The sequence below is a fragment of the Pseudomonas sp. B26(2017) genome (genome assembly GCF_002113045.1).
Taxonomy (GTDB): domain Bacteria; phylum Pseudomonadota; class Gammaproteobacteria; order Pseudomonadales; family Pseudomonadaceae; genus Aquipseudomonas.
This window is the reverse complement of the sequence record NZ_NEJJ01000010.1, coordinates 114,660-170,364: the sequence shown is the minus strand read 5'-3', so window position 1 is coordinate 170,364 and position 55,705 is coordinate 114,660. Positions and strand designations below refer to the sequence as shown.

Sequence of the window (55,705 nt, the reverse complement as noted above, 5' to 3'; positions counted from 1 at the left end):
AGTCAGATTCACTCATACTGCAAATCAGATGAGATGCCTGCCAAATACGTAAACATAATTCCAGCCGCACAGTTAAGCACAATTCAAACCACCACCATATGGGGCTTGATGTTTATAGGAGCGTCAACACTACTGTACTGGTTAATCTATTGGATTTTAACGTGGATAAAATTCGCAACCTAACACGCCACCTTTCCCTACCCCCTCCCCCTGACCAAAGAGCCAAACAAGTCCAAAAGGGGAACCAACCTATAATTTGTTCGCAATTCCGAAAGGAATATGAACCATAGGTATATTTCCAGCAGATGATTCCAAGTGGCTACGTTGATCATCAAAAAACATATGCGGCTTTAATATTGACAAAACTCTAGACTTGTCCATACCGCCTAGAAAAAAAGACTCATCAGCAGAAACACCCCATTCTTTAAGAGTAGTAACAACTCTTTCATGACTAGGTGCATTTCTTGCTGTAACTATAGATATCCTGAGTATTTTTTTATATTCAGGATGATCCTTCATTCGTTTCTCTTCCAATTTTTGCATAAATGATAGCTTTCTAAACAAGTCCGCCAATGGTCCTGGCTGATGCGGTATCGACTGGCGCTCATGTTCATGAGCTTGAAATTCGTCCAAATTATGATTTCTCTTAAATACCGACTCAGCTTCATCATCAGCAATTACACCATCAAAGTCGAACGCGACACGTAACTCAGTATCCAGTTCGTCATCGTAAACTTTAGACGGCAACACAACTCCCGCTGGATAATTTGCGTCAATCGCTTTTTGAACGTCACCTTCATTTGCACTTAAAAACAACGAAGCATTGAAAGCCGGCACATATTCATGAGGTGATCGTCCGGTCATAAAGGCTGCGCGACTTATATCCAACCCATAGTGCTTTATTGACCTGAACACCCTCATACCTGTTTCAGGAGAATTTCTTGACAGCAAAACAACTTCAACAGGAAGCTGCTTTGGGAAAGCCTTATTTATACTTAGAAATCGACGTATAAACGGAAAGGCAACCCCTTTCTGAAAAGGCACATCAAGATTTTTTTCTTGATGAAGCCTATACTCTTCAACGCCGCCTTCCAAATAAACACTATGCGAATCAGACAAATCGAATAGAGCGCTAGACGCCACTCCAACTACCAACTTCCTATCAATTGGATAAGGCATAAAACACCTCTCAAGTCAAAAAACAAACAGAAAATCGACCTACCCATTTCACACCTTGCATAGACACTTCATATTTTGTTCGTTTTTTTATTTAACTCCCCTTGAGCAATTAAAAACCACCAAATATTCTCCACACTCGAAGCATGAAAAATCTAAACAGGTGACAAACTTATTGGGGTAAATCTGTCACCCATTTTCAGTTTCATTATAAATTGAAGCTGCTTTAGCCAAGGCCTCGTCCCAAGAGAGCAAAGCACTTGAAATTTTTATTGAGCTGACGGAGATTCGCGTCTCGTCATTTAAATCATGCGCAAAGCCAGATGTTGACTTAGGAGCTGAATATGCCGAGTCGCGTTCAAAAAGAGAGGAATGAATACCAAAAAGCGATGACTGCCGAGTGAGAACATCAAATTTGTATGTAAAAAGAATACGCCCTTTCCTAGCATCAATTGTTGTAGATTCGCTCTCCCAATACCCATGCGGCTTTCTTTCATCAGTAAATGACCGACCGGTTATCACTAGACTTTCCAAATCCTGAATATAGTGTTCAACCATGAACCGCTTATGACCCCCATGACCATGAAAACACCCTACCCACGTGCCATGCATGTAATAAGGACCCAAAATAAAGCCTTTCAGTCTCTCACTCCGCCCCATGCACCAACTCATACCGAGAGACAGAATTCGATAAAGCCCAGCCGAAGAAACTACTGCAGCTCCCGTCAATGCGAGCGGATAATTCAGGCTCATCTGATTGAGGTAAGGAACACCATAACTAATTAGCAAAAACATTGCCGTTACAGTGATCGTGGCCAATAAACCGTTAAATTTTGCGGTCGGAGACATATGAAAAGCCACCTCGAGTCAACGTCCATGTCAAGGAGCAATAAATACTCCAATTAGTAAATCCATTCAAAAATTCGCCGGCGTATTCGCACTAATAATCTCCGCCTCATCCGCCCCGATATTCCGGAACTTGTGCGGCAGCGTCGTCGGGAAGTAATACCCATCCCCCGCACTCAACACGCTCACCTGCCCGTCCACCGTCAACTCGACCGTGCCACGGGTGACAAGCCCACACTCCTCACCCTCAGCGTGAACAATCGGCTCTTCCCCCGAACTCGCGCCCGGTGCGTATTGTTCGCGCAGCAAGCGCATCTGGCGGCTGGGGACCGAGGCGCCGATCAGGAGCAGGCGCAGGCCGTGGCGGCCGAGGTCGGGTTGTTCGTTGGCGCGGAAGACGTATTGGTGTTCGCGGGGAGGCTGGTCGAAAGTGAAGAAGTCGGCCAGGGACATCGGGATGCCTTCGAGCAGCTTTTTCAGTGAGCTGACGGAAGGACTGACACGATTCTGTTCGATCAGGGAGATGGTGGCATTGGTCACGCCGCTACGCCGGGCCAGCTCGCGCTGGGAGAGTTTGTAGCTTTCGCGTACTAGTTTGAGTCGAGAACCCGTATCCATGACAGCCTTATGTGAGAACGACTTAAGGGTAATGGGGGTGGGTGGCGGGTGCCGCGCAAGGCGCGCGGATCACGTTGCTCCCGTGTCCCGGAACCGTGAAAGGCGGCTATTAAATCACGTTTGTCGGTGTTGCTCAGCAGGTTCGATGGACGGCACCTGAAAAGAGCCTGTTGATGGTAATTGCGGGTCAGGCACAAGACCTGTGGGAGCGAGCTTGCTCGCGATTGGGCGGCACATTCAACATCCCTTTTGCTGATAGACCGCTTTCGCGAGCAAGCTCGCTCCCACAGGGTTTGTGGTGTTGCTTGCCAAGTAAAAAACCGGCGGCGCCTGTGCGGGGCCACCGCCGGGGAGGTTAATCAGATGCCGAAACGGTCGCGCAGCGAGTAGTACACCGCGCCGAGGGCGGTCAGCGGCGCGGAGAAAGTGCGGCCGCCGATCATTGGCATGTGCGGAAGCGAAGCGAAGGCGTCGAAACGTTCGGCGTCGCCGCGGATCATTTCCGAGATCAGTTTGCCGGCCAGGTGCGAGCAGGTGACGCCGTGACCGCTGTAGCCCTGCATGTAGTAGGCGTTTTTCTCGATGCGGCCGAATTGCGGCATGCGTGACATGGTCAGCAGGAAGTTACCGGTCCAGCGGTAGTCGATTTTCACGTCCTTGAGCTGCGGGAAGGTCTTGAGCATTTTCGGGCGGATCAGGGTTTCGATGTCGTCCGGTTCACGAGCGCCGTACACCACACCGCCGCCGTAGAGCAGACGGTTGTCGGCAGTGAGACGGTAGTAGTCGAGCAGGTAGTTGCAGTCTTCGACGCAGTAGTTGTTGGTGATCAGGCTGCGGGCCTGTTTTTCGGTCAGCGGTTCGGTGACGCAGATCTGCGAGCCGCACGGCATGCTCTTGGCGGTCACGCGGTTGTCGAGGCCTTGCGGCAGGTAGGCGTTGCCGGCGATCAGCAGGTACTTGGCGCGGACCTGGCCTTTGGCGGTGCGCACGACGTTGGGCTCGCCGTATTTGATTTCCACCGCAGCGGACTGCTCGTAGATCTTGCCGCCCAGACGCACGATGGCGGCGGCTTCACCGAGGGCCAGGTTCAGCGGGTGGATGTGGCCGCCCTGCATGTCCAGCAGACCGCCAACGTAGGCGTCGGAGCCGACTTCGCGGCGAATGTCCGCAGCGTCGAGCATCTTCAGGTTTTTATTGCCGTAACGTTCCCAGCTGCGTTTTTGCTCGGCGAGGCCTTTGAGCTGCTTGTTGTTCATCGCTGCGAAAATACCGCCCGGGCGGTAGTCGCATTTGATGTCGTATTCCTTGATCCGCGAACGGATGATGTCGGCGCCTTCGAAGATCATGCTGCCGAGGATTTCCGCGGTCTTGTCGCCGTAGCGCTCTTCGATCACGTCGACGTCGCGGCTGTAGGAGTTGACCAGTTGACCGCCGTTGCGACCGCTGGCGCCGTAGCCGACTTTCGCCGCTTCCAGCACCGTCACTTTATAGCCGGCTTCGCTCAGGAACAGCGCCGAGGACAGGCCGGTGTAGCCGGCGCCGATGATGCACACATCGCAGTCCACCGACTCTTCAAGCGTCGGAAAATCGATCACTTCGTTGCGGGTGGCGGCGTAGTAGCTGTTCACGTGTTGCTGTTTCATTTTTTTATTCTCCGAGGGTCGCCGATTGCAGGCGACCACCGCTGTAAAAGAGTCAGAGCTTGATCCAGGTCGCTTTCAGCTCGGTGTACTTGTCGAACGCGTGCAGCGATTTGTCGCGACCGTTGCCCGACTGTTTGAAGCCACCGAACGGCGCGGTCATGTCGCCGCCGTCGTACTGGTTGACCCACACACTGCCGGCGCGCAGGCCACGGGCGAAGGTGTGGGCCTTGCTCAGGTTGCTGGTCCAGACCCCGGCGGCGAGGCCGAAGATGCTGTCGTTGGCAATCTGCAGCGCTTCTTCAACGGTGTCGAAGGTGATCAGCGACAGCACCGGGCCGAAGATTTCTTCCTTGGCGATGGTCATGGCGTTGGTCACACCGTCGAAAATCGTCGGCTCGACGTAGGTGCCGCCGGTCTCTTCGAGGGTGCGACGGCCACCGGCGATCAGCTCGGCGCCCTGCTCCCGGCCGATGCTGATGTAGCGCAGCACGTTGTCCAGTTGACGCTGATCGACGACGGCGCCGACGTTGGTCGACGGATCGAGGGCGTGGCCCGGTTTCCACGCTTGCAGCGCTTCCACCAGCAATGGAATGAATTGCTCGCGGATCGAGCGCTCCACCAGCAGGCGAGAGCCGGCGGTGCAGACCTCGCCCTGGTTGAACGCAATGGCGCCGGCCGCCGCTTGTGCTGCCGCGCTCAAGTCCGGTGCGTCGGCAAACACCACGTTCGGGCTCTTGCCCCCTGCTTCGAGCCAGACGCGTTTCATGTTGCTTTGGCCGGCATAAATCATCAGTTGCTTGGCAATCGCCGTGGAGCCGGTGAAGGCCAGCACGTCGACGTCCATGTGCAGCGCCAGCGCCTTGCCGACGGTGTGGCCGAAGCCTGGCAGGACGTTGAACACGCCTTTCGGAATGCCGGCATCCAGTGCGAGCTGCGCAATACGGATCGCGGTCAGCGGGGATTTTTCCGAAGGTTTGAGGATAAACGAGTTACCTGCCGCCAGCGCCGGGGCGAATTTCCAGCTGGCCATGATCAGCGGGAAGTTCCACGGCACGATGGCCGCCACCACGCCGGACGGCTCGCGAGTCACCAGACCGAGTTGGTCGTGCGGGGTGGCAGCGACTTCGTCGTAGATCTTGTCGATGGCCTCGGCGCTCCAGCGGATCGCGTTGGCGGTTGCCGGGATGTCGATGCTCATCGAGTCGCTGATCGGTTTGCCCATGTCGAGGGTTTCGAGCAGCGCCAGTTCTTCCTGGTGCTGCAGGATCAGATCGGCGAAGCGGATCAGGATGCGCTTGCGCTCGGCCGGGGCCTTGTTCGCCCATACGCCGGAGTTGAAGGACTGGCGCGCGACTTCAACGGCAAGGTTGGCATCGGCTTCATCGGTGCTGGCCACGGAGGCCAGGAAACGGCCGTCGACGGGGCTCAGGCATTCAAAGGTCTCGCCGCTGATGGCCGGGCGGTATTCGCCGTTGATGAAGGCACGGGATTCGAGGGTCAGGGACTGGAAGCGTTGTTCCCAGTCGTTGCGGGTCATGGTCATGGGGGTGACTCACACAGGAAAATTAGTGACCGATATCCCTGTGGGAGCGAGCTTGCTCGCGAATACGGTGGGTCAGTCACCTTCAATGTTGAAGGTGATGGCCTCTTCGCGGGCAAGCCCGCTCCCACAGGGTTTTGCGGTGTTAGCGAGATCGCGCTTGAGCGTCAGACGGTATGCAGATACCAGTTGTACTCAAGGTCAGAGATCGAGTTTTCGAACTCGGCCAGCTCGCTTTCCTTGCACGCGACGAACACGTCGATGTACATCGGGTCGATGTATTTCGCCATGACTTCGCTGTCGTCCAGCACGCGCAAGGCGTCGCGCAGGTTGTTCGGCAGGCTCTGCTCGTTCTGCTCGTAGCTGTTGCCTTCGACCGGGGCGCCCGGCTCGATTTCGTTGGTCAGGCCGTGGTGGATACCGGCCAGCACGGAAGCCATCAGCAGGTACGGGTTGGCGTCGGCACCCGCGACACGGTGCTCGATGCGCACGGCATCCGGCGAACCGGTCGGTACGCGGACGGCCACGGTGCGGTTGTCGATACCCCAACTCGGCGAGTTCGGCACGTAGAACTGTGCGCCGAAACGACGATACGAGTTGACGTTCGGGCACAGGAAGGCCATTTGCGCAGGCAGGGTCTCCAGCACACCGCCGATCGCGTGGCGTAGCGCGGCGTTCTGCTCGGGATCCTCGCTGGCGAAGATGTTGTTGCCTTCTTTATCCAGGATCGAAATGTGCACGTGCAAACCATTGCCCGCCTGGCCCGGATACGGCTTGGCCATGAAGGTGGTGTCCATCTCGTGGTCGTAGGCGATGTTCTTCACCAGACGCTTGAGCAGGATCGCGTATTCGCAAGCCTTGATCGGGTCGGACACGTGATGCAGGTTGACTTCGAACTGCGCCGGGGCACTTTCCTTGACGATCGCATCTGCAGGAATGCCCTGCTCTTTCGCACCTTCGAGGATGTCTTGCAGGCAGTCGACGTACTCGTCGAGATCGTCGATCAGGTAAACCTGAGTCGATACCGGACGCTTGCCCGAAACCGGCGAACGTGGCGATTGCGGACGGCCGTTCACGTTGTCCTGGTCGATCAGATAAAACTCGAGTTCGAACGCGGCGCAGATGGTCAGGCCCAGCGCGTCGAACTTGCGCACCACGTTGGCCAGCACTTCACGCGGGTCGGCGAAGAACGGCTCGCCTTCCAGTTCATGCATGGTCATCAGCAGTTGTGCGGTCGGACGCTTCTGCCAGGGCTCGATGCTCAGGGTGCCAGGGATCGGGTAGCAGATGCGGTCGGCGTCGCCGATGTCCAGGCCCAGGCCGGTGCTTTCCACCGTGGAGCCGTTGATGTCGAGGGCGAAAAGCGAGGCCGGCAAGTTAATGCCTTTTTCGTACACCTTATGAAGACTGGTGCGCTCGATGCGCTTGCCGCGCACCACACCGTTCATGTCTGCAATCAGAAGGTCGACGTACAAAACCTCAGGATGTTTCTTAAGGAATGCGTTTGCTTCGTTGAGTTGAACGGCACGCAGAGGGACCGACATGATGCACCTATTTAGCTGTTAATTATTATGTTCACTGCTGTTTCGCGGAGCCAGTCAACCCGAACGGCAAAGTGAAGTCAATAGCGAACACAGGGCCGTTCAGCGTTTATTTTTTAGGCTTTTTTTAACACTCACGTGCCAGATCAGGCGCCAGAGGGCCGGGATTCATGAAGATTTGATGAACGGCGTTTAGAATTTTTTACATGGGAGTTGTTAATTAAAATCAACGAGGCTAAGCTCCGGAAAAGCTCGTTCAAGTGTCAAACTTCGAGGTGAATAAAAATGGCATTCAAGCCATTGATCGGCGTTACTGCGTGCGTCAAACAGATTGGCCTGCACCCCTATCACATCAGCGGCGACAAGTACGTTCGCGCTGTCAGCGTTGCGGCGCTGGGGTTGCCCGTCGTCATTCCTTCCCTTGGCAAACTGACTGAAATCGACGACCTGCTGGGTCAGCTCGACGGTCTGCTGCTGACCGGCTCGCCGTCCAACGTGGAACCTTTCCACTATCAGGGTCCGGACAGCGCTCCCGGCACGGATCACGATCCGGCGCGCGATGCCACCACCCTTCCTCTATTGCGTGCAGCCATCGCGGCGGGCGTTCCGGTACTCGGCATTTGCCGGGGTTTCCAGGAAATGAACGTGGCGTTCGGCGGCAGCCTGCACCAGAAAGTGCATGAGCTGCCGGGCATGCTCGATCACCGCGAAGCCGACAGCCCGGATGTCGCCGTGCAGTACGCCCCGGCTCACGCTGTGTCGGTACTGCCGGGCGGGGTGTTCGAAGCGCTGGAGCTGCCGGGCGAATTCCAGGTCAACTCGATTCACAGCCAAGGCATCGACCGCCTCGCTCCCGGCCTGCGCGCCGAGGCCGTGGCGCCGGACGGCCTGATCGAGGCGGTCTCGGTGGAGCACAGCCCGACCTTCGCCCTTGGCGTGCAATGGCACCCCGAATGGCAAGTGCTGGACAACCCGAACTATCTGCGGATTTTCCAGGCGTTCGGCGAGGCTTGCCGCCAGCGTGCGGCGCGACGCAACCAGCGCTGACGCCACCCAACGATTGCAAAACCATTTACTGCCCCCACGGGGACGGCGGCTGCGCGCTTGCGCATCCGTCATCCGCGATCAGCAACACACCGCGAAAACAAAAAGCACCACCCGGCAGCCAGGACGGCGGCGCCGAACAACCCGCACGGTGCGGGTCTGCAATCCACTCTTAAGCCAGGCCGCGTTGGCCCGGCGACTGAAACCTGTTGGGAGTTTCACATGGCAAACGCCTCCAGCACTTACAGGAAGGCTCTTGAAGGTCATCAGCAACCGAAAAAGGTTCTGGTGAAAGTCGATCGAGTCACCAAGAAGTTCGACGAAACCACTGCGGTGGACGACGTGTCCCTGGAGATCCATCAGGGCGAAATCTTCGCCTTGCTCGGCGGCTCCGGCTCGGGCAAATCGACCCTGCTGCGCATGCTCGCCGGTTTCGAACGGCCGACTGAAGGACGCATTCTGCTCGACGGTGTCGACATCACCGACATGCCGCCGTACGAGCGGCCGATCAACATGATGTTCCAGTCCTACGCCCTGTTCCCGCACATGACGGTTGCGCAGAACATCGCCTTCGGCCTCAAGCAGGACCGTTTGCCGGCCAGCGAAATCGACGCCCGTGTCGAAGAGATGCTGCGCCTCGTCCACATGACCCAATACGCCAAGCGCCGCCCGCATCAACTGTCCGGTGGTCAGCGTCAGCGCGTGGCCCTCGCCCGCTCCCTGGCCAAGCGTCCGAAGCTGTTGCTGCTCGACGAGCCAATGGGCGCACTGGATAAAAAGCTGCGCTCGCAAATGCAGTTGGAACTGGTGGAGATCATCGAACGCGTCGGCGTGACCTGCGTGATGGTGACTCACGATCAGGAAGAGGCCATGACCATGGCCGAGCGTATCGCGATCATGCACCTGGGCTGGATCGCTCAGGTCGGCAGCCCGGTCGACATTTACGAGGCGCCGGTCAACCGTATGGTCTGCGAATTCATCGGCAACGTGAACGCCTTCGACGGCACCGTGGTCGAGGACCTTGAAGGTCACGCGATCATTCACAGCCCGGACTTGCAGCAAAAGATCTACGTCGGTCATGGCGTCAGCACCTCGGTGCAGGACAAGTCGATCACCTACGCGATCCGCCCGGAAAAAATGCTGGTCAGCACGATCAAGCCAGAGACCCGCTACAACTGGTCCGAAGGCAAGGTGCATGACATCGCCTACCTCGGCGGCCACTCGGTGTTCTACGTCGAGTTGCCGAGCGGCAAGATCGTCCAGTCGTTCATGGCCAACGCCGAACGCCGTGGTGCGCGGCCGACCTGGGATGACAAGGTCTACGTCTGGTGGGAAGACGACAGCGGCGTGGTACTGCGCTCATGAGAACCTTCAATCAGCAATTCCTGCGCCTGGTGCCCAGCGGGCGAAAGTTCGTCATCGGCATTCCGTTCATCTGGCTGTTCCTGTTCTTCATGCTGCCGTTCTTCCTGGTGATGAAGATCAGTTTCTCGGAAGCCGCGTTGTCGATCCCGCCGTACTCGGAGATCTACACCTACGCCGAACAGAAATTCCAGCTGCTGCTGAACATCGGCAACTACACCATGCTCGGCGAAGACGAGCTGTATCTGTCGGCGTACCTCGGTTCGCTGAAGGTCGCGGCGCTGAGCACGATGATGTGCCTGGTGATCGGCTTCCCGATGGCTTACGCGATCACCAAGGCCAGCAAGGAAGCGCAAAACGTCCTGCTGCTGTTGATCATGATGCCGACCTGGACCGCGATCCTGATCCGCGTTTACGCGTGGATGGGCATCCTCAGCAACAACGGTCTGCTCAACGCATTCCTGATGTGGACCGGGCTCACCGATCACCCGATCGAGATCCTCAACACCAACACGGCCGTGTATATCGGCGTGGTCTACGCCTACCTGCCCTTCATGGTGCTGCCGCTCTACGCCAACCTGGTAAAGCACGACGGCAGCCTGTTGGAAGCGGCGCAGGATCTGGGTTCGAGCAACTTCAACAACTTCTGGAAAATCACCGTGCCGCTGGCCAAGAACGGCATCATCGCCGGCTGCATGCTGGTGTTCATCCCGGTGGTGGGCGAGTTCGTGATTCCGGAACTGCTGGGTGGCCCGGAGACCCTGATGATCGGTCGCGTGCTGTGGCAAGAGTTCTTCAATAACCGCGACTGGCCGGTGGCGTCCGCCCTGGCAGTGGTGATGCTGTTGATCCTGATTGTGCCGATTCTGCTGTTCAACCGCAGCCAGGCCAAAGAGATGGAGGGACGGGGATGAAACGCTTCGGATTTTCAAAGTTCATGCTGATCTTCGGTCTGATGTTCATTTATCTGCCGATGCTGATCCTGGTGATCTACTCGTTCAACGCCTCCAAACTGGTGACGGTCTGGGGCGGCTGGTCGGTGAAGTGGTACGTCGGTTTGCTCGACAACACTCAACTGATGGGCTCGGTGGTGCGCTCGCTGGAAATCGCCTGCTACACCGCGATCGCCGCCGTCGCGCTGGGCACCCTCGCCGCTTTCGTACTGACCCGCGTGACGCGCTTCAAGGGTCGTACGTTGTTCGGTGGTCTGGTGACCGCGCCGCTGGTGATGCCTGAGGTGATTACCGGTCTGTCGCTGTTGCTGCTGTTCGTGGCGATGGCGCAACTGATCGGCTGGCCGCAGGAGCGCGGCATCGTCACGATCTGGATCGCCCACACCACGTTTTGTGCCGCTTATGTGGCGGTGGTAGTCTCCGCCCGCTTGCGCGAGCTGGACCTGTCGATCGAAGAAGCGGCGATGGATCTGGGCGCGAAACCGTTCAAGGTGTTTTTCCTGATCACCATCCCGATGATCGCGCCATCGCTGGCGGCGGGCGGCATGATGTCGTTCGCCCTTTCGCTGGATGACCTGGTGCTGGCGAGCTTCGTATCGGGGCCGGGCTCCACCACCCTGCCGATGGAAGTGTTCTCGGCCGTGCGTCTGGGCGTGAAACCGGAGATCAACGCCGTGGCCAGTCTTATTCTGCTGGCGGTGTCGCTGGTGACCTTCCTCGTCTGGTACTTCGGCCGCAAGGCAGAAGCCAACCGCAAGCGTGCGATTCAGGAAGCGATGGATCAGACCGCCAACGAATCGTGGCAGCAACCGCAACCTCAACGAGTGGCAGCGACAGCCTGAGTACCGGGTGGCGCGGGAGCCTCTCCCCGCCACCGATTCACTGAAATTCCGCTTTGTGTTTTTGAATAAAGCTTTTGAATAAAAAGAATGGAGTTGTACCGATGAAAATGTTTGGCAGGACTCTGCTGACACTGTCCTTATTGGGCGCAATCGCCACGGGCGCCCAGGCCAACGACAAGGTGCTGCGCGTTTACAACTGGTCGGATTACATCGCCCCGGACACCGTCAAGAAGTTCGAGGACGAGACCGGCATCCGCGTGACCTACGATATGTTCGACAGCAATGAAACCCTCGAAGCACGTCTGCTCGCAGGGAAATCCGGCTACGACATCGTGGTGCCGTCCAACAGTTTCCTGGCCAAGCAGATCAAGGCCGGGGTCTATCAGACCCTGGACAAATCGAAGCTGCCGAACTGGAAAAACCTCAACCCGGTGCTGTTGAAAAACGCCTCCGCCAGTGATCCGGACAACGCCCATGCGTTCCCGTACATGTGGGGCTCGATCGGCATCGGTTTCAACCCGGACAAGGTGCGCGAAGTGCTCGGCAAGAACGCGCCGACCAATTCCTGGGACCTGCTGTTCAAACCGGAAAACGCCGAGAAGCTCAAGGCTTGTGGCATCAGCTTCCTCGACTCGCCGACCGAAATGCTCCCGGCCGCCCTGCACTATCTGGGTTATCCGGTGAACGACAAGGACGTGAAACACATCGCCGAAGCCGAAGCGTTGTTCATGAAGATCCGGCCGTCGGTGGCCTATTTCCATTCGTCCAAGTACATCTCGGACCTGGCCAACGGCAACATCTGCGTGGCCGTCGGCTATTCGGGTGACGTGTTGCAGGCCAAGGCCCGCGCGGTGGAGTCGGGCAACAAGGTCGAGATCGACTACAGCATTCCCAAGGAAGGCGCCGGCAGTTTCTATGACATGGTCGCCATCCCTCGCGATGCCGCCAACGTCGAGAACGCCTACCTGTTCATGAACTTCCTGATGCGCCCGGACATCATCGCCGAAGTCACCAACAGCATTGGCTACAGCAACGCCAACGAAGCCGCGACGCCGCTGGTGGACGAAGCGATCCGCAACGACCCGGGCTCGTACCCGCCGCAAGCGGTGATGGCCACGCTGTATGCGGTGCCGGATCAACCGATTGCCACGCAACGGATCATGACCCGGGGCTGGACCCGCGTGAAACTCGGCAAATAAACCCTGAGTACTCGCGGTGATCGTTCCCACGCTCTGCGTGGGAATGCCTCAATGGACGCTCTGCGTCCGCTTTGGGACGCGGAGCGTCCCGGGCTGCATTCCCACGCAGAGCGTGGGAACGATCAGCCAGTCAGCGATCAGAGTGACAAGTTTCCGTTCACGCAGCGCCTTACCACCGCTGCCCCCTGCTCTGAACGGCCTCACCTGGCTTTCCTCGGTTCAGGTGAATTCAGGCGCCCTCGGGCGCCTTTTTTTGTGGTCTCAGATCAGCGGCCAATCCTGAACAATTCGATAACGCCCCTTGTGGGATTCGAACAACGCAAAGCGCTCGGCGCGCAGGAAGAACTCCGGCGGCGTGGCGGATTCCGGCTCCGGCGCGCGATAGTCCCGGGCCAGCGTCAGGTGCGGACGGTACTCGCGCGTCGCCTCTTCAAACCCGAACGGCAACATCGCCTGCTCCAGCGCATACACCAGACGCAGCAATCCCTGCGGTGCCTGCTCCGGCGCCAGCGACAACACTCCGGCACGTCGCCAGACCTGCAACCGATCCAATGAAATCCTCAGCGCTTCCCCCGGAGTGCGCACTTTCGCCACCGCCTCGCAGACTTCGCCAATCTGCGCCAATGGCACCGCGCCGAGAAACAGCAGCGTCAGGTGAAAGTTGTCCGCCGGCACCGGTTTGCCGGTGCGCAAACCCAGTTCGCTGCGCCACTGGGCAATCGCCTTGCGCTGCGCCGGCGGGCAGTCCAGGGCGAAGAACAGCCGCTTGAAGGGTTGATCCCCGCGCGTTTCGTCCGTCATGGTCACGCTCCTTCGTTCGTCGAAATCCCTGGATTCTACACGCCCGTTTCTGGCGACTCTCGGCATGAGGTTTATAGTTCAACGATTGCCATCAACCGGAGGACGTCATGCGCGAGATCCTCAGCAAAGAACCCTGGTGGGCCCGACCGCCGGATCCCGGACAGGATGAGAGTGAACTGGAATGGGGCTGGCTGGTGCATTACAGCGAAGGAGAGCCGCGTTTCGAATTCGTCCGCGAACGGCCGTCGGACGAGCAGATCCGCAACCGCAAAGGCTGCCGGATCACCCCGTCGGCGGAGTGATCCGGCAGCGCAGCATCAGGACTCGAGAATGTCCTTGAAGCCGCCGAAAATCATCCGCTGCCCATCGAACGGCATTGGATTGACGTCCGGCTGCATGCGCGGATCTTCCATCATTTTGCCCATGCCGGCGTCGCGGGTGGCCTTGTCCGGCCAGACCAGCCAGCCCGCCGATACGGTTTCACCTTCCTTGAGTTTCACGGCCATCGGGAATGAGGTGACCTTGCCGTCCGGTACGTCATCGCCCCAGCCCTGAATCACCTCCAGGGCGCCGTACTCCTTGAACAGCTTCGCGGCGATCTCGCAGTGTTTTTTGTACTGTTCGCGGTTGGCATTCGGCACGGGCGCCACGAACACATCGATGTAAGCCATGATCATTCTCCTTGCAGGTTGGGTTCGATCTGCTGAGTAGTCGACTCGGGCGGCCGCCATTCGACACGGTGGACGCCCAACCCGACCGACGGTTCGTCCCGCCCGCGCAGATTGCCCTCGACCTGCGCCGCCATGTGCAGCGTGCCAGCCATCACGCCGGTGTTGGGGTCTTGCACCAGTTTCAGCCAGGCCTTGTCGAAGGTGTTGCCCAGGCTGCTGCGGATCAGCGCTTCGCTGTCGGGACGATCGTTGGCCTGAATGATCGCGCGGATGCCCGCCACCCCGACTGAAATCAGCGCCCCGGCCAGTTTGCCTGCCGCTGCCGCCACCGCACTGGCAGCGCCGCGCGGGGCCATTTCCGCCTCCATGCGCTGGCTGGCGCGCCTGGCCACCGGCGCCATCGCCGTATCGGTCGAGGCCACGCCTTTCGAGCCGCCGTCGGTGTGGATCTTGTCGATCAGCGCGGCGTAGGCCGGCAGCGTGTTCAACGGCTCAGTGCTGACAACCTGATACAGCGAGGCATCGCGGGCCGGCGGCGGGCCAAGGGCGATGGCAGGGATTTTCTGCAACCGTCCGTTGAGCTGGGCGATGGGCACGCCGTGGCGCTGGGCGATGAGCGGCATCTGCTGCGCCATCAGTTGCGCGTAGAACGCCGTGGACTGGCCGAGAATCGCGTCCGGATCAATCTCCACCGCCACCGGCGCCAGCACCCGTTCCTGATATTGCTCCAGCAGATAGGCCGCCAGACGCCTGGCCGAAGCATCCTGCTCGCCGCTGGCACTGATCGTGTACCAGCTGACCTTCATCGACAGCCATTCCTGGGTCCAGTAACTGCTGAACCACGGGATGAAATTTTCTTCAGTTTGCTCATAGACCCGAATGCGCCAATGTTCCATCGAGCCACGGGCGAACAGCTTGACCTGCTCGGTGGCTTGCTTCGAGGCGCTGATGATTTCCCGATCGATCTGCTGCCAGGTGGCCGGCGAGACCACCACTGCAGGCGAGGTCACCGGGGCCCGCGCCGTGGTGGCGCAGCCGGCCAGCAACACCAGTGCGGCGACGAGCAGCGCGCGCAGGTTCACGGTGGCGGTCCTTATCTGTTCTGCGGTCGCAAGACCTGAGATTCCGGGAGCGATGAAATGAGTATAGGTGCGTGCGGTGCGCCGATTATCCGCAGGTCCAGACTGGAGCAGTCCAACCATCAATGGCGTCGATATTCACCATTGCGACGATCGCCTTCCGCCGACCGCTCGCCGAAGGCACGATGCACCCATCCGAAACACACAGCACGAGGAGTTCACATCATGTTCAGTACCGTCACCCTCGCCGTGAGTTTTCCGGTCTTCGGCAGCAACTACTACGATCAGCACGCCGTGTCGCGCAAGACACAAGCGCTGGTGTTCGACAAAGCCTTCGAAGATCTGTTGATGCCCGCCGCCAGCAATCATTTCAGCAATGAAGTGGTCGGCTTCAACGATCAGTTCCGTTTTCTGAGCGACATTCTCGCCACCCATTTGCTGGACATCGAGGCCTCCGTGCCTGCGCGATCCAGCGTCCGGGCGAGCGCTCATTTTTAATGCCAGAGGGCGCTCCCGTCGGGGAGCGCCCTCTTCGTTTCAGTCAGTCATCATCCCGGTCGCGGTAATAACGACGCCCGTCGCGGCGGTCGTCGTCGCGGTCGTCCCAGCGTCGGTCATGATCGTAGTAACGGCCATGATCGCGGTCGTAATGCCGGCCATGCCGATGGTCATCATCGAAATCCGCCACACAGCCGCCCAGCAATACGGCGGCGGAAACAGTCAGCAGCAGGCTTGTTGCACGCATCATTCAGATTTTCCCTAAAACCAAGGTCTTGACGACGGAAACAGTCAACGCAGCGCGGGTACGCGCTGGCGCAGATACGACCGGGGAAACCGGCTTAGATTCACTGGCCATCAACGACCGTTCATCGCCCTGCCCGCCGTGTACGGCCCCTCCACACGGTGGCCGATTGATGGCTCTGACCGGCACGACAACAAGACGAAATCCGACAAAACCTTTTCCTCCCCCCTGCGGTCACTCCTAGAACAGACCAAGACTGGCGACGACGCCGGCATGCCCGAGCGGGTCATTTGCAACCTGCCGACCTGAAAAGAGGAATCTCAGCCATGAACGACCATCCGCCGTCGGCGATTTCCCGACGCCGTTTCCTGATTCTCGGGGCCGTGACCGCGACTGCGTTCGCGATGCCGCCCTTCATCAGCCTCAAGGCCTACGCGGCCACTCTGGAGCAACCGGCCATGGCCAAAGTGACAATTGAAGTCAACGGCAAGCCGCAGACGCTGGAGATTGACACCCGCACCACCCTGCTCGATGCGCTGCGCGAACACCTGCACCTGACCGGCAGCAAAAAGGGTTGCGACCACGGCCAGTGCGGCGCCTGCACGGTGATCGTCGATGGCCAGCGAATCAATTCCTGCCTGACCCTGGCGGTGATGCAGGACGGCGCCAAAGTCACCACCATCGAAGGCCTCGGCATGCCTGACCAATTGCATCCGATGCAGGCGGCGTTCATCAAGCATGACGGTTACCAATGCGGCTACTGCACGCCGGGGCAGATCTGTTCGGCGGTGGCGGTGCTTGAGGAAATTCGCAACGGTATCCCCAGCCACGCCAGCGCCAGCCTCACCGAAGCACCGCAACTGATCGCCAGCGAATTGCAGGAACGCATGAGCGGCAACATCTGCCGTTGCGGCGCCTACTCGAACATCATCGAAGCCATCAGCGAAGTCGCGGAGGTGCCAGCATGAGAGCGTTCAACTACAGCCGCGCCGACTCTCCCGCCGCAGCCGCAGCCCTGGCCGCGCAAATCGAAGGTGCGCGTTTCATCGCCGGCGGCACCAACCTGCTGGACTTGATGAAACTGGACATCGAAACACCGCAGCAGCTGATTGACGTCAATCACCTGGGCCTCGATCAGATCGAAGCGACCGACGACGGCGGTTTGCGCATCGGCGCCTTGGTGCGCAACACCGATCTGGCCGCCGACAGTCGGGTCCGGAAAGACTACGCGCTGCTGTCCCGCGCCTTGCTCGCCGGCGCCTCGGGCCAGTTGCGCAACATGGCGACCACTGCCGGCAATCTGCTTCAGCGCACCCGCTGCCCGTATTTCTACGACACCAATCAGGCCTGCAACAAACGCAATCCCGGCAGTGGCTGCGCGGCGATTGGCGGGGTCAGTCGACAACTCGGCATCATCGGTGTCAGCGACGCGTGCATCGCGACCCATCCGAGTGACATGGCGATTGCGATGCGCGCGCTCGATGCTCAGGTCGAAACGATCAAGGCCGATGGCAGCACCCGGCGCATCGCCATGGCGGACTTCCATCAATTGCCAGGCACTACCCCGAATGTCGAAACCAGCCTGACACCGGGCGAACTGATCACCGGCGTAACCTTGCCCGCGCCAGTGGGCGGCACCCACGTCTATCACAAGGTGCGTGACCGTTCGTCATACGCCTTCGCCCTGGTGTCCGTCGGCATGATCCTGCAGAAGGATGGCAGCGGTCGCATTGCGGTCGGCGGCATCGCGCCGAAACCCTGGCGGGTCGAAGCGGCGGAAGCGCTGTTGCCGCAAGGCGCGAAGGCCGTCAGCGCGCGCCTGCTCGAGGGCGCCACGCCGACCTCTGACAACCAGTTCAAAGTGACGCTGGTCGAGCGCACCATTGCCTCGGTGCGGGCCCAAGCGAGGGATGAAGCATGAAATTCGACACGCCCGCCAAGACCAACCCGATCGACCAGTTGAACGTCATCGGCAAACCCACCGACCGCATCGAAGGCCCGCTGAAAACCAGCGGCCAGGCACCTTACGCCTACGAGCAACATGAAGCCGTGAAAAATCAGGCCTACGGCGTGATGGTCGGTTCGGCCATTGCCAAGGGCCGCATCACCCGCATCGATCTGGATGCCGCCCGCGCCGCGCCGGGGGTGCTGACGATCGTCACCGCCGCCAACGCCGGCAAGCTCGGCAAAGGCAAATACAACGCCGCGCACCTGCTGGCCGGGCCGCAAGTGCAGCACTATCACCAGGCCGTGGCGCTGGTGGTCGCCGAAACCTTCGAACAGGCGCGGGCCGCCGCGCAATTGGTCAACGTCGAATACGCAGCCGACAAAGGTCAATTTGATCTGGCCAGTGTGCGTGATCAGGGCGTGGAGCCGAAAGACGAACTGCCGGACGTCACCCACGGCGATTTCGCCAGCGCCTTCGCCGCCGCACCCGTGCAGTTCGACCAGACCTACACCACGCCGGATCAGTCCCACGCAATGATGGAGCCCCACGCGACCCTCGCCGCCTGGAAAGGCGATCAGGTGACGCTCTGGACCTCCAACCAGATGATCGCCTGGAGCGTCGGCGACATCGCCACCACTCTCGGCCTGCCCAAGGAAAACGTGCGGTTGATCTCGCCGTACATTGGCGGCGGATTTGGCGGCAAGCTGTTCATTCGTGCCGACGCGATCCTCGCCGCCCTCGGCGCGCGTCTGGCGAACCGGCCAGTGAAGGTCGCGCTCGCCCGTCCGCAGATCGCCAACAACACCACCCACCGCCCCGCCACCGTCCAGCGCATCCGCATGGGCGCCACGGCAGACGGCAAACTCACCGCTATCGCCCATGAGGGCTGGTCGGGCAATCTTGAAGACGGCAAGGTCGAAGTCGCGGCGCAGCCCAGTCAGTTGCTCTACGCCGCAGAAAATCGTCTGGTGAGCATGCGCCTGGCCCCGCTGGATCTGCCGGAAGGCAACGCCATGCGCGCGCCCGGTGAAACGCCGGGGCTGATGGCGCTGGAGATCGCCATGGACGAGATGGCGGAAAAGCTCAAACTCGATCCGATCCAGTTCCGCATCCTCAACGACACGCAGGTCGATCCGGTGAAAACCGAGCGACCGTTTTCCCGGCGGCGTCTGATCGAATGCCTGCAAACCGGCGCCGAACGCTTTGGCTGGGATAAACGCAATGCGACGCCCGGCAGCCGTCGCGAAGGTCGCTGGCTGATCGGCATGGGCGTCGCGGCGGCCATTCGCAACAACCTGCTGGTGAAGTCCGGCGCACGCGTGCGGCTGGAGCGCGACGGCAAAATCACCGTTGAAACCGATATGACGGACATCGGCACCGGCAGCTACACGATCATTGCCCAGACTGCCGCCGAAGTGATGGGCGTGCGTCTCGACGATGTGACTGTGCACTTGGGCGACTCGAATTTTCCGGTGTCGTCCGGTTCCGGCGGCCAGTTCGGCGCCAACTGCTCGACCGCCGGGGTCTACGCAGCGTGCATGAAACTGCGCGAAGCAGTCACCGCCAAACTTGGCATGAGCGCGGGTGAAGCGCAGTTTGCCGATGGACACGTGCGACTGGGCAACAAGAACGTGCCGTTACGCGAGGCCGCGCAACATGCCCCGATCGAAGTGGAGGACAGCATCGAATTCGCAGACCTCGCCAAGCAGTACCAGCAATCGACCTTCGGCGCGCACTTCGTCGAAGTCGCCGTCGATGCCGCCACTGGCGAAGTTCGTGTGCGGCGTATGCTCGCGGTGTGCTCTGCGGGGCGGATTCTCAATCCGAAATCGGCCCGCAGCCAGGTGATCGGCGCGATGACCATGGGCGTCGGCGCAGCATTGATGGAAGAACTCGCGGTGGACAAACGCCAGGGATTTTTCGTCAACCATGACCTGGCGGGCTACGAAGTGCCGGTGCATGCCGACATTCCGCATCAGGAGGTGATTTTCCTCGATGAAACCGACCCGATTTCATCGCCGATGAAAGCCAAGGGTGTCGGTGAACTGGGGATTTGCGGGGTCAGCGCGGCGGTGGCGAATGCCATCTACAACGCCACGGGCGCGCGGGTGCGGGAGTATCCGATTACCCTGGACAAGATTCTGGATGCGTTGCCGCCGATGATCTGAAACCCCTCGCGCACTAGCATCGGGTGCTAGTGCGCGACTCATTCCCGAGAGATGACTAACTCACCAGCGCAATCAACTGCTGCCTCTGCGCATCGGTCAGCATCAGCCCGAATCCGGCGCCGGCATTGTCGGCCATGTACAGCGGATTGCTGGTGCCGGGTATCACGCAGGTCACCGCCGGGTGCGCCAGCAGGAATTTCAACGCCAGTTGCGGCCAGCTTTTGACCCCGACTTGCGCCGCCCAGCCCGGCAGCGGTTTGCCCTTGAGCCGCGCGAGCAGGTCGCCGCCGCCGAAGGGCCGGTTGCAGATCACCGCCACTCCGAGTTCGCGGCACAGCGGCAGGATGCGTTTCTCGACCCCGCGATCATCCAGGGCGTAATTGATTTGCAGGAAATCCAGCGACTCCGCCTTGAGCACCGCTTCGACCTCGTCATAGGCCGACGGCGTGTAGTGGGTTATGCCGATGTAGCGGATGCGGCCCTGCTCTTTCCATTCGCGCAGGGTCGGCAGGTGGGTTTGCCAGTCGAGCAGATTATGGATCTGCATCAGGTCGATGCGCTCGGTGCGCAGCAGGCTGAACGACTGTTCCATCTGCGCGATGCCCTCTTCGCGGCCACGAGTCCAGACCTTGGTCGCCAGGAATGCCGGCGAACGCGGTTCGTGGATCGAGAGCAATTCACCGGTGGTTTCCTCGGCGCGGCCGTACATGGGCGAGCTGTCGATCACCGTGCCGCCCTTTTTGAACAGCTCGCCGAGCACCCCTGGCAATTGTTTGTAGACCGGATCGCCGGGAGCGACGTCGAAACCGCGATACGTGCCCAACCCCACCAGCGGCAGTGGCTCGGAGCTCGAAGGGATGGGACGTGTCTGCATGGTCTCGGCTCCTGTGGCGTTCGGCGATGTAATGGCGGCCAGCGCCCGGTCAAAGGTGAAAACCGCTGACACCCCGGCTGCCAGCGTCAGCAACCGGCGGCGGGAATATCCCTCAGTGTGGTTCATGCTGGCGCCCTTGCCCTGTGGATCTGTTGCACCTTGTGTTTTGACGCAGCCCGTAAGACCGTTGGACTACACTGCGACAGCCAACCTGCGCGCCCGGTTAAAGTTAGTCGAATGTCCAGAACCTTGTTGTCACTCGTCGCATTGATCGTCGCCGTGTACTTGATCCTGTGCGCGGCGCTGTTCGTATTTCAGCGGGCGCTGATCTATTTCCCCCAGCCCGCCAGCGTGGAGTCACCGGATTCACGGTTGACGCTGAACATGCCCGACGCCGAGATCCGCGTGACGGTGCGCGAGCGCTCCGGAGCCAAAGCGCTGATCTACTTCGGCGGAAATGCCGAGGACGTTTCGCGCAACCTGCCGGAGCTTTCCGAGGCGTTCCCTGACTATTCGTTGTATTTGCTGCATTACCGGGGTTTTGGCGGCAGCGGCGGTTCGCCCTCCGAAGAGGCGATCGCCGGGGACGCACTGGCGCTGTTCGATCAGGTGTATGCCAGTCATCCGCAGGTCGCGCTGCTGGGGCGCAGCCTCGGTTCCGGGGTCGCGGTGCGGCTGGCCAGCCAGCGGCCGGTGGCGCGGCTGATTCTGGTCACGCCCTACAACAGCCTCGAAGAAATCGCCGCCCGCCAATACCCGTGGGTACCGGTGCAGTGGTTGCTCAAGGATCGTTTCCGGTCAGGCCAGTACGCGGCGCACATCCGCGTGCCAACGCTGTTGCTGGCAGCGAGCGATGACGAGGTGATTCCACGGGCCAGCACCGAACGCCTGCTGCACAGTTTTCCCGACGGTGTGGCCACGCTCAAAGTGGTGGCGGATTCGGCACACAATTCGATTTCCGAACGGCCGCAATACCTGCAATGGATCGAGGATGTGTTGAATCGCTGAGCACTTCGTCGGCAGCCGTTGAAACCCGCTGCTGACGGGTGAACCAAGTGCAAAAAGGCCAGTCCTACCCGCGCCGCGTTCTGCGGTTGACTTCCCTTCAGCGTTGTCCTTTTCAGAGCTTTGCGTCCCATGCGCCACGCCGTACGTTCGTCTCGCTTCGTTTCTCTGTGCCTGTTGATTCTTTCTCCCCTGCTTTCTCCTCCTGCCCACGCCGGCGTCGAGCGCCAATTGGTGGCCGCCATCAACGACTACCGCGCCCATCCGCAACGTTGTGACCGACGCCCGGCCCAACGGCTCGCGCCGCTGACGCTGAAGTCAAACCTGGCGTTGCCGGTCGGCTATGGCTACGGTGGTGGATTGCGCGAACGATTGAAGGATTCCGGCTACGCGGCCGTGGCGGTGCGCAGCATCCGGATCGTCGGTGCGCAGGACGCCGAAGAGGCATTCGAAATGCTGCAAGACGATTACTGTGGCGCATTGCTCGACGGTCAATACGCCGACATCGGCATCAGCCGCGCCCGCAGTGAATGGCAAGTGGTGCTGGCCCGGCCGGTGCTCGACAGTCGCGTCGGCGACAACCGCAACGTCGGCAAGGCGTTGCTGGCCGAGGTCAACGCCGCCCGCGCCCGCCCGCGCATGTGCGGTCGCCAGCGCTTCGCCGCCGCCCGGCCCTTGAGCTGGAACCCGGCGCTCGGCGCCGCCGCCCAGGGCCACAGCAAGGCCATGGCCTACGGCAACTACTTCGCACACCGCGACCCGGACGGCGACGGCCCGGCAGATCGCGCCCGGGCGGCCGGTTACCGTGGCCGGCAGATCGGCGAAAACATCGCCGCCGGGCAAAGCTCACCGGGCAAGGCCATGGCCGGCTGGCTGGCCAGCCCAGGCCACTGCGCCAACCTGATGAACCCGATGTTCACCCAGGTCGGCGCCGGGTTTGCCAGTGAGGCGCGCAGTGATGAAGGGGTTTACTGGACGATGTTGTTCGGGGCGCCTTGATCCGGTGTCATCCGAAAACCTCGAACAGCGCTGCAAGTCGCACTTCGACGACTGATCGTCAAACCGGGGAAATCGTGGCAAGAACGCCGATCATGATGGTCAACACAAGAAAGCCGCCGAGGAAAATCGCCATCTTAGCCATGAAGGCCTCCTGATTACTGAATGTCCGGCGCACCGGGCGCTCCGGAATGAAGCACGTCGCGTGTGGCCGAACGGCAGGGCTATTCTGGGCCCGTGGCTGAGATGGTTACAGACGCAGATCCGACAGGAAAAAGCGGATCAGATGGATCGGGCTGGCGCATGGGTCGATATTCAGATCAGTACAGAGGGTTTCCATTGTGCCGCTTTGATCTAGAGTCATGGGCGCCGCGCCAAGAACAACAAAAAATACAGGAGTGAAACCATGTCCGATCTGAACCTGCACCCCCACGTTGCAGAATCCCTGCACCGCTGGCACGAGATGATCCGCACCGGCAACCTCAAGGCCCTGCCGGAGCTGCTCGACCCCGAAGCGGTATTCCGTTCGCCGATGGCCCATACGCCCTACCCCGGCGCCCCGGTGGTCTCGATGATCCTCAATACCGTGTTCGAAGTGTTTGAAGACTTCAAATACCACCGTGAACTGGCGACGGCCGATGGCCTGAATGTGGTGCTCGAGTTCAGCGCCAAAGTCGGCGCGAAGGAGCTCAAGGGCATCGACATGATCCGTTTCGATGAACAGGGCAAGATTGTCGAGTTCGAGGTGATGGTGCGGCCGTTGAGTGGGCTGCAAGCCTTGGGCGAAGAGATGGGACGGCGTCTGGGGGCGTACCTGGCCGCCGCCAAAGCCTGATCCCCGGACACAAAAAAGCCCACTGACCGTCACCGGTTCAGTGGGCTTCGTGTGTCAGGCGTCTGGTTACAGAGCCATGTCACGTGCAGCGCTTTCTTTTGGAGCCGGGGCTTTTTCAGCCGAGGCGTCCGCCGCTGGAGCTGCAGCCTGGCCAATCACCGGAGGGGTTGGCAGTTGCAGGATCTTGGCGGTGTACGCCCACTCTTCAGCCACTTTGGCCGGATCGTTGTTCAGCTGGGTGCCGTAGCTTGGAACGATCTGGTGCAGCTTGGCTTGCCACTCAGGGCTGGCGACTTTGTCTTTGAAGACTTTCTGCAGCACGCTCAGCATGATCGGTGCAGCGGTCGACGCGCCTGGGGATGCGCCCAGCAGACCGGCAATTGAGCCGTCCTTGGAAGCAACGATTTCGGTGCCCAGTTTCAGCACGCCGCCAGCGGCTTCATCACGCTTGATGATTTGCACGCGCTGGCCGGCTTGCCACAGGCGCCAGTCTTCAGCCTTGGCGTTCGGGAAGTATTCTTTCAGCGCGTTCAGACGGTCTTCATCCGACAGCATCAATTGACCGGCCAGGTACTCGACCAGCGGGTATTCCTTGATGCCGACCTTGGTCATAGGCCAGATGTTGTGGGTGGTGGTGCTGGTCAGCAGGTCCAGGTACGAACCTTCCTTCAGGAACTTGGTGCTGAACGTCGCGAACGGGCCAAACAGGATGACGCGCTTGCCGTCCAGGACACGGGTGTCCAAGTGCGGAACGGACATCGGAGGCGCGCCAACCGAAGCTTTACCGTAGGCCTTGGCCAGGTGCTGTTCGGCGATGGCCGGGTTATCGGTCACCAGGAACGAGCCGCCTACCGGGAAGCCAGCGTATTCCTTGGCTTCTTCGATACCGGACTTCTGCAGCAGGTGCAGTGCACCGCCGCCGGCGCCGATGAACACGAACTTGGCGTCGGTTTCAGTCTTGGTACCGTCTTTCAGGTTTTTGTAGCTGACGCGCCAGGTGCCATCGGCGTTCTTGGTGATGTCCTGGACTTCGCTCGACAGCTTCATGCTGAAGTTAGGCTTGGTCTGCAGGTAACCGGCGAACTGGCGGGTGATTTCGCCGAAGTTCATGTCGGTGCCCAGCGGGCTCCAGGTGGCCGCGATTTTCTGGTTCGGGTCACGCCCTTCCATCATCAGCGGAACCCACTTCTTGATCACAGCCGGGTCTTCGGAGTACTGCATGCCGGCGAACAGCGGGCTCGCTTGCAGGGCTTCGTAGCGCTTTTTCAGGAACTTGATGTTGTCATCGCCCCACACGAAGCTCATGTGCGGAGTGGTGTTGATGAACGAACGAGGGTCTTTCAGGACGCCTTGACGAACCTGCCAGGCCCAGAACTGGCGGGAGACCTGGAACGCTTCGTTGATCTCGACAGCTTTCGGGATCGTGACGTTGCCCTTGTCGTCTTCCGGGGTGTAGTTCAGCTCGGCGAGTGCGGAGTGACCGGTACCGGCGTTGTTCCAGCCGTTGGAGCTTTCGAGGGCGACGCCGTCGAGGCGCTCGACCATCTCCATCGACCAGGTCGGTTCCAGCTCATTGATCCACACACCCAGGGTGGTGCTCATGATGCCGCCGCCGATCAGCAGGACGTCGACTTTCTTTGCTTCTTCGGCATTGGCGGACGACATCCCCATCGCCAAAGCCAGCCCCAGCAAGGCTGTGTTCACTTTTTTAAACATCTGTTGCACCTATGATAAAACGCCTTCCGCCCGCCGCTGTTGTGCGTATGCGTTCCCCCTTTTTCGCGACACTCAGGCCAGCGTCGCGGGTTCCGACACACTTCAATTTTGACGGGTGGGCACACAAGGCCGACTGGCTGCGTCGACCTCAGTTATATGTCCCTTCTGAACTGACTTTTTATCATTATTGGCTTCAGCTACTTGAGCGACAGGGGTTCTGCCTGGCCCGCCGAATAGCGCGCCCGACTGAATGGGGTCAAAACAAGTGGCGCGAAGAATATCACGTCATGGCAAACCCGCGCGTCTGTTCGCGACTCGATAGTCTTTATCCGTTCAAGGACTTATCGGCAGACAGCGCCCGAACATGACCCCGTCAGCGGCTCTGGCTTAAGCCTTTCAGCTGGTTGACAGGCTCTTCCAATCCGGCACCCGGACTTTCACCTGTTACAAATCGGGTCTCTGCACCACTCAGTTGTGCAGTCCGAAACCCCTCACAACCGAAACCGATCCACCGACTGCGCCAACTGCCCCGCCAGGCTCGACAGCTCATCCGTGGTAGTGGCCGTCTGACCGATCACCTTGCTGTTGCCCTCCGACATGCCCGCAATCATTTCCACCTGATGGGCAATCTCGTTGCTCGCCTGGCTCTGTTCGCCGATGGTGCGAGTGATGTCGTTGACCAGTTGCGTGGTGCTCAGGGTGGCGTCGAGGATTTCGCGGATGGCGCGTTCGACGTCGGCGGTGACGGCCATGCCCTTGTCGACCTGTGCAACACCGGCCTCCATGCTGCTGACGGCCTCGCGGGTGCTGTTCTGGATGCGCGCGACCATCGCGGCGATTTCCTGGGTCGAGGCGCTGGTGCGCGCCGCCAGACTGCGCACCTCATCGGCCACCACCGCAAAGCCCCTGCCCTGTTCGCCCGCCCGGGCCGCCTCGATCGCCGCATTGAGCGCCAGCAGGTTGGTCTGGTCGGCGATGCTCTTGATCACCTGGATAATGTTGAAGATCCCTTCGGATTCCTGATCCAGGGTGCGGATCACTTGCGCCGATTGCTGGGCGGATCGCGCAATGTCGTCCATGTCGCTGACCACCTGATGAATCACCTGCCCGCCGTTTTTCGCCAGTGATTCGGCCTGGCTGGCCATGTCCAGTGCGCGCTCTGCGTGACGGGTGATTTCCTCGATGCTGGCGGTCATCTGGCTCGCGGCGGCCGCCATGGTGCCGGCGGCGGTACTTTGCTGCTGACTGCTGTCGGCCACCTGGTGGCAGCCGTGGCTCAGTTGTTCACTCATGCCACTGACGCCGTGAGCGTTGCGTCGCACCACGTCAATCATGTCCCGCAGGTCGTGCTGCATGGTGGCCAGCGTGCGGATCAGCGCACTGGCTTCGTCCTTGCCGGACGGTTCGGCGATCGGTTCGCTGAGGTTGCCGTGGGCGATGCTTTCGGCGATGCGGCTGGCGGATTTCAACGGCCCCATGATGCTCAGAATCACCCAGCGACCCTGGGCCAACAGCAGCAACAGGCTGGCGATCAGGACGATAGCGAGTGCGACATTGGCGTTGCGGATCGCCGCCCCGGTGCCTTCGCTGGTCTGCCGGGTATTGGTTTCGATCAGTTCGCTGAGGGAGGCCATCTGTTCTTCGAGCTGGCTGAATGCGGTGCTGAAGGTGCCCAGATGCTGCTGGGCGTTGTCCGGGTTTTCCAGTGCAAGGCCGACGATCTGCTCGCCGGCGCTGATGTAGGTATCGAGGCTGGGCTTGATCTGCTCCAGCCCGGACCTGATCGTCGGATTGAGCGGCAGCTTGAGGTTATCACCCAGCACCTCGCGAAAATGCGCCGCATGCTCCTCAACCGAACGGCGCACCTCGTCCGCCGAACTCGTGCTTTTGCCCAGCCCCACCAGCATCGCCGAATACACATCGGCACGCAGGGCGTCGTGCATCATGTCGGCTTCCATGTGGTTGCGCAGCGCGCTCATGCTGACCGCGTTGTCACTGACCGCCGACGCCATCCGCTGATTGCCGACGTAACTGACCAGGCTCACGATCAACGCCGTCAGCAGGCTGGTCGCAATCAGCAACACCAAACGCAGTTTGATCGACACCGTGATTTCCTCTCTGGTCGCGCCACGCGGCGCCTTTCAACGCTTCAGTTAAGCCTATTTGCGTGAATCCGCCGCTTTAGAGCGTCGCAGGGTGTGTCGTTACATCCGGTAAAAACGAGGACTGTGCAGCACTTCTCGTTCTCGCTCGCTACCGCCGGGCCCGGCGTACGGAACTCCCGTGCTGTCCGGCACCTCTCACATTATGTGGTACTTCCTTTTCGCTTTACGCTGCTGGAGGAACACCGTCATGCGCCGTTTATTACTCGTTTCGTCTCTCATGCTGTGCCTGCCGTTCGGCTCGGCCCTTGCTCGCGTGGACGCAGGGGATGTCGCCACTTCGGCGGGGGTTTCAGCTTCGCTGTATTCGACCTTCAAGGATCACAAAATGGTGATTCCGGCCCGTGACGACTTGTCCGCATTCGTCGCCAGCGGCGGAACGATCCGTGGCGTGTACCTGGAATCGGTGCTGCAACAGGTGCGTCAGGACAATCCTGGCCTGAACGCCAGCGATGAAGAGCTGGCCAATGCCATCCTGGTTCACTACGAAGGTCTGTCGCAGTAACCACGGCACGTCCGATGATCGTGGCTGACGGATCCGCCACCGTTGTTTCCTGCCGATGGTCTGCACTGCCGATGGACGGCTGTCGAACCACCATGGGCAAAACCGTCTGAGGGCCTCTATGATGGAGGCCATGACGATTTCCGCCTCCCTCCGCTCTCCTTGCCCGCCGGGTCTGTGCATCTGCGGGCGCGATCCGTTGCTGGATACACCCGGCGCGGATGTGCGCATCCTGCTGCTGACCCGCGAGGAGGAGAAGCGTCTGCTAGAGCGTCTGGAAAACCTCAAAGACCTCGCCGATCTTGAGCGTCTGCAAGGCAAGATGTTCGATCAGCTGGGGATTCGCGTGCGGATCGCACCGAAGTTCGGTGAAGTGCGGACGGTGCGAGGCGGCATCGAGATCGAGGTCGAAGAGCTTGCCGGGCTCTGCCGAAAAACCCGCAAAACCATTCCGGCCGCCATCCGCCGTGGCCTGGAAAACAATCCGCAAGTGGCGTTCGATCTGCTCAACGCCCACGACTTGCTGCGCGGCACTTGATCACTTTTTCATGCCCACCCGCTTGCGCATCTCGGCCGTGATGCTCTGCCGGGTTTTCTTCATCTGCGCCCAAGGCTCATCGCCCACCTCCGCGAGCCGTTCGTGAACATTGCGCACGTTCCATTGATCGGCGCCCTTGATCTCGCCCACTTCGTCCCGAAACAGCGGCACCGACACCGGCAACCCTTCGCGAGTACGCGCCGCGTAGGCGCAAATGGTGGTGGCGCCCAGACCGTTGCGCAGGTAATCGATAAAGATCCGCCCCACCCGATTTTTCGGCCCGGACACCGCAGAAAAACGCTCCGGCAACAACTTCGCCATGTGAGTGACGATGGCGTGGCTGAAATCCTTGACCTCGTCCCAGCCATGCTTGCGGGTCAGCGGCACTATCAAATGGATGCCCTTGCCGCCACTGGTCTTGAGGAACGCCTTGAGGCCCAGTTCATCGAGCACGGTCAGGGTCAGTGCCGTGGCTTCGACCATGCTTTTCCACGGCAGCGCCGGGTCCGGGTCGAGGTCCAGAACAAAGCGGTCGGGCTTGTCCAGATCCACCGTGGTGGCATTCCAGGTGTGCAGTTCGACCGTGCTCATCTGCACCGCGCCAATCAAGGCTTCGGCGTTGTTGATCAGCATCACCGGCTGGCCGGTCAGCTCCTTGTCCAGCGTGCGGATGCCGGGGATCGCCAGGTTTTCGGCGTTCTTCTGGAAGAACAGCTCACCGCCGATACCGTCCGGCGCACGCACCAGCGCCACCGGGCGATCCTTGAGCTGCGGCAGAATCCATTCGGCGACGCTGGCGTAATACTCGGCCAGCTGCATTTTGGTGGTGCCGCTGCTGGCGTCGATCACCCGGTCGGGGTGAGTGATCCGCACCTTGCCGTCGGCCAGGCCGGATTGGGACGGCGCGGTTGATTGGGCCTTTGACGTCTTCATCGGTCTGGCGCGCTCCTCGGTGATGTCCTTGGCCGGTTTGTCCTCGCGCAAGCCATGGAACACGGCGTGGCGCACCGAGCCGTCCTGAGTCATTTCGGCAAACGCCACTTCCGCCAGCAGACTCGGCTTGAGCCAGTGCACCCCCTTGGCTTCGAAACCCGTGGGCGGATTGGCCACCGCCGGTTTCTTCACCCGCAGCGGTTTGAGCCGGGCAAGGATGCTCTTGAGGGTGGTTTCATTGAATCCGGTGCCGACCTTGCCGGCGTATCGCAACTCGCCGCTGTCACGATCATGCAGACCCAGCAGCAATGCGCCGAACGCACTGCGCGCGCCTTTCGGATCGGTGTAACCGACGATCACGAATTCCTGGCGGTGCTTGCACTTGAGCTTGATCCAGTCACTGCTGCGGCGCGACACGTAAGGTGAGCCGAGACGTTTACCGATCAAGCCTTCCATGCGCATCTGGCAAGCGCTGTTAAGCAATGCCTGCGGGGTTTCGTCGAACGCTTCGGAAAAGCGCAGCAGCGGATCTTCATGGGCTTTCAGCACCGTGGCCAGCGCTGCGCGTCGTTCCTGCACCGGCACTTCACGCAGATCGACGCCGTTGAGATACGGCACATCGAACAGGTAATAGAGGATGTTTTCGCTGCGTCCGGAATCGAACGCGTTTTGCAGGGCCTGAAAATCCGGCACGCCGTCTGCGTCGGCAACGACCATCTCACCGTCAAGCCACGCCGATTCCAGGCCCAGCGCCGCAAGGGCTTGCGCCTGTTTCGGCAATTTGTGCGTCCAGTCATGCCCATTGCGAGTGAACAACTGCACCTCTCCATGATCGATGCGCGCCATGATCCGGTAGCCGTCGAACTTGATCTCGTATTGCCAATCCCCTTGCGGCGCGCTCTCTACCAGGGTGGCCAGTTGCGGTTTGAGCTGCGCGGGGATATTGGCCTTGTGCGCGCCGGCGAGTTTGTCTGAGGCCGGTTTGCGCACAGCTTTCGCCGAAGCCTTCAGTGGCTTGACCTGTTTTGCACTGAGGCGGGGTTTGTCGACGATCGTGCGTTCACTGAGCACGCTGTCGGGCTCGGCGACCAGCACGTCGTAGTCGCTTTGCGGGCGCGCGGCACTGTCCTGATGCTTGATCAGGAACCACTGCTCTTTCTTGCCCGGCATGTGGGTGCGCACCAGATTCCACACCCCGGCGAGCTTCTCGCCTTGCAGTTCGAATTTGAGCTTGCCCTTGGCGTAGGCCTTCTCGGGGTCTTCCAGCGGAATCCAAACGCCGCGATCCCAGACGATCACATCGCCGGCGCCGTAATGCCCCTCGGGAATGCTGCCCTCGAAGGTCGCATAGTCCAGCGGATGATCCTCGACGTGCACCGCCAGCCGCTTGACCTTGGGATCCAGCGAGGGCCCCTTGGGCACCGCCCAGCTCTTGAGTGCGCCGTCGAGTTCCAGGCGAAAGTCGTAATGCAGGTGCGAGGCGTCGTGCTTTTGAATGCAGAATTGCAGGGCATGATCGCCGGCCGATTTCTTGCCCCGGCGGCGGTCGGCCGACGGTTCAGAGGTCGCCGAAAAGTCGCGCATCCGGTTGTAGTCGTCGAGACTCCTGCTCATCCTGCACCTGCCTTGTTTCAGCCAGTTCGAGTCACAGTCAGTGCTACCACGGCAATCCGGTCGACGCGCTGATAGCCTGGATTGAGCAATTCTTCACCAAACACATCGGGATCGAGTTCGCGATAGGTCCAGGCGAAGCGTTTTTCATCCAGCCGTGGCAATACCGTATCGAGGAAGGGATCGCGGCCATCGACCATCGCCACACCGGTATACAGCAGCAACGAGCCGCCGGGGCTCAGGCGATTGAGCGCCTGTTCGACGATCCGCAGTGACAGCCCCGCCCCCAGTGTCCCGCCACCGTGGCGGTAAGCTCGCCCGGCCGGATCGGCCATGTAGGGCGGGTTGGCGACGATCAGGTCGAATTCGCCGTCGACGCCTTGCAGCACATCGCTGGTACGCACTTCGACATTGGCCACTTCGGCCAGCGCCGCGTTGATCGTGGTCAGGCGCAACGCGGCGGGATTGATATCGACGGCCAGCACTTGCGCTTCTCGCCGGGCTCGGCCAATCAGGATCGCGCCGACTCCGGCGCCGCAACCGATATCCACCGCACGGTGGATGGGCGCAAAGTTCTGCTGCAAATGGCTGTGGATCAGTTGAGCAAAGCGATAGGTGTCCGGGCCGAAGAACACCGAATCGGCGGCATCGGTCGGAAATCCGGAATGCACGAAAAGCAGGTCATCCAGACTCGACCAGCGCACACGGCTCTTCAAGCGCCCGTCGAACTGATCGATCACTTGGGCGTCCTGCAATTGCCGCTGTTCATCGGCAGATAGAAGGCCCGGTTCGAACGGGCGCGACCATCCGAATACATCCCGCAGGCAATCGGCGGCCTGCCCTTCGTCGCGCTGGTTGACCCGTTGATGGGTCAGCGGCGTCGGGGTGATGAAACGATAGCCGTCGGCCTGCAGGCGCCTACCCAGTTGCAGCAGCACAAGGTCGTTGGCGGTCAGTTGTTCTTCCTGATTCATTGATGATTCCTTAACGCTGGCCGGATTTGAGTTGGATGAAACGACGAGTAGCGAGCAGCCCGGCCGGATGTGCGTGCCGGGCCGGCGCAAGCCAGGGGATCAACGTCGCGATTTGGGTGTGCGCGTCCTGTCCCGGCAGTGCCGCATTCAGTTGCTGCACATCGGGGTCCTGTTCAGGCACCTCGATCCGCGCAGGGGCCGAGGGGCGGCGGCGGAACGCGACGGGTTTGTCCGCAGAAATCCAGTCACCGGCAATCCAGTCGTGTACCAGTTGTTTTTCATAAGCGCTGAACACGCCGAACATCGCCGCACCATCGCCATCGATCAACTGCCAGAAGCGACTGCCCTGTGGATCTTCGTGGCGCTTGATCCAGCCCTTGTTCTGCATGGCTTGCAGGAAGCCGGACAACTGCTGCGGGTCGGCCAGCCATTGATTGACGGTCTTGCCTTCGAAGCGGCAATAGTCGGAGTGCATGTGCTGAGCAAACGGACACTTGCGCTCAAGCATCGCCAACAACTCGCGCTCCAGGTCGAACCCCTCGATGATTGCGCGGCTGCCCTGACCCAGGTCATTGAGTCGATAGCCCAGCGAGACCCGACGCAGGAAATCGCTGCGATCAGCCTCCAGAGGCAGCAGATCAAGCACGGCCTGAACGGCTTTCTGTGCGTGGCCGGTACTGGCGTTGTCGATGGTGACGTGCAGGGTGAAATAGTAAGGATCGATCCCCAGTTCACTCAGTTCGTAGCTGCTGATCAACAGATGCAGTGGCAATTGCTCGTAGCCAAGGTTGTAACCGATCACCTCTGGCAGAAAATCCATGCCGCAGGCGCCGAGGGCCAATTGCAGCGCGCCTTGCAGGTAACGTTCGTCAGGCAGCGGGCTGCCAGGTTCCAGACCGTGTTCGGCGAGCAATTGCCGGTAGATCACCACGTGATTCTGCGCCGGATTGCCCTCGCCCAATTCTTCAAGACAGGTGCTGATCAGAGTGCTGAATCGCGGATCGCGCCACTGTCCCAGCAAGCCGTAAAGCCAGGCGCCGTCGACCAGTTTGGTCGGCGCCACCGCTTGCAGAAAATACAGTGCATGAGCCTTGCAACTGAAAAACTGCCGCGCTCCTCCTGCTTTGCGTTGTTGCAGGTAGTCGGCATATTGCCGGGCAACATCGGCACAGTGCTGCGCCACCCAGGCATGCCAGAGCGCCGGATCGGTCGGCAGTTCTTCCTTCAATTGCGCGGCGCTTTTCAGATGGTGCTGCAAAAAAGCCTGCGCCAGGGGCTGAGTATCTTCATCGGACAACAGCGCTTCATGGATACGCCGCCACTCACCCAGTGAGTCGAGCGGTTGCGATTGGGCAGATTCATCTTGCAGGCGTGTCAGGACAGTCATGGCAATATTCTCGATCGATTGGCAGGACGCTCAGTCACTCGCCTCTACTGCAGCAGAGAGGCCTGGCGCGTCAAAAATTCAATCGGCTTGAAAATTGCCCTGACGGACGGAGCCTTCGACGCGCTCCTTGCTTGAACAGAACGGTCGAAGGCTGTGGGACGGGATGGTCAGGCCTCGCCCTTGGCCTGCTGCTCCAGGTGAACCTGCAACTGGGGGTCGATCTGCAACGCCGCCGCCAGTTCATCCAGATAATTGCGCTCGGCGTCCTGCTGATCGTCAACCAGCATCACGCTGGCCAGGTACATTTCGGCGGCCATGGCCGGATCATTCTGCGCCGCCTGGGCGACTTCGGTGGCATTCAGGGGTTTGGCGACTTCGTCGTCGAGCCATTGCTGCAAGTTCGGGTCGTCGGTATGGCGGCCGATTTCGCTGCTGATCAGGTGCTTTTCCGACTCGTCGATCCGCCCGTCAGCCTTGGCTGCAGCGATCAACGCGCGCAAAACAGCGTGGCTGTGTTCTTCGACTTGCGGGCCGGACAACAGGTCCGCGGTTTGCGGGGTTTGCGGCGGCGCAGCAGAAGCCTGACTGCGTTGCCAGGCCTGATACGCCTGGAACGCCATCATGCCCAGCGAAGCCAGAGCCGCATAATTGGTGCCGCCGGAACGACGCTGCGCCCCGCCGCCCAGCGCCCCGCCGCCTCCGAGCAGTCCACCGAGCAACCCGCCCAGGCCACCCAGCCCGCCGGCAGGAGAACCGCCGCCGCTGGTACCGCCACCGCCCAGCAGACCACCGAGCAATCCGCCCAGTCCGCCGCCGTTCGACGCGCCACCTTGTTGTCCTGCCGAGGCCTGGCCTCGCAGCAGTTGTTCAAGCAGATCACTGGTGTTCATGACGTCGTCCTCAGGCAAAGGTGCATGACTGCGTCAGGCAACGATAGTCCGCTTGATGCGATGTGCCAGCACCGTTGGGCTGACGTGGCCATGGGCGAGTGATTCTGCAGAGATTTTTTTCCCCGGCCAGCTAATCTTCATGAACGGGTGAACCTTGACCCGGCCCGACCGGTCGATACCTGCAACCCGACCCGGTTAGTCGCCACCCTTGCTGCGCAAAGGTTTACGCGGCTTGCTGCACTTTCTGGAGAACGCCTTCGTGATATCGACCGTCCACATCGCCAGGCTCAAGGCCTGGGGCGCCCATGGTTTCACCGCGACCGGCGTGGTCACCGCTTTTCTGGCCACCCTTGCCCTGCTGGAAAACCAGCCGATCCACTGCCTGATGTGGCTGGGCGTGGCGCTGATCGTCGACGGCCTCGACGGGGCACTGGCGCGCAAGGTCAACGTGCAGTCGGTGCTGCCGAGTTTCGACGGATCGATCCTCGATCTGGTGATCGATTACCTGACCTACGTGTTCATCCCGGCACTGTTCATCTATCGCTACATTCCCCTGCCCGACTACACCCTGTTGCTGACCGTGTCGTTGATTCTGGTGTCTTCGCTGTTCTGCTTCTGCAACGTCAACATGAAGAGCAAGGACAACTATTTCGTCGGCTTCCCCGCCGCGTGGAACGTGGTTGCCTTGTGTCTGTACATCATCGATCCGGGGCCGTGGCTCACTTTCCTGACAGTGATCGGCCTGGCGCTGCTGACCGTGACCCGCATGAAATTCCTGCACCCATTCCGGGTACGCCGGTTCATGCCGATCAACATTGCGGTGACGGCAATCTGGCTGCTGTGCAGTCTGTCGCTGGTGCTGAACCACCCGGTGATCAACCCGCTGGTGATGGGCCTGTGGCTACTGGCGTCGGCTTACTTCCTCGGCATCTGCATCTGGCGCACAGCGCTGGAGTGGTTTGACGGTGCGCATCTGAAATAGAAGCCCTGTCGGGATCCCTGTGGGAGCGAGCTTGCTCGCGAATGCGGCGTGTCAGCCAACAGAGATGTTGAATGTCAGTCTGCATTCGCGAGCAAGCTCGCTCCCACAATGGCTTCAGCGTTTGGTGATGACTACCTCCAGATACTCACTCGGTACCACCATCGATCCCGCCCCCGCCCGATTCAGTCCGTCGATCAGTTGCGTCAATTCCCCTTCCAGCGCCTGCCCGCTCTCCGGCGGCAATGCCGCGAACGCCTTGTGCACCGGGCCGTACCAGTGGCGAAACACATCAATGAAATGCGCCGCCGAGCGATAGCGGAAGTTGAAGTGACGGCGAGTCACCTGCACCTGAAATTGGCGATCATCGAAGTGCGAATGCAGCCAGGCTTCCGCGCCCCAGTTTGAAGGTGGTTGCGCAACGGGGGGCGGTGGCAGGTAGCGGCCGAGGATCTTGAACATCTGGCCGACGAAGCCTTCCGGCGTCCAGTTGGCCAGGCCGATCCGTCCGCCACGGCGACAGACCCGACCCAGCTCCCTGGCCGCCTTGGCCTGATCCGGGGCAAACATCACGCCGAAGGTCGACAGCACTGCGTCAAAACTGGAATCGGCGAACGGCAACGCTTCGGCATCGGCAACCTGAAAGGTCACGTCCAGATGCTCGGCGCGCGCCCGGTCCTGGCCACGCTCCAGCAGCGCCGCGACATAGTCGGTGGACGTCACCAGACAACCCCGGCGCGCCGCCGCCAGCGTGGCATTGCCATTGCCGGCGGCGACGTCCAGCACTTCTTCATCGCAGCGCAGGTCACAGGCCTCGGCGAGTGTTTCGCCGACGATCTGCAACGTGGTGCCGATCACGGCGTAGTCACCACTGGCCCAGGCGACTTTCTGGCGTTCCTTCAGGGCAGTGAGATCAATGGGGGTACTCATGAATGGATGCTCCACAGCACAGGGATCATTCGGCAGTCGTCGGATCGATAATGCTCGTCACCCGGGACACGCTGTTGGCCGGAAATCCCCCACGCTTTGCGTGTTCACGTACCTGTTCTTCGTTGGGTGCGATGTACACGCAATAGATCTTGTCGGCAGTCACATAACTGTGCAGCCACTGCACCTCTGGCCCGAGTTCACGCAGCACGTTGCAGGACGTTTGCGATACGGCCTTGAGTTCTTGCTCCGATAGCTTTCCGGCTCCTGGAATCTCGCGTTCAATCACGAATTTCGGCATGGCAACCTCGCTTTCTTTTTATGGGTGTCAGAGCCATCGACGGCCCTGCTCCCCCACTATCGCGCTGGCGCCGTGCGGCGTCCCTGCCAATCGTCCGGAGAGCCCGTAAAAACGGGCGCTGGCCGATGAATGGCGGGATTTTGTAAAGGCCCCGAAACACTGTCGGGGACAACGAACAATGGCTCATGGTGCGAGACCTGTGAGCCATTGAGTTTTGCGGTTTACGCAGCCGGCGCCTTGGCCTCTTTGAGCAGTTGCTGAATCATCTGCTCCTGCGCCTGGTAACTGCCTTCGCCAAAGTGGGTGTAACGCACCTGCCCCTTGGCGTCGACCAGGTAATGCGCCGGCCAGTACTGGTTATCGAAGTTGCGCCAGATTGTGTAATTGTTGTCGATGGCCACCGGGTAGGTGATGCCGAGCTTCTTCACTTGATCCTTGACGTTGTCGATGATCCGCTCGTAACCGTATTCCGGGGTGTGCACGCCGATCACTACCAGACCGTCCTTGCCGTACTTCTTCTCCCACTCCTTCACGTACGGCAGGGTGTGCTGGCAGTTGATGCAGTCATACGTCCAGAAGTCCACCAGCACCACTTTGCCGCGCAAGGACTCGGCCGTCAGTTCCGGCGAGTTCAGCCATTGCACCGCGCCGGACAGCGACGGCATCGCACCTCTGCCGGCCTCGTCTTCGGTCGAGTCCGCACGGACTTTGCTGACGAAGTAGTCCACCACCTTCGGCACGTTTTCCAGCACGCTTTTTTCGACCGTGGCCACGCCTTGGGACGAAGTGTTGGCCAGCAGCAAATTGTCCGCACCGGTGGCGATCACCGCCGCTGTCGCCAACACCGCAACACCCGCACCACGGCGGAACCAGCCAGTGAACGGAATCGACGGTTTCAGCCGGTTGACCAGGCCGCGACCGGCGAAAATCAGCGTCCCCAGCGACAGCGCACTGCCGGCGCCGTAGGCCAGCAGCAACAGGCTGGTCTGGGCGTTGGCGCCTTGCAGCATGGCACCGGTGAGAATCACACCGAGAATCGGGCCGGCGCACGGCGCCCACAACAGACCGGTGGCCACGCCGATCATGATCGAGGCCATGGGGCCGGTCTTTTTCCGGCTGTCCGGATCGAGACGATTGCCCAGCAGCACGAAGGGCCGCGCCAGCCAGTCACCGATGCGCGCGGAAATCAGTGACAGCGCAAACAGCACCATCACCACCAGCGCGATGTGGCGACCGGTATTGCTGGCCTGAATGACCCACTCGCTGCTGACCACCGCCAGGCTGGAGACAATGGCGAAAGTCAGGGCCATCCCGCCGAGGGTCAGCAGAATCGACGAACGGGTGCGGTCGGCACCGGCAAACAGAAACGGCACCACCGGCAGGATGCACGGACTGAGGACAGTCAACAGACCGCCCAGGAAAGCGATGAGAAACATGAGGTTCACCTTTTGAATGAAGGGTGTTCTGTCGACTGGATCGGGGGCCGTCTGTTACAGGCAGCCCCCTTCAATCCTCAAGCCGTCCGGCTTTCCAGCCACTGGCTTTGCGGCGTACGGCTGGCACCGTTTTCCGCCACCATCTGGCCTTGCGGCGTATGGCTGGAACCGTCGGCGGCCACCATCTGCCCCTGCGGTGTGCGGCTGGCGCCGTCGGCGGCGATCAGAGCGTCGCTGCCCGGTTTGGCCACCGGGGCCAGTTGAAAGCAGGTGCTGCTGCCACAGCTGTGCTGTTCGACGGCAGCGTTGGCGTGGGCCGCAACGCCGGCGAGGGAGAAGGCAACAGCGGTCAGATAGCGCGATACGTTGTTCATGGCGATGTTCCTTTTATAGAGAGGGAGTAATCAGTTGTCCTGGTTGCAGCCGTCGGCGAATTTGCGGTAGTCGAGCACCTGGGTCTTGCCGGCCGAGTCGAGGTAGGTCAGGCGGGCGTCGACGATGCCGCAGGTCATCGAGTTGTCCTGGGTCAGCGACACCACTTTCTGGATATCCAGGTGACTGCCGTAGGAGTAGGTTTGCGGGGTGACATCGGCTTCGGCGCGGGCCGACAGGGTGCAGATGTTCAAAGCGGCAAACAGGCAAGCGGCAGCGATCGATTTGGTCTTGGTGTTCATGGCGTTTTCCTCGGGGCTTCAATGGTTGAATCGTTGAGTGGGCCGAGGCGTTCTGTGTATGCCTCGATGGAGCTCATTTAAAGCTCGCGAGGTATCGCGCATGTGTCGGCAAATGCCGTGTATAAATCGCTACGTATCCGCGCGCGTGCGGGATACACAGCGATACAAAACCCTGTGAAAATCCGCTTTTTGCGTCGGCGTGTATCCGTCGCAGCGCTGGATACACTGCAATACAAAGGCAGGCAGGCGGCCTCGCGCAGGCTCGATAAACTGCCCGGCAATCCCCTTTTATTGAGGTTTGGCCCCATGGAACATGTCGATCACATCCTGATCGTCGACGACGACCGCGAGATTCGCGAACTGGTCGGCAATTACCTGAAGAAAAACGGCCTGCGCACCACGGTGGTTGCCGATGGCCGCCAGATGCGCAGTTTCCTGGAAGCCAACACCGTCGACCTGATCGTGCTCGACATCATGATGCCCGGCGACGATGGCCTGCTGCTGTGCCGCGAATTGCGCTCGGGCAAACACAAGGCCACGCCGATCCTGATGCTCACCGCGCGCAACGATGAAACCGACCGCATCCTCGGCCTGGAAATGGGCGCCGACGATTACCTGACCAAACCGTTCGCCGCCCGCGAACTGCTGGCGCGGATCAATGCCGTGCTGCGCCGCACACGGATGCTGCCGCCGAATCTGGTGGTGACTGAAAGCGGTCGGCTGCTGGCATTCGGTCGCTGGCAGCTCGACACTTCGGCCCGGCATCTGCTGGACACCGACGGCACCATGGTCGCGCTCAGCGGCGCGGAATACCGTTTGCTGCGGGTGTTCCTCGACCATCCGCAACGGGTGCTCAGCCGCGATCAATTGCTCAACCTGACCCAGGGCCGCGACGCCGATCTGTTCGACCGCTCCATCGATCTGCTGGTCAGCCGTCTGCGCCAGCGCCTGCTGGATGACGCCCGTGAACCGGCCTACATCAAGACCGTGCGCAGCGAAGGCTACGTGTTCTCGTTGCCGGTCGAAGTCCTCGGAGCCCCTGCATGAATGTCGCCCTGCGCTGGCCGCGCACCCTCGCCTCCCGCTTGTCGCTGATTTTCCTGATCGGCCTGATCCTCGCTCAGGCGCTGTCGTTCGGCGCGCAATATTACGAGCGCTACGAAAGCGCGAAGAACACCATGCTCGGCAACCTCGAAACCGACGTCTCGACCTCGATTGCCATCCTCGACCGCCTGCCCGCCGAAGAGCGCCCGATGTGGCTCAAACGCCTGGCTCGCAAGAATTACGGCTATCTGCTGAGCGAAGGCGAACCGGGCACACCGCTGGATCCGCAGGACGTGCCGATTGCCGTCACCTCGATTACCGACGCAATTGGCGAGGCCTATCCGCTGACGTTCACCGATATTCCCGGCCCGATAAAACACTTTCAGGGCCACCTGCGCCTGAGCGACGGCAGCCCGGTGACCATCGATGTGCGCCCGTCGATGGTGCCGCTGTCGCCGTGGCTGCCGGTGGTATTGCTCGGGCAACTGGCGCTGATGCTCGCTTGTACCTGGCTGGCGGTGCGTATCGCCATCCGCCCCCTCACCCGCCTCGCCAACGCCGTGGAAACCCTCGACCCCAACGCCCACCCGATCAACCTCGACGAAAAAGGCCCGAACGAAGTGGCTTACGCCGCCCGCGCTTTCAATTCAATGCAGGCGCGCATTGCCGCGTACCTGAAAGAGCGCATGCAACTGCTCGCGGCGATCTCCCACGACCTGCAAACCCCGATCACCCGCATGAAGCTGCGGGCGGAGTTCATGGACGATTCGGCCGAGAAAGACAAACTGTGGAACGACCTCGGCGAAATGGAACATCTGGTGCGCGAAGGCGTGGCCTACGCCCGCAGCATCCATGGCTCGACCGAGGAAAGCCGGCGTACCAACCTGGATTCGTTCCTCGACAGCCTGGTGTTCGACTATCAGGACATGGGCAAGGAAGTGCAGTTGAGCGGCAAGAGTGAGGCGGTCATCGACACCCGCCCCCACGCCTTGCGCCGGGTGCTGGTCAACCTGACTGACAACGCGCTGAAATTCGCCGGCGCTGCCGAGCTGCTGATTCAGCGCGACGGGACCGGCCTGTCGATCAAGGTCATGGATCGCGGCCCGGGCATCGCCGAAGAAGAACTGGCCCAAGTGATGGAGCCGTTCTACCGCGTGGAAAACTCGCGCAACCGCAGCACCGGCGGCACCGGGCTGGGGCTGGCGATTGCCCAGCAACTGGCGATGGCGCTGGGCGGGTCGCTGACGCTGAGCAATCGCGACGGTGGCGGGTTGTGTGCGGAGCTCAGGTTGCCGCTGCATTCGTGATGTCTGTTTAAACAACACCGACCACCGGACGTCAGGGATGACGTCATATGAAGCCGGCGGCTACACCTCTCTCGGAAATTGGCGATTTTTTTGATCCGGTGCGTGGCTCTATCGTGGGTCACCGCCGCCGCGTTTAGCTCCGTTGGTCGCGACTGTCAGTTCTGTCAGTCGCAATCGTCAACTGATCGGTATGCGATGGCACCTCATACAAACGTATCGTGGAGCACGCATGAATCTGCTCGAATCCGTAACCCGAACCTGTCAGCGATTGGCTGCGGGTGGCTGGCGTTCGCTGATGCTGGCGCACGGCCTGGATATTCTGGCGCCTTCATTGAAGGCAGAACTGCTCAAGCCACTGACCATCAACCGGACTCTCGAAGGTTTCGAGGATTTCTGCCCTGACGGTTACCGCGCCATAGAGCCGGCCCGTCCCGCACAAAGCCTGCTCTACCACGCGCTCGCTTCACCGCGAGTCACGGCTGACGAGACTGGACGGCAACTGCGGGTTTTCCCCACCCATGCTGAAATCGAAACGGTTCTGAACTACGTGTTCGGCATCCAGCCACCCACACTCAACGACCTGATGCAACAGGCTCAATATGCACCACTGTCGGTGGCGGTATTCGCCAGCGAATACCGCTGTGCCGACGACACGGTCCACGGCCAGCATGCCGATTTGTGTTTCTCCCGCACCGGGATAGCTCGCACAGGGACTGCAGCTGCCCGCTATGACGAACGCCTGCGATGCTTCCTGCCCTTCGTTGACGGTGATGCCCACGGGATACGGGTGATGCCGGTGCATTACAGCGCCTATATCGCGGTGCAATTGAAGGGGGATGGCGAGCGTTTCGGGCCCTTGGACTTTCAGGCGGGACTGGATGACGGGCTGGATTTCCAGGTGCCATTGCACAAGCTCTTCAATGGCGTGGAGTGTCTGTCTGGGCTGGATCTGAACCTGACGCTGGGTATCCATCACATCAACGAGAAGATCCGTCATGTGCACTTGCGCCACAGCGGCACTGGCTGGCAGGAACCAGAGATTTCCGAATATCCGTTCATCATCACCGAAGACCTTGCGGGTTGGGCAGCGCAGCCGGATCTGGGGCCGGGAGTTCTGTCTCCCGAGCCCAGGCCACATCTGGTCGAGCTGGCTCATTACAAGGGGCAACCACTGTCGTTCACGATGCCGGCGAACACCGGGGGGATGGTCCATGGCCGACATAAAGTGGGAGTCGATGGCCAGATCGAGGACCTGAATGATCGTGAAGATGTTGCCGAGCTGGTCAGGCAAGGTGGTTACCGTGCCCTGCACTATCAGGATGGCACCGCAGACGGTTATGTCCGGGCAATCTGTCCGCCCCTTACGGACGAGCTGCCATCGAAGGCTGCCTACTCGGTCATCGGCGCCACGGATTACTTTCCGTTTTGTGTTCAGCGCCGGCTCCTGCACTGGGCGAAGGAAGAACCTGCCTTCTCCAGCCCCGATATCTGGCATGCGCGGCTGGAAGCCTTATCTAATGTGCGTAACTGCGCAAACCTTGGTTTGAAAGATCAGCCCTTCACGTCTGAGGATCGCGGGATCACCGCCATCGTGACGCTGCCGCACAAGTCGGCGCCGGGTCCAGCCTCCGGAACCTGGAGTCCCTCGCCCCCTCGCCCGTCTTCGTTACCGGACGCTGCCGCCGGAATTTTTGGTCCGGGCTGGGAGGTCGGTCAGGTCCGTCAGCAAGATATGGATGGAAACTGGATTCATATGCTGGCCGGTTATCAGATGGCGAGCCCCTTCTGTGAAGACAAGCGTATCTGTGCAGCACTCGGTTCCTTCTGGCCAGGCGTTGCGCCGGACTCCGCCCGCACCTTCGAACCACGCTCCAGCCTGCACACCATCATCCCGTTGACCGATGCGGAAACCGGAATCGGCAACGTTGCCTGGGACAACCAGCCATCCCCGCAACTGATACAGGACCACGGCAGCACATTCGTCCGGTACCGCGCCTACGAATACAGCGATTACACACAAGTCGCCCTTGAAAACAGGTTCTCCCTGCAACAGACCGGCGCAATCACTCAGCAGCAATACCAGAACCGGATACTCTCGATGTACCGCGTATACAACGTACTCGGCGCAGGTACCGACAAGCTTTTGCGTCATGCGTGGCCGTTGCTGTCCTTCATCCACGTGCAGCGCCCCGATCCGGAACTTGATTCAGCGCAACAGCAGGTCGGCGTAACGTTGCGCGGGTGGGTCTTTCGCTTCCTGATGTACGAACGCGGCACCGTAAGCACGCCTGCCGAGGACTTCAGATGGAGGGATGTGCAGGTCAAGCGACAAGTGCGACTGTTTGTCAGCGCCGAAGCGATACTGGTCAAACACGAAGATGCTGCGTGGCGACTCGCCGATGAAGCCCTTTGACGTCGTGGTGATCGGCGCCGGTCCGGCAGGCTCTGCGGCGGCGATCAGCTGCGCCCAGCGTGGCCTGCGAACGGCATTGATCGAGCGTGATGAGTTCCCGCGATTTCGCCCCGGAGAAAGCCTGCATCCAGGTGTCGAACCTGTGTTGCAGCAGTTGGGCGTTGCCGGACAACTGTGTGCGCAGGATGCGTTGCGTTTCAGCGGGTACTGCGTGCAATGGCACGAACCGCTGCGCTTCAACGGTTTTGGTAGTGACGACAATGGTCCATGGCAGGGCTTTCAGATTCCCCGTGAAACGCTGGACACGACGTTATTGAAGCAGGCCGCAACGCTTGGAGTGAGGGTGCTTCAGCCGTGTCGCGCACTCGCAGTCCTCAGCGAAAAGCATCGCGTGACCGGCGTGCGAACCGATTCAGGCCCGTTGCACGCCGACTATATGATCGATGCCAGCGGCGCATCCGCCTGGCTTCATCGACAATTGGGGTTGACCATCCGCCACTATTCGCCACGTCTGATTGCGCGTTACGGTTATGTCCGGGGTTGTCCGTCCGTTTATCAGAACGCGCCGCACCTATCGGCGGATCCCAATGGATGGACCTGGATAGCAAAAGTGCAGGCGCATTTGACGCACTGGACGCATCTGACATTCGACGCGCCAGACGTGCACTCCACGGCCGTTCCCCAACCGCTGCAACACTTGCCCATGCACGGCCCCCTCCACGGCGCCGATGTGACGTGGCGCATCAGCACGGCAGCAGCCGGTGGCGGCTACTTTACGGTCGGCGACGCGGCCAGTCAGCTCGACCCGGCATCTTCCCATGGCGTGCTCAAGGCCTTGATGACCGGAATGCAAGCCGCGCAGGCGGTGTGCGACTGCGTCGGGCGGCCCTCCGTGCAATCGTCAGCTCAGAGGCAATACAGCCAATGGCTGGGCGACTGGTTCGAGAAGGACATGGCACAACTTCGTCGCTTCTATCGCCTTCATCCCGATCCGCCGCGCTGGCTGCAACCTCGCGACTGACTCAGACAATGCCGATCACCCGGTCCTCATGCAACTGCCGCAATAACGCCAGGCCGCTGTCCATGAACGACACCGTTCCCGGCAATCCCGCCTCCAGCGCCAACCCTTGCAGTTGCTCGCGACCGCTCAGCAACGGGAACTCCTCGATCCGCTGCAACAACCGCCAGGCCAGCGGGCTCAACTCGGAAAATTTCACACTCCAGTCCGTCGTGCGCCGCACCAGCAAAAGCGTCGGTTGAGCCGGCGGCGTGGCCGGTTGATGATCCGGCCCGAGCATCTGCACCGGCCAGGTGTAAGCCAACGGCCAGGCCAGCGCCGACACCTGCAACGACCGCTCCAGCAAATTCGCCGGATCACTCGCAGGCAAGGCTTCGGCGTCGGACTGCTGCAACACCATTTCCACCCATTCGTAATGCGCCAGTTCCACCAGAAACGCCGGCCACCCGCCCGCGTTCAACACGGCAGGTTCCGAGGCGAGATAGCTGACGAACTCCTCGGCGATCTCGCCGAATTTCGGTGTCTGCGCGCGGTAGTCCCGCAGGAAGCCTCGAATCAATGTGCGCCAGCGCTCCTGACCGATGATCCGGATCAGCACCGGAAACGTGCTGCCCAGCAGTTGCGAGACGTTGTTGAACACCAGGTCGCGATAGACATCGACCCGCGCCGCGTTCATGCCGGCCGGCGGCGCTTCGTGCTCGGGATCGCGCAGATAGCGGGTCAGGGCCTGTTGTTGCAGCAGAAGATTATCCACGCGGGGCTCCTTCGGTTTGCAGGCGGCGGATGGTTTGCAGTTCGGCCACCAGTTCAGAAAACGCCGGGAAATTGAAATCCCGCTCCAACAGCGTCGGCTGCGCGCCAAATCGGGCATAAGCGTCGGCCAGCAACGACCAGACCACCGGTTTGACCGAGGCGCCATGGGTGTCGATTTTCAGCGTGTCGGACTCATCAAAGTGCCCCGCCACGTGCATGCCGACGACCCGGCCCGGTTCAATGGCGGCCAGAAATGCCTGCGGGTCGAAACCATGGTTGATCGAGTTGACGTAGACGTTGTTGACGTCCAGCAGCAGGTCGCAATCGGCCTCACGCAGCACGGCGTTGGTGAAGGTCACTTCGTTCATGTCCTGCCGGGGGGCGGCGTAGTAGGAAACATTTTCCACCGCCAGTCGCCGGCCGAGAATGTCCTGGGCCTGGCGGATCCGCGCGGCGACGTGGTGCACCGCCTCTTCGGTGAACGGCAACGGCAGCAGATCATAGAGATGACCGTCGTCGCTGCAATAGCTCAGGTGTTCGCTGTACAACGGCACTTTGTGATGATCGAGAAAGGCCCGCACTTCCCGGAGGAAACCGACGTCCAGCGGCGCCGAACCACCGAGCGACAACGACAGCCCGTGGCAGGACAACGGATATCGCTCGGCCAGCTCGCGCAGTGCAGCGCCATGGGCTCCGCCGACGCCGATCCAGTTTTCCGGGGCGACCTCGAGAAAGTCAAAATCGCCGGTGCGCGCGGCTTGCAGGTCTTTCATCAGGCCGCGACGCAGGCCGAGCCCGACGCTGGCCTGCAAGGTGGGATGGGGAATCTGCATGGGCAAGTACTCTGTTTGGGAGCCGCCAGATCAGCGACTGACCATTGCAGTTAATGCGCCCACTGTGTCGCTGCTGTGTTCGACCGCCGGAACAATTGGCACCTTGTGTATCCAACAGCCACAGAGATACACAGCGATACATGACCACCACGGATTCCAGCAGCGGCTAGACTCAATCAGTACCCAGTCGAGGGGGCCGCAGGACAGCAGTGTCGCCCTGCCCGTTTCCACGACCACCGCCCGGTGGTGAATGCCTCGACACCCCACCGCCACCGGACTGTGATCCTGTCAAAGGAGCACATGAAATGGACGAGGCCAGACTCAACGAATTCATGGGCAAACTGGTCAACGACATGGGTGGCGCGGCGATGCTCGCCAATGTCATTGTCGGCGAAGAACTCGGCCTCTACCGGGCAATGGCCGACAGTCAGCCGATCAGTCCCGAGTCCCTCGCTGCAAAAACCACCTGCAATCCGCGACTGGTACGCGAATGGCTGAGCGCCCACGCGGCGTCCGGCTATATGGAACACCACGACGGCAAATTCCGTCTGCCGGAAGAACAGGCGCTGGCCCTGGCCAAGGAAGATTCGCCGGTGTACGTGGCCGGCGGGCTCGGCGTGGTGGCGTCGTTTTTCCATGACAAGGACAAACTGGTCAAAGCCATGCGCGGCAACGGCGCCCTGCCCTGGGGCGATCACCATCCGTGCATGTTCACCGGCACCGAGCGCTTCTTCCGGCCAGGCTACAAGGGGCATTTGATTGCCGAATGGTTGCCGTCGCTGAACGGCGTGGTGGCCAAACTTGAAGAAGGCGCCAAGGTCGCCGATGTGGGCTGTGGGCACGGAGCGTCCACGGTGATCATGGCTCAGGCGTATCCCAACTCGCGGTTCGTTGGCTTCGACTATCACGCGCCTTCGATCACCGTCGCCACCCAACGGGCCGAAGAAGGCGGGGTCAGCAGTCGCGCGCGGTTCTTCCAGGGCACGGCGAAAAGCTATCCCGGCGATGACTATGACCTGATCTGTTATTTCGACTGCCTGCACGACATGGGCGACCCGGTCGGTGCGGCGAAGCATGCCTACGATTGTTTGAAGGACGACGGCACGGTGCTGCTGGTCGAGCCGTTTGCCAACGACACCCTGGACGAAAACATCACGCCGGTCGGGCGTTTGTTCTATGCCGCCTCAACGTTCATCTGCACGCCAAACTCGCTGTCCCAGGAAGTGGGCCTCGGCCTCGGTGCGCAGGCGGGCGAGTCGCGCTTGCGCAAAGTGTTCACCGAAGCCGGCTTCAAACACTTCCGGCGGGCAACGCAGACGCCGTTCAACCTGATTCTGGAGGCGAGAAAGTAACCTCGGGCAGCGGACGCCTCTGAAAAGAGGCGTCCGTCGGTGCTAACCTGCAAGGCACTTACAGCCTGCGGAGCGCTGATCATGCTCGACCGTCCCTTCGTCGACCCACTCGATTATCTGCAACAGGCCATGGCCGACGGCGACTTCATTGTGCTGACCGGCGCCGGTATCAGCACGCCGTCGGGCATCCCGGACTACCGCGACACCGACGGTGTGCGCCGTGGCCGGCAGCCGATGATGTACCAGGAATTCCTCGCCGCCCCGCAATCGCGCCGTCGCTACTGGGCGCGGGCCATGCTCGGCTGGCCGCGCGTGCGCCAGGCCCGGCCGAACGCTGCCCATGAAGCGCTGGCCAGCCTGCAAAGCCAGGGGCGGATTGGCGGATTGATCACCCAGAATGTCGACACCCTGCACGATCAGGCCGGCAGTCACGATGTCATCGAACTGCACGGCAGCCTGCACCGGGTGTTGTGTCTGGATTGCGGCCAGCGCAGCGAGCGGGACTCGATTCAGCAATTGATGGAAACGCAGAACCCTTACCTGGCGGGTGTCGATGCCGTGCAGGCACCGGACGGCGATACCTTGCTCGACCCGGCCTTCGAGGCGCGGTTCCAGGTGCCGCATTGTCCGCATTGCGCAGGCGAACGGATGAAGCCGGACGTGGTGTTTTTTGGTGAAAACGTGGCGCAACCGACGGCGGCGCGGGCCATGGCGCTGGCGGAAAATGCCGCCGGGATGCTCGTGGCCGGCTCGTCGCTGATGGCCTATTCGGCGTTTCGCCTGTGCCGGGTGATTGCGGAAAGGGGCAAACCGCTGATTGCGATCAATCTGGGGAAGACCCGGGCGGATGAGTTGCTGGATTTGAAGATTGAGGGGTCGTGCGAACAGTTTCTGCCGCTATTGGCACAACGCCTCAATGCTCAGCCTTAAGGATGTCGAACAACGCCTGAGCCGCTGCCGACAATTCATTCCCCGAATCCGTCAGCACGCCAATCGCCCGCTCCACCACCGGCTCATGCAAGGTCAGGCAATGCGCGCCCAGTTCGCGCATCTGCCCGGCACACAATGCCGGCACCGCACTGACGCCCAGTCCGCTCGCCACCATCCGCCCCACCGTCGCCAGTTGATGGCTTTCAAACTCCACCGGCAGTTTCATCCCTCGGGGCTGCAAGTGTTCTTCCAGCATCACCCGCACCGTGGACGGTCGTTGCAGGGTGATGAACGGTTCCTGCAGCAACGTCTGCCAGTCAATGTCACTGCGCCCCGCCAGCGGCGAATCCTGCGGCACCACCGCGACGAAACGATCCCGGTAAAGCGGCGTGAAGCTCAGCGAAGTGTTCTGCATCGGCTCGAAGGCCACGCCAAGTTCGACCTGACGATCACGAACCATTTCCAGCACTTGCTCATTGATCACGTCGTTGACCGTAACGTTGACGTTCGGATAACGCGCGCGGAAGGTCTTGAGGATCGGCGGCAGCAGGTTGCCGGCAAACGACGGCATCGCCGCCAGCGTGACGCGCCCGCGTTGCAGGCTGAAGCGCTGGCGCATTTCGTCTTCGGCGTTGTCCCAGTCGGCGATCAGGCGCCGGGCCAGCGGCAACAGCGATTCCCCTTCAGGGGTCAGCGCCACGTTGCGGGTGTTGCGGCTGAACAGACGCCCGCCCAGCCCCTCTTCCAGCGCCTTGATGGTCAGGCTCAACGCCGATTGCGACAGGTGCAGGCGCTCGCAAGCCACGGCGAAGCTCAGGCTCTGGGCCACGGCGAGAAAGGCGCGGATCTGCTTGATGGTCATGAACGATTCACTCAAGGGACTAAGCTGAACACCTCATTGATCGTTCCCACGCTCTGCGTGGTAACGCAGCCCGTGACGCTCCGCGTCACTGGGACGCGGAGCGTCCCCGGACGCATTCCCACGCAGAGCGTGGGAACGATCAACGAGGCCAATATTGAGCTTTATCAATCAATCAACCTTAAAAATCAACTTAACAAATATATCCTCCAGCGCGACACTCCAACCATTCGGCTAGCCAGCCGCCCGACAAACAATAAAAGAGGTGCATATGGCAGGTTTCGACAAGCGCGTGTATTCCTACGAGGAAGCCATGGCAGGTCTTGAAGACGGCATGACCGTGATCGCCGGCGGCTTCGGCCTGTGCGGCATTCCGGAAAACCTGATCGCCGAGATCAAGCGCAAGGGCACCCGTGACCTCACCGTCGTTTCCAACAACTGCGGCGTCGATGGTTTCGGCCTCGGCGTGCTGCTGACCGACCGTCAGATCCGCAAGGTGGTCGCCTCCTACGTAGGCGAAAACAAACTGTTCGAAGAGCAACTGCTCAAGGGCGACATCGAAGTCGTCCTGACCCCGCAAGGCACCCTCGCCGAAAAAATGCGCGCAGGCGGCGCCGGCATCCCGGCCTTCTTCACCGCCACCGGCGTCGGCACCCCGGTCGCCGAAGGCAAGGAAGTGCGTGAATTCCACGGTCGCAAGTACCTGATGGAAGAGTCCATCACCGGCGACTTCGCCATCGTCAAAGGCTGGAAAGCCGACCACTTCGGCAACGTCATCTACCGCCACACCGCCCAGAACTTCAACCCGCTGGCCGCCACCGCCGGCAAGATCACCGTGGTCGAAGTCGAAGAAATCGTCGAACCCGGCGAACTGGATCCGGCACACATCCACACGCCCGGCATCTACGTCGACCGGGTCATTTGCGGCACGTTCGAAAAACGCATCGAACAACGCACCATCCGCAAATAATCCAGGCTGACGGAGAACAAGAACATGGCACTTACCCGCGAACAAATGGCTCAACGCGTCGCCCGCGAAATGCAGGACGGCTTCTATGTGAACCTCGGCATCGGCATTCCGACCCTGGTCGCCAACTACATCCCCGAAGGCATGGAAGTCATGCTGCAATCGGAAAACGGTCTGCTCGGCATGGGCCCTTTCCCGACTGAAGAAACCATCGACGCCGACATGATCAACGCCGGCAAACAAACGGTGACCGCGCGTATCGGCGCATCGATCTTCAACTCCGCCGAATCCTTCGCGATGATCCGCGGCGGCCACGTCGACCTGACCGTACTCGGCGCGTTCGAAGTGGATGTACAAGGCAACATCGCCTCGTGGATGATCCCCGGCAAACTGGTCAAGGGCATGGGCGGTGCGATGGACCTGGTGGCCGGCGCCGACAACATCATCGTGATCATGACCCACGCGTCCAAGGACGGTGAGTCCAAGTTGCTGAGCAAGTGCAGCCTGCCGCTGACCGGCGCCGGTTGCATCAAGCGTGTGCTGACCGACCTGGCGTACCTGGAAATCGAAAATGGCGCTTTTGTCCTCAAGGAACGCGCACCTGGCGTCAGCGTCGAGGAAATCGTCGCCAAAACCGCTGGTAAGCTTGTCGTCCCGGATCACGTACCGGAAATGCAGTTCGCTGCCGAGTGAGGAATTCGAAAATGCAAGACGTCGTCATTGTTGCCGCCACGCGTACCGCGATCGGCAGTTTCCAGGGTTCGCTGGCCACCGTCTCCGCCGTGGATCTGGGCGCAGCGGTCATCCGCCAGTTGCTTGAGCAGACCGGTCTGGACGGTGCTCAGGTCGATGAAGTCATCATGGGCCAGGTGCTGACCGCCGGCGCCGGCCAGAACCCGGCGCGCCAGTCGGCGATCAAGGCCGGCCTGCCCCACGCCGTTCCGGCCATGACCCTGAACAAGGTCTGCGGCTCGGGCCTCAAGGCCCTGCACCTCGGTGCACAGGCGATCCGTTGCGGCGACGCGGACGTGATCATTGCCGGCGGCCAGGAAAACATGAGCCTGGCCAACTATGTGATGCCGGGCGCGCGCACCGGTCTGCGCATGGGTCACGCGCAAATCGTCGACACCATGATCAGCGATGGTCTGTGGGATGCGTTCAACGATTACCACATGGGCATCACTGCCGAGAACCTGGTCGAGAAATACGGGATCAGCCGCGAGCAGCAGGACGCCTTCGCTGCCGCATCGCAACAGAAAGCCGCCGCAGCCATCGAGGCCGGTCGCTTCGTCGATGAAATCACCCCGATTCTGATCCCGCAGCGCAAAGGCGATCCGGTGGCGTTCAAGGTTGACGAACAGCCACGCGGCGACACCACCGCCGAATCCCTGGCCAAACTGCGTCCAGCGTTCAAGAAGGACGGCAGCGTCACCGCCGGCAACGCTTCATCGCTGAACGACGGCGCGGCTGCGGTCATTCTGATGAGCGCCGAAAAAGCCAAGGCCCTGGGCCTGCCGGTGCTGGCGAAAATCGCCGCCTACGCCAATGCGGGCGTCGACCCGGCGATCATGGGCATCGGCCCGGTTTCCGCCACTCGCCGCTGCCTGGACAAGGCTGGCTGGAGCATCGGCCAGCTCGACCTGATCGAAGCCAACGAAGCCTTCGCCGCGCAATCGCTGGCGGTGGCCAAGGATCTGCAATGGGATCTGGACAAGGTCAACGTCAACGGCGGCGCCATCGCCCTCGGTCACCCGATCGGTGCATCGGGCTGCCGTGTGCTGGTGACTCTGCTGCACGAAATGATCAAGCGTGATGCGAAAAAAGGTCTGGCGACCCTGTGCATCGGTGGCGGTCAAGGCGTGGCCCTGGCGCTGGAACGCGCGTAAGCGCAAACCAGGTTCAACAGCGGGCGGCGGATCCACGACATCCACTGCCCGTTGGCAACAAACCCGGTACGGCTCACGTCGCACCGGGTATTTTTTCGCCTGCGGTTCAGCGAATCAAACGGCCATTTGCAGAATCAGCCACGCATTGGCTCCGCTGATCAGCGCAAACAATCCCCACGCCAGAACCTTGGTAGGCAACCGGTTCACAAACGGCCCCATCAGCTGTTTGTCATTGGTCATGCGAATCAGCGGATACAGCGCAAACGGCAATTGCAGGCTCAACACCACCTGGCTCAGCACCAGCAACTTGCCCACCGCGCCGTCCCCCATCAGCCATACGCCGATGAACGCCGGAATCAACGCCAGCCCACGGGTTATAAGGCGCCGCTGCCAGCAGGGAATCCGCAGATTCAGATACCCTTCCATGATCACTTGTCCTGCGATGGTGCCGGTGAAGGTCGAACTCTGCCCCGAAGCCAGCAACGCCACACCGAACAGCACGCTGGCCAGCGCGCCGCCCACCAGCGGGTCGAGCAAGTGATAGGCGTCCTGAATATCGACCACATCGGTGTGCCCGGACTGATGGAAGGCTGCCGCCGCGAGAATCAGGATCGCCGCATTGACCAGCAACGCCAGCGCCAGCGAACCGATGGTGTCGATGCGCGCCAGTTTTACCGCGTCCTGCTTGCTGGCCAGATCCTTGCCGATCAGTCGCGTCTGCACGATCGAAGTGTGCAGGTACAGGTTGTGCGGCATGACGGTGGCGCCGAGGATGCCAATGGCCAGATACAACGGCGCCGCATCGCTGATCGCCGACAGTGACGGTTTGAAACCTTGGGCGACGTCTGGCCAGTACGGTTTGATCAGCAGCAATTCAACGAAGAAACACGCGCCGATGGTGCCCACGAGCACCAGCATGATCGCTTCCAGTCGGCGGAAGCCACGGTTTTGCAGGGCCAGCACCAGCAACGTATCGAACGCTGTCAGCGCGATACCGAACGTCAGCGAACAACCCAGCAGCAAGTGAAACGCCAGCGCGCAGCCGAGTACTTCTGCCAGGTCTGTCGCGATGATCGAGATTTCCGCCAGCACCCATTGCAGCCGCGCAGTCGGAGTGCTGTAACGCTCGCGGGACAGCTGCGCCAGGTCACGCCCGGTGGCAATACCCAGCCGCGAACACAGACATTGCACGACCATGCCCGACAGGCTCGCCAGCAACACCACGAACAACAGGCTGTAACCGAAACGCGAACCGGCCTCGATCGCGGTGGCCCAGTTGCCCGGGTCCATGTAGCCGATCGACACCAGCAGACCGGGACCGGCAAAACGCAACACGCGTTTGAAGAACGAGGCATTGGGGTCGACCGGGACACTGCCGGCCACCTCCGGCGGGCAGAACGGCGCCGTGGCGATTTTGGGCAAGCTGAATTTCACGCACACATCCAGAAACAAGTCGAAAGACGCAGCTTAGACGTTTCAGTCGGCGTGCCCAAGAGCAGATGTGCTGCGCTCAGGGTTTCGCATTGCCAAGCAATTGCTGGCGCAACTGGGGACTGCGCGTGCGCGGGTCGAGCCAGATGTCGAAAAACGCTCGGGCAAACTGCGGATCATCGATTTCATGCTGCAACTGTTGACCGACAAAAAACCGCGCGCCCTGCCCCGGCAGATACACCCCGGTGATCCGCGTGCCGGCCTGGACGTCGACGAACGATTGCTGCATCTGGGCCTGCCAGACCGCCAATTGCGCCGGGCTGATGGAAGCACCGGCCAGGCGTTTGATCTCATCGACACTGGCCTTGACCAGATCATCGCGAGACACGTTGCGCCGGTAGATCAATTCCAGGGCAAAGGGCTGACCGTCGGCCAGTGGACGCGCGGCACTCCACAGCCGAGCGTTATAAATGTCGAAACCGAACACACTGAAATCCCCGGTGCCGATGATCTGCGCACCCGGCACCGCATCCTGCCAACTGGCCCAGGTCGGCGTCAGTAACAGCGCCCACAAGCCGATTCCGCAACATCCACTCAACACCTTCGGTGTTCTGCTCATCGCGGTAATGACTCCGGTAAACCCTGATAGTCAGAGCATAGTCGGCGATCACGCCCGGCACTTTGTATACATTTATTGCATGCATTTGCAGCAATCCACCAACGACAGTGCTAACGTGGCCCTCATTGACCCGATGGAGCGACCTGCGTGCTGATTCTCAAACTGCTGCTGATTCCCGGATTCCTGCTGCTGATTTCCCTCGCCGGCAAGCGTTGGGGCCCCAGTGTCGCCGGGTGGCTGTCGGGATTGCCGGTGGTGGTCGGGCCGATTCTGTTTTTCCTCGCCATCGAGCAAGGACCGGCGTTCGCCGCGCAATCGGCGATTGCGGCGCTGTCGGCCATGTTTGCGATGATCGCGTTTTGTGTCACTTACGCGCAGGTTGCTCAGCGCGCCAACTGGCCGTTGGCATTGGTTGTTTCTTTATCGGTCTGGGCCGTGTTGGCGCTGATCCTGTCGCTGATTCCGGCGTCGCTGCCCTTCTCCATCGCTGCCGCTGCGACCGCCCTTCTTGCTGCGCCTTACCTGTTTCCCAAGGTGCAACCGGTGGTCGGCGGTCCGGCGCCGAAGTCGGACAAACTGGTCTGGCGGATGATCGCCGGGGCGGCATTGACGCTGGTAGTGACGATGCTGGCCAGTACCGTCGGCGAGCGCTGGAGCGGTCTGCTCGCGGTGTTCCCGGTGCTGGGCAGCGTGATGGCGGTGTTTTCCCAGCAGACCCGGGGCCCGGCATTTACCGCCGCATTGTTGCGAGCGACGGCGACAGGGATGTATTCGTTTTCGGCGTTTTGTCTGGTGTTGGCGCTGACGGTTCCAAGCCTGGGTTTCGGCGGTTTCGTGGTGGCGGTGGCCGTTTCGGTGGCGATGCTGGGCGTCACCCGGCAACTGTTGGCCAGACCGGCGCCGGCACCGTCACCGAACTGACCCCGACCGGACAAACCGCGCTGGAGTGCCGGGCACGCTCCATGGGATGATCGCCGCCCAAGCGCGACCATCCCTCGGAGATTCGAATGTCATTGCTTAGCAAGAAAGCCGTCGTCCTGTTGCTGGCGGCGGTGGCCGGTTTCGGCGCCATCAATGCTCAGGCAGCCAAGGCCAAAGAGAAGGCTGTCACCGAGAAAGTCTCGATGCTCGACGGCAAGTTCAGTTTTGTTCTGCCCAAAGGCTTCGTCGGCGATCCGCTGCCAGCCGGGCCGACCGGTGCCAAGGGCACCATGTACAGCAACGACGCCACCAAGACTGTGGTCATCGTCGCCGAAAACCAGATTCCCGAAGGCAAAAACGTCAAGGACAACGACAGCGCGTTCCTCGACGGCACGGTGTCCGATTTCATCGATGCCCAGCACAAGGCGATGCCCGACTTCAACAAACTCAGCGAAAAGA

At 60.8% G+C, this 55,705-nt stretch carries 55 protein-coding genes and 1 pseudogene (2 of these 56 only partly in view); 28 read left to right on the top strand and 28 right to left on the bottom strand.

Annotation, left to right across the window (positions count from 1 at the left end; translation table 11 throughout):
- On the top strand, positions 1-183 hold the end of the coding sequence (locus CAF79_RS16705) for a hypothetical protein (RefSeq protein ID WP_085698744.1). It extends 372 nt beyond the left edge of the window; the window shows 183 of its 555 coding nt (coding positions 373-555); the start codon falls outside the window, past its left edge; the stop codon is at positions 181-183.
- Between the two features lie 66 nt (positions 184-249).
- Here the strand turns inward: CAF79_RS16705 and CAF79_RS16700 are convergent, their stop codons facing one another.
- From CAF79_RS16700 to CAF79_RS16675, 6 genes are all read right to left on the bottom strand, one after another.
- Positions 250-1,179, bottom strand: coding sequence for a 5'-nucleotidase (locus CAF79_RS16700; RefSeq protein ID WP_085698742.1), 930 nt, complete (start codon positions 1,177-1,179; stop codon positions 250-252).
- A 186-nt stretch (positions 1,180-1,365) separates the two neighbouring features.
- Complete coding sequence (locus CAF79_RS28905; protein WP_139832605.1) at positions 1,366-2,025, bottom strand: hypothetical protein; 660 nt, start codon at positions 2,023-2,025, stop codon at positions 1,366-1,368.
- Between the two features lie 66 nt (positions 2,026-2,091).
- Entirely contained in the window at positions 2,092-2,640 is a 549-nt protein-coding gene (locus CAF79_RS16690; protein ID WP_011333561.1) for a cupin domain-containing protein, read from the bottom strand.
- Between the two features lie 359 nt (positions 2,641-2,999).
- On the bottom strand, positions 3,000-4,283 hold the full coding sequence (locus tag CAF79_RS16685) for an FAD-binding oxidoreductase (RefSeq protein ID WP_085698738.1): 1,284 nt from the start codon (positions 4,281-4,283) through the stop codon (positions 3,000-3,002).
- Positions 4,284-4,335: 52 nt separating this feature from the next.
- Positions 4,336-5,826 (bottom strand): aldehyde dehydrogenase, encoded by a 1,491-nt coding sequence (locus CAF79_RS16680; RefSeq protein WP_085698736.1) that lies wholly within the window; start codon positions 5,824-5,826, stop codon positions 4,336-4,338.
- A 164-nt stretch (positions 5,827-5,990) separates the two neighbouring features.
- Positions 5,991-7,367: a glutamine synthetase family protein gene (locus CAF79_RS16675; RefSeq protein ID WP_085698734.1), complete on the bottom strand. Its 1,377-nt coding sequence runs from the start codon at positions 7,365-7,367 to the stop codon at positions 5,991-5,993.
- A gap of 282 nt (positions 7,368-7,649) precedes the next feature.
- On the opposite strand from CAF79_RS16675, the gene CAF79_RS16670 reads away from it, so the two are divergent.
- From CAF79_RS16670 to CAF79_RS16650, 5 genes are all read left to right on the top strand, one after another.
- On the top strand, positions 7,650-8,411 hold the full coding sequence (locus CAF79_RS16670) for a gamma-glutamyl-gamma-aminobutyrate hydrolase family protein (protein WP_085698732.1): 762 nt from the start codon (positions 7,650-7,652) through the stop codon (positions 8,409-8,411).
- 219 nt (positions 8,412-8,630) lie between these two features.
- A complete protein-coding gene (locus tag CAF79_RS16665) occupies positions 8,631-9,773 on the top strand; it encodes an ABC transporter ATP-binding protein (protein ID WP_085686388.1) in 1,143 nt (380 codons plus the stop codon).
- A gap of 29 nt (positions 9,774-9,802) precedes the next feature.
- Positions 9,803-10,684 (top strand): ABC transporter permease subunit, encoded by an 882-nt coding sequence (locus tag CAF79_RS16660; protein ID WP_170929740.1) that lies wholly within the window; start codon positions 9,803-9,805, stop codon positions 10,682-10,684.
- The gene (locus tag CAF79_RS16655; protein ID WP_011333555.1) at positions 10,681-11,565 is read left to right on the top strand and encodes an ABC transporter permease subunit; all 885 of its coding nucleotides are present in this window, start codon (positions 10,681-10,683) and stop codon (positions 11,563-11,565) included. The genes CAF79_RS16660 and CAF79_RS16655 overlap by 4 nt, the downstream gene beginning before the upstream one ends.
- Positions 11,566-11,666: 101 nt before the next feature.
- Positions 11,667-12,764, top strand: a complete 1,098-nt coding sequence (locus CAF79_RS16650) for a polyamine ABC transporter substrate-binding protein (RefSeq protein WP_085698730.1) — start codon at positions 11,667-11,669, stop codon at positions 12,762-12,764.
- 261 nt (positions 12,765-13,025) lie between these two features.
- Here the strand turns inward: CAF79_RS16650 and thpR are convergent, their stop codons facing one another.
- Positions 13,026-13,565, bottom strand: coding sequence for an RNA 2',3'-cyclic phosphodiesterase (gene thpR, locus CAF79_RS16645; RefSeq protein ID WP_085698728.1), 540 nt, complete (start codon positions 13,563-13,565; stop codon positions 13,026-13,028).
- Positions 13,566-13,672: 107 nt separating this feature from the next.
- On the opposite strand from thpR, the gene CAF79_RS16640 reads away from it, so the two are divergent.
- Positions 13,673-13,867: a hypothetical protein gene (locus tag CAF79_RS16640; protein WP_085698726.1), complete on the top strand. Its 195-nt coding sequence runs from the start codon at positions 13,673-13,675 to the stop codon at positions 13,865-13,867.
- A 15-nt stretch (positions 13,868-13,882) separates the two neighbouring features.
- On the opposite strand, the gene CAF79_RS16635 is transcribed toward CAF79_RS16640, so the two are convergent.
- Positions 13,883-14,236: a DUF1428 domain-containing protein gene (locus CAF79_RS16635; RefSeq protein WP_085698724.1), complete on the bottom strand. Its 354-nt coding sequence runs from the start codon at positions 14,234-14,236 to the stop codon at positions 13,883-13,885.
- 2 nt (positions 14,237-14,238) lie between these two features.
- Positions 14,239-15,318, bottom strand: a complete 1,080-nt coding sequence (locus CAF79_RS16630) for a hypothetical protein (protein ID WP_085698722.1) — start codon at positions 15,316-15,318, stop codon at positions 14,239-14,241.
- Between the two features lie 222 nt (positions 15,319-15,540).
- On the opposite strand from CAF79_RS16630, the gene CAF79_RS16625 reads away from it, so the two are divergent.
- Positions 15,541-15,813, top strand: a complete 273-nt coding sequence (locus tag CAF79_RS16625) for a hypothetical protein (RefSeq protein ID WP_085698720.1) — start codon at positions 15,541-15,543, stop codon at positions 15,811-15,813.
- A 43-nt stretch (positions 15,814-15,856) separates the two neighbouring features.
- Here the strand turns inward: CAF79_RS16625 and CAF79_RS16620 are convergent, their stop codons facing one another.
- Positions 15,857-16,063 (bottom strand): hypothetical protein, encoded by a 207-nt coding sequence (locus CAF79_RS16620; RefSeq protein ID WP_039770932.1) that lies wholly within the window; start codon positions 16,061-16,063, stop codon positions 15,857-15,859.
- A 320-nt stretch (positions 16,064-16,383) separates the two neighbouring features.
- Here CAF79_RS16620 and paoA point away from each other — a divergent pair, with 320 nt between their 5' ends.
- The 3 genes from paoA to paoC are packed head-to-tail and all read left to right on the top strand — an operon-like array spanning position 16,384 to position 20,173.
- Positions 16,384-17,025, top strand: a complete 642-nt coding sequence (paoA, locus tag CAF79_RS16615) for an aldehyde dehydrogenase iron-sulfur subunit PaoA (RefSeq protein WP_085698707.1) — start codon at positions 16,384-16,386, stop codon at positions 17,023-17,025.
- Positions 17,022-17,978, top strand: coding sequence for a xanthine dehydrogenase family protein subunit M (locus CAF79_RS16610; RefSeq protein ID WP_085698705.1), 957 nt, complete (start codon positions 17,022-17,024; stop codon positions 17,976-17,978). Before paoA ends, CAF79_RS16610 begins: the two co-directional genes overlap by 4 nt.
- Positions 17,975-20,173, top strand: a complete 2,199-nt coding sequence (paoC, locus tag CAF79_RS16605; protein WP_085698703.1) for an aldehyde oxidoreductase molybdenum-binding subunit PaoC — start codon at positions 17,975-17,977, stop codon at positions 20,171-20,173. The genes CAF79_RS16610 and paoC overlap by 4 nt, the downstream gene beginning before the upstream one ends.
- A 55-nt stretch (positions 20,174-20,228) precedes the next feature.
- Here the strand turns inward: paoC and CAF79_RS16600 are convergent, their stop codons facing one another.
- Positions 20,229-21,173, bottom strand: coding sequence for an aldo/keto reductase (locus tag CAF79_RS16600; RefSeq protein ID WP_085698701.1), 945 nt, complete (start codon positions 21,171-21,173; stop codon positions 20,229-20,231).
- Positions 21,174-21,284: 111 nt separating this feature from the next.
- Between CAF79_RS16600 and CAF79_RS16595 the strand changes: the two genes are divergently transcribed.
- The 3 genes from CAF79_RS16595 to CAF79_RS16580 all read left to right on the top strand — a co-directional run bounded on the left by CAF79_RS16595 (position 21,285) and on the right by CAF79_RS16580 (position 23,883).
- Positions 21,285-22,055: an alpha/beta hydrolase gene (locus tag CAF79_RS16595; RefSeq protein ID WP_085698699.1), complete on the top strand. Its 771-nt coding sequence runs from the start codon at positions 21,285-21,287 to the stop codon at positions 22,053-22,055.
- A gap of 129 nt (positions 22,056-22,184) precedes the next feature.
- Positions 22,185-23,051 carry a CAP domain-containing protein gene (locus CAF79_RS16590; RefSeq protein ID WP_085698696.1) on the top strand — a complete coding sequence of 289 codons (867 nt, stop codon included), beginning with the start codon at positions 22,185-22,187 and terminating at the stop codon, positions 23,049-23,051.
- 403 nt (positions 23,052-23,454) lie between these two features.
- The gene (locus CAF79_RS16580; protein WP_085698694.1) at positions 23,455-23,883 is read left to right on the top strand and encodes a nuclear transport factor 2 family protein; all 429 of its coding nucleotides are present in this window, start codon (positions 23,455-23,457) and stop codon (positions 23,881-23,883) included.
- 66 nt (positions 23,884-23,949) lie between these two features.
- Here CAF79_RS16580 and mqo read toward each other — a convergent pair whose 3' ends face one another.
- From mqo to CAF79_RS29745, 3 genes and pseudogenes are all read right to left on the bottom strand, one after another.
- On the bottom strand, positions 23,950-25,599 hold the full coding sequence (gene mqo / locus CAF79_RS16575) for a malate dehydrogenase (quinone) (RefSeq protein WP_007957153.1): 1,650 nt from the start codon (positions 25,597-25,599) through the stop codon (positions 23,950-23,952).
- Positions 25,600-26,090: 491 nt separating this feature from the next.
- Positions 26,091-26,816, bottom strand: a complete 726-nt coding sequence (locus CAF79_RS29750) for a methyl-accepting chemotaxis protein (RefSeq protein ID WP_371917932.1) — start codon at positions 26,814-26,816, stop codon at positions 26,091-26,093.
- A 129-nt stretch (positions 26,817-26,945) separates the two neighbouring features.
- Positions 26,946-27,704, bottom strand: a pseudogene (locus CAF79_RS29745) (MCP four helix bundle domain-containing protein); the annotation flags it as partial.
- Positions 27,705-27,951: 247 nt separating this feature from the next.
- On the opposite strand from CAF79_RS29745, the gene CAF79_RS16565 reads away from it, so the two are divergent.
- The gene (locus tag CAF79_RS16565; protein ID WP_085698689.1) at positions 27,952-28,266 is read left to right on the top strand and encodes a DUF2388 domain-containing protein; all 315 of its coding nucleotides are present in this window, start codon (positions 27,952-27,954) and stop codon (positions 28,264-28,266) included.
- A gap of 130 nt (positions 28,267-28,396) precedes the next feature.
- The gene (locus CAF79_RS16560) at positions 28,397-28,801 is read left to right on the top strand and encodes a hypothetical protein (protein WP_170929738.1); all 405 of its coding nucleotides are present in this window, start codon (positions 28,397-28,399) and stop codon (positions 28,799-28,801) included.
- On the opposite strand, the gene ligD is transcribed toward CAF79_RS16560, so the two are convergent.
- The 4 genes from ligD to CAF79_RS16540 all read right to left on the bottom strand — a co-directional run bounded on the left by ligD (position 28,802) and on the right by CAF79_RS16540 (position 34,596).
- Positions 28,802-31,348, bottom strand: coding sequence for a DNA ligase D (ligD, locus tag CAF79_RS16555; protein WP_085698685.1), 2,547 nt, complete (start codon positions 31,346-31,348; stop codon positions 28,802-28,804).
- Positions 31,349-31,365: 17 nt separating this feature from the next.
- Positions 31,366-32,319, bottom strand: a complete 954-nt coding sequence (locus CAF79_RS16550; RefSeq protein ID WP_085698683.1) for a class I SAM-dependent methyltransferase — start codon at positions 32,317-32,319, stop codon at positions 31,366-31,368.
- Between the two features lie 10 nt (positions 32,320-32,329).
- Positions 32,330-33,706, bottom strand: coding sequence for an iron-containing redox enzyme family protein (locus CAF79_RS16545; protein ID WP_085698681.1), 1,377 nt, complete (start codon positions 33,704-33,706; stop codon positions 32,330-32,332).
- A 167-nt stretch (positions 33,707-33,873) separates the two neighbouring features.
- Positions 33,874-34,596, bottom strand: a complete 723-nt coding sequence (locus tag CAF79_RS16540) for a tellurite resistance TerB family protein (protein WP_085698679.1) — start codon at positions 34,594-34,596, stop codon at positions 33,874-33,876.
- Positions 34,597-34,855: 259 nt separating this feature from the next.
- On the opposite strand from CAF79_RS16540, the gene pcsA reads away from it, so the two are divergent.
- The gene (pcsA, locus tag CAF79_RS16535; RefSeq protein WP_041475528.1) at positions 34,856-35,578 is read left to right on the top strand and encodes a phosphatidylcholine synthase; all 723 of its coding nucleotides are present in this window, start codon (positions 34,856-34,858) and stop codon (positions 35,576-35,578) included.
- A 114-nt stretch (positions 35,579-35,692) separates the two neighbouring features.
- Here pcsA and CAF79_RS16530 read toward each other — a convergent pair whose 3' ends face one another.
- The 5 genes from CAF79_RS16530 to CAF79_RS16510 all read right to left on the bottom strand — a co-directional run bounded on the left by CAF79_RS16530 (position 35,693) and on the right by CAF79_RS16510 (position 38,913).
- On the bottom strand, positions 35,693-36,505 hold the full coding sequence (locus CAF79_RS16530) for a class I SAM-dependent methyltransferase (protein WP_085698677.1): 813 nt from the start codon (positions 36,503-36,505) through the stop codon (positions 35,693-35,695).
- 25 nt (positions 36,506-36,530) lie between these two features.
- Complete coding sequence (locus CAF79_RS16525) at positions 36,531-36,803, bottom strand: DUF4242 domain-containing protein (RefSeq protein ID WP_085698675.1); 273 nt, start codon at positions 36,801-36,803, stop codon at positions 36,531-36,533.
- A 221-nt stretch (positions 36,804-37,024) separates the two neighbouring features.
- On the bottom strand, positions 37,025-38,239 hold the full coding sequence (locus CAF79_RS16520; RefSeq protein ID WP_085698674.1) for a cytochrome c biogenesis protein DipZ: 1,215 nt from the start codon (positions 38,237-38,239) through the stop codon (positions 37,025-37,027).
- Between the two features lie 77 nt (positions 38,240-38,316).
- Entirely contained in the window at positions 38,317-38,613 is a 297-nt protein-coding gene (locus CAF79_RS16515; RefSeq protein ID WP_085698673.1) for a hypothetical protein, read from the bottom strand.
- 30 nt (positions 38,614-38,643) lie between these two features.
- Positions 38,644-38,913: a DUF2790 domain-containing protein gene (locus CAF79_RS16510; protein ID WP_085698672.1), complete on the bottom strand. Its 270-nt coding sequence runs from the start codon at positions 38,911-38,913 to the stop codon at positions 38,644-38,646.
- A 306-nt stretch (positions 38,914-39,219) separates the two neighbouring features.
- Between CAF79_RS16510 and CAF79_RS16505 the strand changes: the two genes are divergently transcribed.
- The 4 genes from CAF79_RS16505 to CAF79_RS16490 all read left to right on the top strand — a co-directional run bounded on the left by CAF79_RS16505 (position 39,220) and on the right by CAF79_RS16490 (position 44,698).
- Positions 39,220-39,960 carry a response regulator gene (locus CAF79_RS16505; protein WP_085698671.1) on the top strand — a complete coding sequence of 247 codons (741 nt, stop codon included), beginning with the start codon at positions 39,220-39,222 and terminating at the stop codon, positions 39,958-39,960.
- Positions 39,957-41,264, top strand: coding sequence for a HAMP domain-containing sensor histidine kinase (locus CAF79_RS16500; RefSeq protein ID WP_085698670.1), 1,308 nt, complete (start codon positions 39,957-39,959; stop codon positions 41,262-41,264). Before CAF79_RS16505 ends, CAF79_RS16500 begins: the two co-directional genes overlap by 4 nt.
- A 229-nt stretch (positions 41,265-41,493) precedes the next feature.
- Positions 41,494-43,677 (top strand): hypothetical protein, encoded by a 2,184-nt coding sequence (locus tag CAF79_RS16495; RefSeq protein ID WP_085698669.1) that lies wholly within the window; start codon positions 41,494-41,496, stop codon positions 43,675-43,677.
- Complete coding sequence (locus CAF79_RS16490; protein ID WP_085698908.1) at positions 43,664-44,698, top strand: NAD(P)/FAD-dependent oxidoreductase; 1,035 nt, start codon at positions 43,664-43,666, stop codon at positions 44,696-44,698. The genes CAF79_RS16495 and CAF79_RS16490 overlap by 14 nt, the downstream gene beginning before the upstream one ends.
- A 1-nt stretch (position 44,699) precedes the next feature.
- Here the strand turns inward: CAF79_RS16490 and CAF79_RS16485 are convergent, their stop codons facing one another.
- Complete coding sequence (locus CAF79_RS16485; RefSeq protein WP_085698668.1) at positions 44,700-45,449, bottom strand: DUF2063 domain-containing protein; 750 nt, start codon at positions 45,447-45,449, stop codon at positions 44,700-44,702.
- Positions 45,442-46,281, bottom strand: coding sequence for a DUF692 domain-containing protein (locus tag CAF79_RS16480; RefSeq protein ID WP_085698667.1), 840 nt, complete (start codon positions 46,279-46,281; stop codon positions 45,442-45,444). The genes CAF79_RS16485 and CAF79_RS16480 overlap by 8 nt, the downstream gene beginning before the upstream one ends.
- A 305-nt stretch (positions 46,282-46,586) precedes the next feature.
- On the opposite strand from CAF79_RS16480, the gene CAF79_RS16475 reads away from it, so the two are divergent.
- Together CAF79_RS16475 and CAF79_RS16470 are read left to right on the top strand one after the other, a co-directional pair.
- Entirely contained in the window at positions 46,587-47,633 is a 1,047-nt protein-coding gene (locus CAF79_RS16475; RefSeq protein ID WP_085698666.1) for a class I SAM-dependent methyltransferase, read from the top strand.
- Positions 47,634-47,714: 81 nt separating this feature from the next.
- A complete protein-coding gene (locus CAF79_RS16470; protein ID WP_085698665.1) occupies positions 47,715-48,563 on the top strand; it encodes an NAD-dependent protein deacetylase in 849 nt (282 codons plus the stop codon).
- Here CAF79_RS16470 and CAF79_RS16465 read toward each other — a convergent pair.
- Positions 48,547-49,425, bottom strand: coding sequence for a LysR family transcriptional regulator (locus CAF79_RS16465; protein WP_085698664.1), 879 nt, complete (start codon positions 49,423-49,425; stop codon positions 48,547-48,549). The genes CAF79_RS16470 and CAF79_RS16465 overlap by 17 nt on opposite strands.
- 268 nt (positions 49,426-49,693) lie before the next feature.
- Between CAF79_RS16465 and CAF79_RS16460 the strand changes: the two genes are divergently transcribed.
- From CAF79_RS16460 to CAF79_RS16450, 3 genes are read left to right on the top strand one after another with little or no spacing between them, the layout of a single operon-like run.
- A complete protein-coding gene (locus CAF79_RS16460; RefSeq protein ID WP_085698663.1) occupies positions 49,694-50,392 on the top strand; it encodes a CoA transferase subunit A in 699 nt (232 codons plus the stop codon).
- A 24-nt stretch (positions 50,393-50,416) separates the two neighbouring features.
- Entirely contained in the window at positions 50,417-51,082 is a 666-nt protein-coding gene (locus CAF79_RS16455) for a CoA transferase subunit B (protein WP_085698662.1), read from the top strand.
- An 11-nt stretch (positions 51,083-51,093) separates the two neighbouring features.
- Positions 51,094-52,275, top strand: a complete 1,182-nt coding sequence (locus CAF79_RS16450; RefSeq protein ID WP_085698661.1) for an acetyl-CoA C-acetyltransferase — start codon at positions 51,094-51,096, stop codon at positions 52,273-52,275.
- Positions 52,276-52,389: 114 nt separating this feature from the next.
- Here the strand turns inward: CAF79_RS16450 and CAF79_RS16445 are convergent, their stop codons facing one another.
- Both CAF79_RS16445 and CAF79_RS16440 read right to left on the bottom strand, forming a co-directional pair.
- Positions 52,390-53,658 (bottom strand): Nramp family divalent metal transporter, encoded by a 1,269-nt coding sequence (locus CAF79_RS16445; protein WP_371917931.1) that lies wholly within the window; start codon positions 53,656-53,658, stop codon positions 52,390-52,392.
- A 127-nt stretch (positions 53,659-53,785) separates the two neighbouring features.
- Entirely contained in the window at positions 53,786-54,325 is a 540-nt protein-coding gene (locus CAF79_RS16440) for a chalcone isomerase family protein (protein ID WP_085698659.1), read from the bottom strand.
- A gap of 147 nt (positions 54,326-54,472) precedes the next feature.
- On the opposite strand from CAF79_RS16440, the gene CAF79_RS16435 reads away from it, so the two are divergent.
- Both CAF79_RS16435 and CAF79_RS16430 read left to right on the top strand, forming a co-directional pair.
- Positions 54,473-55,246 (top strand): hypothetical protein, encoded by a 774-nt coding sequence (locus tag CAF79_RS16435; protein WP_085698658.1) that lies wholly within the window; start codon positions 54,473-54,475, stop codon positions 55,244-55,246.
- Positions 55,247-55,332: 86 nt separating this feature from the next.
- Positions 55,333-55,705, top strand: the 5' portion of a protein-coding gene (locus CAF79_RS16430) for a hypothetical protein (protein WP_085698657.1). Its footprint extends 194 nt past the window's final position; the window shows 373 of its 567 coding nt (coding positions 1-373); the start codon lies at positions 55,333-55,335; the stop codon falls past the right edge of the window.

What these genes read in the sequence shown, in the direction of transcription:
- CAF79_RS16490 (WP_085698908.1), top strand. Translation starts at nt 43,664, where the DNA reads ATGAAGCCCTTTGACGTCGTGGTGATCGGCGCCGGTCCGGCAGGCTCT.
- CAF79_RS16590 (WP_085698696.1), top strand. Translation starts at nt 22,185, where the DNA reads ATGCGCCACGCCGTACGTTCGTCTCGCTTCGTTTCTCTGTGCCTGTTG.
- CAF79_RS16545 (WP_085698681.1), bottom strand. Translation starts at nt 33,706, where the DNA reads ATGACTGTCCTGACACGCCTGCAAGATGAATCTGCCCAATCGCAACCG.
- CAF79_RS16700 (WP_085698742.1), bottom strand. Translation starts at nt 1,179, where the DNA reads ATGCCTTATCCAATTGATAGGAAGTTGGTAGTTGGAGTGGCGTCTAGC.
- CAF79_RS16610 (WP_085698705.1), top strand. Translation starts at nt 17,022, where the DNA reads ATGAGAGCGTTCAACTACAGCCGCGCCGACTCTCCCGCCGCAGCCGCA.
- CAF79_RS16520 (WP_085698674.1), bottom strand. Translation starts at nt 38,239, where the DNA reads ATGTTTCTCATCGCTTTCCTGGGCGGTCTGTTGACTGTCCTCAGTCCG.
- CAF79_RS16560 (WP_170929738.1), top strand. Translation starts at nt 28,397, where the DNA reads ATGACGATTTCCGCCTCCCTCCGCTCTCCTTGCCCGCCGGGTCTGTGC.
- mqo (WP_007957153.1), bottom strand. Translation starts at nt 25,599, where the DNA reads ATGTTTAAAAAAGTGAACACAGCCTTGCTGGGGCTGGCTTTGGCGATG.
- CAF79_RS16690 (WP_011333561.1), bottom strand. Translation starts at nt 2,640, where the DNA reads ATGGATACGGGTTCTCGACTCAAACTAGTACGCGAAAGCTACAAACTC.
- CAF79_RS16565 (WP_085698689.1), top strand. Translation starts at nt 27,952, where the DNA reads ATGCGCCGTTTATTACTCGTTTCGTCTCTCATGCTGTGCCTGCCGTTC.
- CAF79_RS16440 (WP_085698659.1), bottom strand. Translation starts at nt 54,325, where the DNA reads ATGAGCAGAACACCGAAGGTGTTGAGTGGATGTTGCGGAATCGGCTTG.
- CAF79_RS28905 (WP_139832605.1), bottom strand. Translation starts at nt 2,025, where the DNA reads ATGTCTCCGACCGCAAAATTTAACGGTTTATTGGCCACGATCACTGTA.
- CAF79_RS16600 (WP_085698701.1), bottom strand. Translation starts at nt 21,173, where the DNA reads ATGAACCACACTGAGGGATATTCCCGCCGCCGGTTGCTGACGCTGGCA.
- CAF79_RS16460 (WP_085698663.1), top strand. Translation starts at nt 49,694, where the DNA reads ATGGCAGGTTTCGACAAGCGCGTGTATTCCTACGAGGAAGCCATGGCA.
- CAF79_RS16530 (WP_085698677.1), bottom strand. Translation starts at nt 36,505, where the DNA reads ATGAGTACCCCCATTGATCTCACTGCCCTGAAGGAACGCCAGAAAGTC.
- CAF79_RS16655 (WP_011333555.1), top strand. Translation starts at nt 10,681, where the DNA reads ATGAAACGCTTCGGATTTTCAAAGTTCATGCTGATCTTCGGTCTGATG.
- CAF79_RS16470 (WP_085698665.1), top strand. Translation starts at nt 47,715, where the DNA reads ATGCTCGACCGTCCCTTCGTCGACCCACTCGATTATCTGCAACAGGCC.
- CAF79_RS16480 (WP_085698667.1), bottom strand. Translation starts at nt 46,281, where the DNA reads ATGCAGATTCCCCATCCCACCTTGCAGGCCAGCGTCGGGCTCGGCCTG.
- thpR (WP_085698728.1), bottom strand. Translation starts at nt 13,565, where the DNA reads ATGACGGACGAAACGCGCGGGGATCAACCCTTCAAGCGGCTGTTCTTC.
- CAF79_RS16665 (WP_085686388.1), top strand. Translation starts at nt 8,631, where the DNA reads ATGGCAAACGCCTCCAGCACTTACAGGAAGGCTCTTGAAGGTCATCAG.
- CAF79_RS16500 (WP_085698670.1), top strand. Translation starts at nt 39,957, where the DNA reads ATGAATGTCGCCCTGCGCTGGCCGCGCACCCTCGCCTCCCGCTTGTCG.
- CAF79_RS16650 (WP_085698730.1), top strand. Translation starts at nt 11,667, where the DNA reads ATGAAAATGTTTGGCAGGACTCTGCTGACACTGTCCTTATTGGGCGCA.
- paoA (WP_085698707.1), top strand. Translation starts at nt 16,384, where the DNA reads ATGAACGACCATCCGCCGTCGGCGATTTCCCGACGCCGTTTCCTGATT.
- CAF79_RS16475 (WP_085698666.1), top strand. Translation starts at nt 46,587, where the DNA reads ATGGACGAGGCCAGACTCAACGAATTCATGGGCAAACTGGTCAACGAC.
- CAF79_RS16510 (WP_085698672.1), bottom strand. Translation starts at nt 38,913, where the DNA reads ATGAACACCAAGACCAAATCGATCGCTGCCGCTTGCCTGTTTGCCGCT.
- CAF79_RS29750 (WP_371917932.1), bottom strand. Translation starts at nt 26,816, where the DNA reads ATGGCGGCCGCCGCGAGCCAGATGACCGCCAGCATCGAGGAAATCACC.
- CAF79_RS16625 (WP_085698720.1), top strand. Translation starts at nt 15,541, where the DNA reads ATGTTCAGTACCGTCACCCTCGCCGTGAGTTTTCCGGTCTTCGGCAGC.
- CAF79_RS16620 (WP_039770932.1), bottom strand. Translation starts at nt 16,063, where the DNA reads ATGATGCGTGCAACAAGCCTGCTGCTGACTGTTTCCGCCGCCGTATTG.
- CAF79_RS16465 (WP_085698664.1), bottom strand. Translation starts at nt 49,425, where the DNA reads ATGACCATCAAGCAGATCCGCGCCTTTCTCGCCGTGGCCCAGAGCCTG.
- CAF79_RS16505 (WP_085698671.1), top strand. Translation starts at nt 39,220, where the DNA reads ATGGAACATGTCGATCACATCCTGATCGTCGACGACGACCGCGAGATT.
- CAF79_RS16495 (WP_085698669.1), top strand. Translation starts at nt 41,494, where the DNA reads ATGAATCTGCTCGAATCCGTAACCCGAACCTGTCAGCGATTGGCTGCG.
- CAF79_RS16580 (WP_085698694.1), top strand. Translation starts at nt 23,455, where the DNA reads ATGTCCGATCTGAACCTGCACCCCCACGTTGCAGAATCCCTGCACCGC.
- CAF79_RS16675 (WP_085698734.1), bottom strand. Translation starts at nt 7,367, where the DNA reads ATGTCGGTCCCTCTGCGTGCCGTTCAACTCAACGAAGCAAACGCATTC.
- paoC (WP_085698703.1), top strand. Translation starts at nt 17,975, where the DNA reads ATGAAATTCGACACGCCCGCCAAGACCAACCCGATCGACCAGTTGAAC.
- CAF79_RS16635 (WP_085698724.1), bottom strand. Translation starts at nt 14,236, where the DNA reads ATGGCTTACATCGATGTGTTCGTGGCGCCCGTGCCGAATGCCAACCGC.
- CAF79_RS16450 (WP_085698661.1), top strand. Translation starts at nt 51,094, where the DNA reads ATGCAAGACGTCGTCATTGTTGCCGCCACGCGTACCGCGATCGGCAGT.
- ligD (WP_085698685.1), bottom strand. Translation starts at nt 31,348, where the DNA reads ATGAGCAGGAGTCTCGACGACTACAACCGGATGCGCGACTTTTCGGCG.
- CAF79_RS16540 (WP_085698679.1), bottom strand. Translation starts at nt 34,596, where the DNA reads ATGAACACCAGTGATCTGCTTGAACAACTGCTGCGAGGCCAGGCCTCG.
- CAF79_RS16455 (WP_085698662.1), top strand. Translation starts at nt 50,417, where the DNA reads ATGGCACTTACCCGCGAACAAATGGCTCAACGCGTCGCCCGCGAAATG.
- CAF79_RS16640 (WP_085698726.1), top strand. Translation starts at nt 13,673, where the DNA reads ATGCGCGAGATCCTCAGCAAAGAACCCTGGTGGGCCCGACCGCCGGAT.
- CAF79_RS16595 (WP_085698699.1), top strand. Translation starts at nt 21,285, where the DNA reads ATGTCCAGAACCTTGTTGTCACTCGTCGCATTGATCGTCGCCGTGTAC.
- CAF79_RS16685 (WP_085698738.1), bottom strand. Translation starts at nt 4,283, where the DNA reads ATGAAACAGCAACACGTGAACAGCTACTACGCCGCCACCCGCAACGAA.
- CAF79_RS16515 (WP_085698673.1), bottom strand. Translation starts at nt 38,613, where the DNA reads ATGAACAACGTATCGCGCTATCTGACCGCTGTTGCCTTCTCCCTCGCC.
- CAF79_RS16525 (WP_085698675.1), bottom strand. Translation starts at nt 36,803, where the DNA reads ATGCCGAAATTCGTGATTGAACGCGAGATTCCAGGAGCCGGAAAGCTA.
- CAF79_RS16670 (WP_085698732.1), top strand. Translation starts at nt 7,650, where the DNA reads ATGGCATTCAAGCCATTGATCGGCGTTACTGCGTGCGTCAAACAGATT.
- CAF79_RS16680 (WP_085698736.1), bottom strand. Translation starts at nt 5,826, where the DNA reads ATGACCATGACCCGCAACGACTGGGAACAACGCTTCCAGTCCCTGACC.
- CAF79_RS16550 (WP_085698683.1), bottom strand. Translation starts at nt 32,319, where the DNA reads ATGAATCAGGAAGAACAACTGACCGCCAACGACCTTGTGCTGCTGCAA.